Source organism: Streptomyces collinus Tu 365 (assembly GCF_000444875.1).
GTDB lineage: Bacteria > Actinomycetota > Actinomycetes > Streptomycetales > Streptomycetaceae > Streptomyces > Streptomyces collinus_A.
In genome coordinates, this window is record NC_021985.1 from 3601921 (window position 1) to 3659591 (window position 57671).

Genomic DNA, 57671 nt, shown 5'->3' on the forward strand with positions numbered 1-57671 from the left:
CCGCCGTGAGCGCCGCGTGGGCCGCGTACAGGTCCTCACGGATGGAGGCGCGGGCCATGGACTGCCAGCGGTCGGCGCGGGGCAGCTCGATGATGCGGTCCATGAGCTGGGTGATGCCGAGGCGGTCGGCGAGGTCGTAGTAGACCTCGGCGACGTCCAGCGGCTCCTTGCCCATGCGGTCGGCCACCGAGACGATGTCGACCGCCGGGAAGGCGGAGGAGAAGCCGGCCACGCGGGTGGCGAGCTCGTCCGGGACACCGGCGGCGGACAGCTCGTCGTACACGTGCTGGTACCACTCCAGGTCCGCGCCCTTGAGCAGCTTCGGCAGCTGCTGCCAGACCTGCTCGACCCGCTCGGAGAAGAACTCGATGGTCTCCGCGAGCTGCAGCGGCTGCGGCCGGTTGTTCAGCAGCCAGCGGGTGCCGCGCTCCACCAGGCGGCGCGAGTGCAGCCTGATCCGGGTCTGGACGTCCGCGTCGACCTTGTTGTCCAGCTCCTCGACCGCGTCCCACACCGGCGCCGAACGGAAGATCGTGCGGGCCACGGTCTGCGCCCGGACGATCTCCTCCAGGGAGGCGCCGGTCTCCTCGCGCAGCCGGTGCAGGTACGTCGTACCGCCCGTGTTGACCGTGTCGTTGACCAGCACGGTCGTGGTGATCTCACGGCGCAGCGGGTGGTTGTCGATGGCGTCGGCGAACCGCTCGCGCAGCGCCGACGGGAAGTAGGCGTGCAGCAGGGTGCGCAGGTACGGGTCGTCCGGCAGCGAGGTGTGCAGGAGCTCCTCGGCCACCGTGATCTTCGTGTACGCCAGCACGACGGCCGTCTCCGGGCCCGTCAGGCCCTGGCCGTGGCCGAGGCGCTCGCGGATCTGGCGGTCGGTGGGCAGGAACTCCAGCGCCCGGTCCAGGTGGCCCTCGCGCACCAGGTGGCGGATGAACCGCTGCTGGGCGTGGAGCATGTCCTTGGCCTGGAACAGGGCGTTGGCGAGGGCCACGTTCTGCGCGTAGTTGTTGCGCAGGACCAGCGCGCCGACCTCGTCGGTCATCTCGGCGAGCACCTTGTTGCGCTGCTTGACGGTCATGTCGCCGTCGGTGACGAGACCGTTCAGCAGGATCTTGATGTTCACCTCGTGGTCGGAGGTGTCCACACCGGCGCTGTTGTCGATCGCGTCGGTGTTGATCTTCCCGCCGTGCATTGCGAACTCGATGCGGCCGAGCTGGGTCAGGCCCAGGTTTCCGCCCTCGCCGACGACGCTGACCCGCAGGTCCTGGCCGTCGACGCGGATGGCGTCGTTGGCCTTGTCGCCGACGTCGGCGTTGGACTCCGCCGACGACTTCACGTAGGTGCCGATGCCGCCGTTCCACAGCAGGTCGACCGGTGCGTGCAGGATCGCCTTCATCAGGTCGGCCGGGGTCATCTTGGAGACCTTCTCCTCGATGCCCAGGGCGTCCCGGATGTGCGCGTTCAGCGGGATCGCCTTGGCGGTCCGGGGGAAGATCCCGCCGCCCGCCGACAGCAGCGAGGTGTCGTACTCCTCCCAGCTGGAGCGGGGCAGCTCGAACAGGCGGCGTCGCTCGGCGTAGGAGGTGGCGGCGTCCGGGGTCGGGTCGATGAAGATGTGCCGGTGGTCGAAGGCGGCGACCAGGCGGATGTGCTCGGAGAGCAGCATGCCGTTGCCGAACACGTCACCGGACATGTCGCCGATGCCGACGACCGTGAAGTCCTCGGTCTGCGTGTCCACGCCCAGCTCGCGGAAGTGCCGCTTCACGGACTCCCAGGCGCCGCGCGCGGTGATGCCCATGCCCTTGTGGTCGTAGCCGGCCGAGCCGCCGGAGGCGAAGGCGTCGCCGAGCCAGAAGTTGTACTTCTCGGCGACCCCGTTGGCGATGTCGGAGAACGTCGCGGTGCCCTTGTCGGCCGCGACCACCAGGTAGGTGTCCTCGCCGTCGTGGCGCACCACGTCCTGCGGCGGCACGACCTCGCCGGCCACCATGTTGTCGGTGATGTCGAGCAGCGCCGAGATGAACGTCTTGTAGCTGGCGATGCCCTCGGCCAGCCACGCGTCCCGGTCGACCGCCGGGTCCGGCAGCTGCTTGGCGACGAAGCCGCCCTTGGCGCCGACCGGCACGATGACGGTGTTCTTCACCATCTGTGCCTTGACCAGGCCGAGGATCTCCGTGCGGAAGTCCTCGCGCCGGTCGGACCAGCGCAGACCGCCTCGGGCGACCTTGCCGAAGCGCAGGTGGACGCCCTCGACCCGGGGCGAGTACACCCAGATCTCGTACGCCGGGCGCGGCGCGGGCAGGTCCGGGATGGCCTGCGGGTCGAACTTCATCGACACGTAGTCGTGCGGGGCGCCGCCGAGCGCCTCCTGGAAGAAGTTCGTGCGCAGGGTGGCCTTGATGACGGTCAGGAAGGAACGCAGGATGCGGTCCTCGTCCAGGCTCGCCACCTGGTCGAGAGCGGCGTCCAGCTCCTCCAGCAGGGCGTCGGTGATCTCCAGCCCGGCCTTCTGCCGCTCCGGCGACATCCGCGCCTCGAACAGCGAGACGAGCAGCCGGGTGGTGTGGACGTTGTTGCGGAGGGTGTCCTCCATGTAGTCCTGGCTGAAGGTGGAGCCGGCCTGCCGCAGGTACTTGGCGTACGCGCGCAGCACCATCGCCTGCCGCCAGTCCAGCCCGGCGCTCAGCACGAGGGAGTTGAAGCCGTCGTTCTCCGCCTTGCCGGTCCAGGTCGCGGCGAACGCCTCCTGGAACCGCTCACGCGCGTCGTCGCCCAGGTCCCCGCCGACGCCCGTCGTCTTCGGCATGCGCAGGCCGAAGTCGTAGATCCAGGCGGTCGTCCGGTCCGCGCAGCGCATCTCGTACGGCCGCTCGTCGGTGACCTCGACGCCCAGCCGGCTCAGCACCGGCAGCACGTGCGACAGGGAGACCGTGCCGCCCTTCTGGTAGATCTTGAAGCGGCGCTCCTCGGGCGCGGCGCCGACCGGCTCGTACAGGCTGAGCGAGAACGCCTTGTCCTCGCTGAGCTGCTCCAGGTGGACGAGGTCGGCGACGGCGGCACGCGGGGAGTGGTCGGCCTTGTAGCCCTCGGGGAAGGCGTTGTTGTAGCGGCGCAGCACCTCGGCGGCGCGCTCCTCGCCGATCTCGGCGGTCAGCGCCTCGGCGAACGCGTCCGCCCAGGAGCGGGCGGCCTCGACCAGGCGCGACTCGATGCGCTCCTTGTCGCTGTCGGACAGCTCGGGCAGCTCGGTGCCCGGCGGCACCCGGACGACGAAGTGCAGCCGGGACAGGATCGACTCGGTGTTCCAGGCGGTGAAGTCGACGCTGATGCCGCCGAGCTCCTCCTTCAGGATGTCGATGATCCTCAGCCGCACGCCGGTCGTGTAGCGGTCGCGGGGCAGGTAGACGAGGGCCGAGTAGTAGCGGCCGTACTCGTCCTGGCGCAGGTAGAGCCGCAGCCGGCGGCGCTCCTGCAGGTACAGGACGCTGGTCGCGATGGCCTGCAGCTCGGCCGGCGGGGTCTGGAACAGCTCGTCGCGCGGGTAGGTCTCCAGGATCTGGAGCAGGTCGCGGCCGTCGTGGCTGTTGGGCGAGAACCCGGCGAGGCTGAGGACCTCTTCGACCTTGCGGCGGATGACCGGGACGCGGCGCACGGACTCGGTGTAGGCGGCCGAGGAGAACAGGCCGAGGAAGCGGCGCTCACCGACGACGTTGCCGTCCGCGTCGAACTTCTTGACGCCGATGTAGTCCAGGTACGACGGCCGGTGCACGGTGGCCCGGCTGTTGGCCTTGGTCAGCACGAGCAGCTTGTGCTCGCGGGCCTTGGCGCGGGCGTCGGCGGGCAGCCGCTCGAAGGACGGGCTGACCGGGTGCTGGTCGTCCTCTGCGTGCTGCGGGTCCGAGCGCAGTATGCCCAGACCGGTGCCGGGGACGGCGGCGAGCGTGTCGTCGTCGCGCAGCTGGTACTCGCGGTAGCCGAGGAAGGTGAAGTGGTCGGTGGCCAGCCAGCGCAGCAGCTCGCGGGCCTCCTCGACCTCGGGGGCGGGCAGGTCGCCCGGCACCGGCTCGTCGCCGAGGCCGTCGGCGATCCGGGCCGCCGCGTCCCGCATCTTCTCCCAGTCCTCGACGGCCTCGCGGACGTCGGACAGGACGCGCAGCAGGTCGGCGGTGATCTGCTTCAGGTCGGCGCGGTCGGTCTCACGGTCGATCTCGACGTGGATCCAGGACTCGGTGTGCGCGTCGTGCGGCAGGTCGCCGGTGGGCGGGGTCGCCAGCACCTCGACGAGCTTGCCGGTGACGTCGCGCCGGACCACGAACTGGGGGTGGATCACGACGTGGATGCCGCGTCCCTGCCGGGTCAGCTCGTTGGTGACCGAGTCGACGAGGAAGGGCATGTCGTCGGTGACGACCTCCACCACGGTGTGGCTGCAGGTCCACCCGTTCTCTTCCACGCTCGGGGTGTGCACCCGCACGTTCGCGGTGCCCTGCGGTCGCATCTCGGCCAGCCGGTGGTGCGAGACCGCGGCGCTGAAGACGTCGACCGGGTCGCGGTCGGCCAGGTCCTCGGGTGCGGTGTGCAGGTAGTAGCGCTGGAGGAACGCGAGCACGGATTCGCTGTCGGGAGTGCCGGCCGTACCCTCGCCCGTCGTCCCGGTCGGTAGGTGCCCCCCGACCGGGCTGTTCTCAGCTACCCGGGCGGCCCGTTCGAGCAGCTCGGCCTTGGCTTCGTCCAGCTTGGTCTGCATTGTCCTCTGGCTCCTGTCGCGCGCCGTTGCGTGACGTAGAAGGAAAAACGGTCTCTTCCCCTCCGGCTCGACGCCACGGCCCGGGGTGTCCGGTCCGATCCGACGCTATGCCGCGAGGTGAGACGAGCGGGGTGTATTCGGCCATTCTCGGCCCGTCCGTCGGATGTGACGCTGCTCTCGGCACCGTCGTGTCCAGGGCCGGTATCGGCGTCCTGGGGGCTTCCGCGCCCCCGTCCCGCCCGCGAAGACCAGCGACCGCCGCCCGGTCACGGAGGTGTTCCGTGCAACCCGGGCGCGGGGCAGGGGCAGCATCGCCCCCGCGAGCTATCGCGCTGATCACGCCACAAGGCTATCGCTCCTCACCCCGGACCCGTCATGAGCCGTATGTGTACAAAAGAGGGGGCCGAAGTTTGACGTTCTGCACAGGGGCGGAGCGCGGACGGGTGACGTAACCGGTCGGACGCCCCGTGCCGGCCCGGTGCCGTGCGCCCGTGCCGTGCGCCCCTCCGGTGCCCGCATCCGGTCGCGCGGGGGCGCCCGGGGACGCACCCTGAAAGCGACGGGCCCTCTTGGCAAGCGCGCCCCGCCGAGGCACGTTGCCCTGAGAACAGTGCCCGTCCCCCGCGGAGGGGACAGTGCCGCCCCGGAGGAGCCGACATGCCCGCGAAGATCCTCATCGTCACCGGCGACGCAGCGGAGTCCCTGGAAGTCCTCTACCCCTACCAGCGGCTGCGCGAGGAAGGCTACGACGTCGACATCGCGGCCCCCACCCGCAAGACGCTCCGCTTCGTCGTCCACGACTTCGAGCCCGGCTACGACACCTACACCGAGAAGCCCGGCTACACCTGGCCCGCCGACCTCTCCTTCGCCGAGGTCGACCCCGGTCAGTACGCGGCCCTCGTCGTCCCCGGCGGACGGGCCCCCGAGTACCTGCGCAACGACGCCGAACTGCGCAAGATCACCAAGGCGTTCTTCGACGCGGACAAGCCGGTCGCCCAGATCTGCCACGGCCCGCTGCTCACCGCGGCGGTGGACAGCCTGCGCGGCCGCCGCGTCACCGCCTACCCGGCGCTGGAACTGGACATGCAGTCCGCCGGAGCGCACTTCGAGGACAGCGAGGCGGTGGTCGACGGCACCCTCGTCTCGGCCCGCGCCTGGCCGGACCACCCGGCCTGGATGCGCGAGTTCCTCACCGTGCTGCGGGCGAAGGCCCCGGCGACCTGAGCGGTACCGCTGCGCGGGCGGGTCCTGGACGGGCGGGCTCCTGATGAGCGGGCGGGCGGGCCGGGCCCGGGGCTACGCCGCCAGGCGGCGGGCCTCGGCCACCGCCTCCGCCAGCGTGTCCACCACCGGCACGCCGATCGACTCCAGGCTGGCCCGGCTGTGCGAACCGCCGGTGTAGAGCACGGCGCGCGCTCCCACGTGCCGGGCGGCGACCGCGTCGTCCGCCGCGTCCCCGATCACCACCGTGCGCGCGGGCTCCACGACTCCCGTGAGCGCCTCCAGGTGGCGCACCATGTGCTCGGCCTTGCTGCCCCCGGACGGGCCCGTACGCCCGTCGACGCGGATGAAGTGCGCCTCGATCCCGAAACCGCGCACCAGCGGCACCAGGTCCTCGTGCCCGTACATGCTCAGCAGCGACTGGCTGTGCCCCGCCGAGCGCCACCCGGCGAGCAGCTCGGCGGCCCCGTCGGTCAGCCCGCAGCGCACCCGGTGCTCCGTGTAGTACCGGTGGAAGACGCCGTCCATCAGCTCCCACTCGGTGTCCGTGGGGAGCCGGCCCAGCAGGCGCTCGTAGAACTTCGGCACCGGCACGCAGTACAGCGTCCGGTACTGCTCCAGCGTGATCGGCTCCAGGCCGAGTTCGGCGAAGGCCGCGTTCGTCGCCCCGATGATCGCGTCATTGTCGTGGAAAAGGGTGCCGTTCCAGTCCCAGACGATGTGCGCGCTTGCGTGCATCCCCATGCCGAAGACCGTACCCGCCCGCACTGACAGTCACCGCCGTGCGGGCCGGGGGCCCGGGCTGGGCTCGCTAGACGCCGTCCACCAGGTTGGGGATCTCCTGGGTGGCGAACCACAGCAGCTCGTGGTCGTCGGCCTCGTCGACGAGGAACTGCGCGTCGTCGTCACCGCCGTCGGCGGCCTCCAGGGCCCCCGCAGCGGCGGCCACGTCCCGCTCCGCGTCGTCGGCGTCGACGTGCACCGCCGCCGCCTTGGCCAGCCGCACCGCGCCGGTCACCGTCACCTCGCCGAGCGCGGACGGGTCCGCCCCGCGGTCCGGACCGGCCCCGGCGACACCGTCGGGCACGTCGACGGCGACCACGACCCGGCGCCGTACCGCGTCCGGGTCGGCCGCCAGCAGCCGCAGCGAGGCCAGCGCGGCCCGGCTGAGCGCCGCGTACTCCAGTTCCTCGAGGTCGTCGGAGAGGTACCACTCGCGCAGCGCGGGGGTGACGGCGTACGCCACGAGGGGCCCCGTCCCCAGCTCACCCGTCTTGTACGCCTCGGCGAGACCGGGGAGGGTCAGGGGGACGTAGACGCGCATGGCTGCCGCTCTTTCCTGGTCGCCGACGGGCCTTCAGGATACGTGCGGCCGTCCCCTTTCGGGTTCCCGCCCACCCCCTCCGCGGCGTCCACCCGCCGGCGCTCGCCTCACCCGGTCCCACCGCGCCCCCACGGGCTTTACGGGCACCACGATCACTCGGATAAGTGAACTCCTGCGGGCCCTCGCCACTCGCTCCGGCTTCCTTGCGGGGCCCGCACCGGCCCCCGTACAAGATCCCCACCAGCGCGTTACCGCCCGGTACGACCCGGGCCCGCCGAACGGGGACCCCCATGAACAAGGTCATGAGCCGCGCCGCGCAGTCCCGTCCGCGGCACCGGCCGCCGACCCGCCAGGACTCCCGCCGCCCGGGCGGCGCGCCGCCCCGCAACCCGGTCCGTGGCGGCGCCCGTACGGCGCCGGGGACGGTCCTGGCGCGGCCGCGCCCCACCGACCTCTTCGCCGACCGTCTGCTGGCCGTCCTCAGCGGTCAGCGCCCCGTCCACTGGATGCTCCGGCACACCGCCGGCCGCGCCTACGACGACCTCGCGCGGCTCGCCGAGCGCGGCCCCCTGCGTACCCGCGGCACCCGCCCGGTCGTCCACGACCTCGGCTGGTTCGTGCCCCGGGCCGGCGCCCTGGAGGTATTCGCCCGTATCGCCGCCGGCAGCCGGCTCCGCGCCATGGCCTTCCGGCTGGAGCAGGGCCCGGACCACCGCTGGCGCTGCACGGCGATCGAACTGGGCCCGAGGCCGCCCCACGCCCCCGAGGACTGACCCGCCTGCCCCGCACGGCCCTTCCGCCGCCCACGGAGCCGCCCCCCGGGCCCGCGCGGAAGCCGCGCGCAGGGCCAGGAGGCCCGCGGCCACGACGAGGGGGCCGCAGGCACGGCGAAGGACCCGCAGGCACGGCGCAGGAGCCGCAGCCAGGGCGGTGAGGCCACGGCCATGAGGAAGGAGCCGCAGGCACGGCGGAGAGGCCCGCAGGCACGGCCCAGGAGCCGCAGGCACGAGGAGATGCCCGCAGGCACGGGGAAGGGCCGCAGGCACCAGGAGAGGCCCGCGGGCACGGCGAAGGGCCGGGCCCCCGTGAAAGAGGGGCCCGGCCCTTCGGCTCCTGGCTCGGTGACCGCGGGTCAGTGGCCGCAGGTCACTTCTTGCGGCGCCGGCCGCCCTTGGCCTGCTTGCGACGCTCGGCCCGCGTCAGCCCGTCCGACTCGGAGCGCACCGGCTCGTCGTCCTCCAGGTCGCGCTCCACGATGCCGCCCTCGCCGTCGACGGTCGGCGCGGAGAAGTGCAGGTCCCGGCGCTGCGGAACGTCGAGGCCCTTGGCCCGGATCTCCGGACGCGCGCCCGCCTGGGCCGGCACGGTGTCCTGGACGCCCTCGGGGAGCGCGAGGTCCTCGACCGGGACCTCCTCGACCTGCTGCTCGACCTGGACCTCCAGGTTGAACAGGTAGCCGACGGACTCCTCCTTGATGCCCTCCATCATGGCGGTGAACATGTCGAAGCCCTCGCGCTGGTACTCGACCAGCGGGTCCTTCTGGGCCATCGCGCGCAGGCCGATGCCCTCCTGGAGGTAGTCCATCTCGTAGAGGTGCTCACGCCACTTGCGGTCGAGGACCGACAGCACGACCCGGCGCTCCAGCTCACGCATGATCTCGGAGCCGAGCTGGGCCTCGCGCGCCTGGTACTGCTCGCGGATGTCGTCCTTGATGGACTCGGAGATGAACTCGGCGGTCAGACCGGCCCGGTCACCGGCCGCCTCCTCCAGCTCCTCGATGGTGACCTTCACCGGGTAGAGCTGCCGGAAGGCACCCCACAGCCGGTCCAGGTCCCAGTCCTCGGGGAAGCCCTCGGCGGTCTCCGCGCCGACGTAGGCGTCGATGGTGTCGTCCGTGAAGTGCTGGATCTGCTCCTGCAGGTCCTCGCCCTCCAGGACGCGCCGGCGTTCGCCGTAGATGACCTCGCGCTGCCGGTTGAGCACCTCGTCGTACTTCAGGACGTTCTTGCGCGTCTCGAAGTTCTGCTGCTCGACCTGCGACTGCGCGGACGCGATCGCGCGCGTGACCATCTTGTTCTCGATCGGCACGTCGTCCGGCACGTTCGCCATCGACATCACGCGCTCGACCATCTGGGCCTTGAACAGGCGCATCAGGTCGTCACCGAGGGAGAGGTAGAAGCGGGACTCGCCCGGGTCGCCCTGACGGCCGGAACGACCGCGCAACTGGTTGTCGATACGGCGCGACTCGTGCCGCTCGGTGCCCAGCACGTACAGACCGCCGAGGCTCTCGACCTCCTCCTTCTCGGCCTTGACCGCCTGCTCGGCCTTGGCCAGGGCGGCGGGCAGGGCGTGCGCCCACTCCTCGATGTGCTCCTCGGGGTCGAGGCCGCGCTGGCGCAGCTCCGCCTCGGCGAGGTCCTCGGGGTTGCCGCCGAGCTTGATGTCGGTACCACGGCCGGCCATGTTGGTGGCCACCGTCACGGCGCCCTTGCGGCCGGCCTGGGCGACGATCGACGCCTCACGCTCGTGGTGCTTGGCGTTCAGCACCTCGTGCTGGATGCCGCGCTTGCTGAGCTGCTGCGAGAGGTACTCCGACTTCTCGACGGAGGTCGTGCCGACGAGGATCGGCTGGCCCTTCTCGTGCTTCTCGGCGATGTCGTCGACGACGGCCTCGAACTTGGCCACCTCGGTGCGGTAGATCAGGTCGGACTGGTCCATGCGGACCATCGGCTTGTTGGTCGGGATCGGGACCACGCCGAGCTTGTAGATCTGGTGGAACTCGGCGGCCTCGGTCATGGCCGTACCGGTCATGCCGGAGAGCTTCTTGTAGAGGCGGAAGAAGTTCTGCAGGGTGATCGTGGCGAGCGTCTGGTTCTCGTCCTTGATGTCCACCCCTTCCTTCGCCTCGATCGCCTGGTGCATGCCCTCGTTGTAGCGGCGGCCGGCGAGGATACGGCCGGTGTGCTCGTCGACGATCATGACTTCGCCGTCGATGACGACGTAGTCCTTGTCCTTCTTGAAGAGCTCCTTGGCCTTGATGGCGTTGTTCAGGTAGCCCACGAGCGGGGTGTTCACCGACTCGTAGAGGTTGTCGATGCCCAGCCAGTCCTCGACCTTGCTGACGCCGGACTCGTGGATGGCGACGGTGCGCTTCTTCTCGTCGACGTCGTAGTCGCCGGTCTCCTCCATGCCCTTGAGCGGGTTGCCGGCCTCGCCCCTCTTCAGGCGGATGACCAGCTTGGCGAAGTCGCCGTACCACTTGGTGGCCTGGTCGGCCGGGCCGGAGATGATCAGCGGCGTACGGGCCTCGTCGACGAGGATGGAGTCGACCTCGTCGACGATGGCGAAGTTGTGGCCGCGCTGCACCAACTCGTCCTGCGACCACGCCATGTTGTCGCGCAGGTAGTCGAAGCCGAACTCGTTGTTCGTGCCGTAGGTGATGTCGCACGCGTACTGCTCGCGGCGCTGGGCCGGCGTCATGTTGGCCAGGATGCAGCCGACCTCGAGGCCCAGGAACTTGTGGACGCGGCCCATCATCTCGGAGTCGCGCTCGGCCAGGTAGTCGTTGACCGTGATGAGGTGGACGCCGTCTCCGGAGAGGGCGTTCAGGTACGCCGGCAGCGTACCGACGAGGGTCTTGCCCTCACCGGTCTTCATCTCGGCCACGTAGCCGAGGTGGAGGGCGGCGCCACCCATGAGCTGCACGTCGTAGTGCCGCTGGCCGAGGACGCGCTTGGCGGCCTCGCGGACGGTGGCGAACGCCTCGGGGAGCAGATCGTCCAGGCTCTCACCGTCGGCGTAGCGCTGCTTGTACTCCTCGGTGAGGGCACGCAGCTCGGCGTCGGAGAGGTCGACGAAGTCCTCTTCGATGGAGTTGACCTGGTCCGCGATGCGGTGCAGCTTGCGCAGGATCTTGCCTTCGCCTGCACGCATGATCTTCGAGAGGACGGACACGGGGGCTGGTCTCCTTGCCGGTCGGGCCTGGGACGGTCGGTTTTCCTTGACGTACTGAGCAACGGCCATCGTATGCGAGGACCCGGCCGCGCCGGGAGGCCTGGCGGTCCGACGGCTGCTTCACACGTTCCAACGGCCGGGAGCGGCGGATAGTGCCGCCCCGTGCGAGGAAATGCGCGAATTGTGACCGCCCGCTCACACACCGCGAAAACACTGGCGTGGCGGGGGTCCCCCGAACAGAATCGGCCGATGGAACCCGTGACGCTGACCACCGACCGTCTCGTCCTGCGCACCGTCGGCCCGGACGACACCGCCGCAGTGTACGAGGCCGTCCAGGACCCGGACATCCAGCGCTGGACGACCATCCCCTCCCCCTATCTGCCCGAGCACGCCCGGGGCTTCACGGAGGAGATGGTCCCCGACGGCTGGTCCGACGGCTCCATGTTCACCTTCGGCGTGTTCACGGCGGACGGAACGCTGGCCGGGATGCTCGGCCTGACGATGCGCGCGCTCGGCGTGGCCGAGGTCGGCTTCTGGTCGGCCAAGGAGCACCGCGGCCGCGGCTACGTCACCGAGGCCGTGCTCGCCTCGTGCCGGTGGATCTTCACCGAGGTGGGCGTGGACCGCGTCGAATGGCGCGCCGAGGTCGGCAACCACGCCTCCCGCGCGGTGGCGGAGCGCGCCGGTTTCACCGTCGAGGGCACCCTGCGCTCGGCGGTCAACAACAAGGGCGTCCGCCGGGACTGCTGGGTGGGCTCCCTCCTGCCGTCGGACCTGGGCCTCGCGTCGACGGCACCGTACCTGCCCGCCCGGACCTGACCGCCCGGCCGCCGGGACGGAACCGCAGGCCGCTCGGGGTCTGTCAGTGGCACCCTCTATCGTCCGACGCATGACGACCCTTCCGCGTCCCACCACCACGCTCACCGCGGACGACGCCCGGCGTGTCGCCCTACGGGCCCAGGGCTTCCTCGGTGCGCCCGACCGGCGTGCCGGTGTCCGCGGCGTGCTCCGCCACCTCGGCGCGGTCCAGCTGGACACCATCTCGGTCCTGGCCCGCTCCCACGAGCTGGTCGCCTACGCCCGCCTCGGCGCGGTCGGCCGCAAGACGGTCGAGGCGGCGTACTGGGGTGCCGGTGCCGCCGGCGACGCCCCGGCGCGGCCCCACGCGTTCGAGTACTGGTCGCACGCGGCGTGCATCCTGCCGGTCGAGGAGTGGCCCCACTTCGCCTTCCGCCGCCGCGCCTACCGAGGCCGCCCGCACTGGAACCACCAGCTCCCCGACGGTGTGTACGACCAGGTCGTCAAGCAGCTGCGCGCCGAGGGCCCGCTGACGGCCACGGAGCTGGGCGGCGCGAAGAAGACCAGCGACTGGTGGGACTGGTCGGGCACCAAGGTCGCCGTGGAGCGCGCGCTGATGTACGGCGAGGTGGTGTGCGTGGAACGCCGCGGCTGGAAGCGGGTGTACGACCTCGCCGAGCGCGCCGTCCCGGACGCGCTGCTGCACGACGACCTGGACGACGCCGAGTGCGTGCGCCGTCTGGTCCGGCTGGCCGGTGAGGCCCTCGGCGTCGGCACGCGCGCGGACATCGCCGACTACCACCGGCTCAAGGCCGAGCAGGTCGACGCGGTGATCGCCGACTCGGGTCTGGTCCCGGTCGAGGTGGAGGGCTGGGGCAAGCCGGCCTGGGCGGACCCGGCGGCCCTCGCCGCGCCGCCGCGCGGCCGCCACCGCACGACCCTGCTGTCCCCGTTCGACTCGCTGATCTGGGAGCGGGCGCGCACGGAGCGCGTCTTCGGCTTCACCCACCGCCTGGAGGCGTACGTCCCCAAGCCCAAGCGGATCCACGGCTACTTCGCGATGCCGGTCCTGGCCGGCGGCCGGCTGGTCGGCCGGGTCGACCCGGCCCGCGAGGGCCGGACGCTGGTGGCGCGGCAGGTCGGCCTGGACGGCCCGACGGCGGTCCCGGCCGTGGCGCAGGCCCTGGCCGAGGCGGCGACCTGGGTGAACTGCGTGGACGTCCGCGTGGAGCGGGTGGACGCGCCCGAACTGCGCGAACCCCTCGTGCGGGAACTGGCCGCCCTCGTCGGTTAGCGGATCTCGAGGATCTTCTCCCGCATCGCGTAGACCACGGCTTCCATCCTGGAGTGCAGCTGGAGCTTCTCCAGGATGTTGCGGACGTGGTTCTTCACGGTGTTCTCGGAGATGAACAGCTCCTTGGCGATGTCCCGGTTGTTCATCCCGGTCGCGACGAGCTTGAGCACCTCCAGCTCGCGGTCGGTCAGCCGGGGCGCGGGCACCAGCCGGCGCTCGTCGGTGCGCTGGATCATCGACTTGAACTCGGTGAGGAGTTTCGACGCCATGGACGGACTGATCTGCGACTGCCCGTCGGCGACCGCGCGGATGGCGGTGGCCACCTCGTCGGTGGAGATCTCCTTGAGGAGGTATCCGGTCGCGCCCGCCTTGATCGCGTCGTAGAGGTCCGCCTCCTCGTCGCTGATCGTCAGCATGATGATCTTCGCGCTGGGGGCGACCTCCTTGATGGAGGTGCATGCCTCGATCCCGCCGCGCTTGGGCATCCGCACGTCCATCAGCACGATGTCGGGCAGCAGGTCCGCGGCCTTGTCCACCGCCTCGGCGCCGTCACCGGCCTCTCCGACGACCTGGATGTCCTCCTCGGCCGCGAGCACGATCTCCAGACCACGGCGGAAGAGGGCGTGGTCGTCCACGACCAGGACTCTGATCGGCTCCGCGCGCGAAGGACCCGTGTCCGGGTCCGCGCCGACGGCGGCGTGGCCGTCGCCGGCGTGCCGCATCGGTCCGAAGGTGTCCGCCATCGTTCCTCCCCCTGTGGCTTCGGCCCGTGACCGGTGCCGTCGCCAACCCAAGGCATCGGCCCACCGGTTGGGCCGGTGCGGCCATGATTCCATGCCCGGACGACACGGAGGTGACGTGTGGGGCGCGAAGTGGTCGCACGCCGGTGCCCCTGGGGGCGCACAGGCGCTTCCAGGGGCACCGGCTGAGCTCCGGCCGGGCGGTCAGCCGCCCAGCGTGCCCCCTGCCGCCGGGGGCTGCACCTCGGCGACCATCGGGTCGGTGCTGAGGTGGATGACGCCGTAGTCGTAAGCGTGTCGCCGGTAGACGACGCTCGGCTCCTTGGTCTCGGAGTCGACGAACAAGTAGAAGTCGTGGCCGACCAGTTCCATCTCGTAGAGGGCCTGGTCGAGGCTCATCGGGGAGGCGACGTGTGTCTTCTCGCGGACGATCAGCGGGCCTTCGCCCTTGACCTCGAGCGAGCCGATCCTCTTGGTGGGTACGCCGTCCGTCTCCTCGTCGTGGACGGGCTGGCCGTTGCCGTTGAGCGTCGCCGCGCCCGGGACGTGGTCGGGAACCTCGGCCGCCGAGATCCGCCGCGCGCCGCGTCGCGAGAAACGCTTGTCGTGCTGCTTGCGCAGCCGGGCGTCCAGCTTCTCCGCGGCCAGGTCGAGAGCCGCGTACGGGTCGCTGGCCGCCGCCTCCGCACGGATCACCGGACCACGGGAGCGGAGGGTGATCTCCACCCGGTCGCAGCGGTCTGCCTGTCGCGGGTTGGGCTCCTTGGACACCTCGACGTCGAGGCTGATCACCTTGGCATCGAGCCTCTGGATCTTCTCCAGCTTCAGCTTCTCGGCCACGTGCTTGCGGAACCGCTCGGGCACCTCGGTCTTGCGGCCTTTGACGACGATGTCCACGCAGAACTCCGTTCCCGGATCACTCCGCCGCACCGGCGGAGCATCTCCCTTTTGCACCAAGTCCCGGTGAGCCCGGGACCTCGGACTCGGTGACTTCCACCTCCTCCTCCCCCATGGGCAAGATCTCCACCCCGCCGGCTCGGGTGATAGAGGAAAACCCGCAGCACGGCATTCGGATAAGCGAGGTGTGGCCTGCGCCTTTCCTCACAACCGAACATATCTCGCCCGGACGGATGTCGTCACCCTCTACTGCCGCGTACCTCCGTTCAAGTGAATTGACCCTCTCACTACCTGCAACGATGCGAGTCAGCGCTCAGTTCCTGCTTATTACGAAGGAATCCCGGGGAGCGGCTACGACGGCCGCTAGGAGCGTGTCTCCTTTGCCGTTCGGTACCGCCTTTTCAGGTGCACCATGCACCCACTGTCCTCTCTCCTGCCGGGCCTCGATCCGTCGTTCTCCCCTACCTTCCCGAGTTGCGGCCTCGTACACAGGCGTTCTGTCATGAAGGCGGGATACCGTCGCCTCGCGCACGGCCCGCGCGGCCTCGGCGAGGCTCGCCCCGGTGGTGACCAGATCGTCGACGACCACGACGCGACCGCCCGCCAGCAGCCGCGCCCCGCCGGCCGTCACCTCCAGCGCGCCGGCGAGGTTGGCCAGGCGCTGCCGGGCGTCCAGCGCCGCCTGGTCCGCCACGGCCCGCCGCTGGCGCAGCACGGCCGCCACCCGGGCCGGCGTCCCCGAGCGCCGCAGCTCCGCGGCCGCCGCGAGGGCCATCCGCCGCACCGGATCGTGCCCACGCGCCCGCACCGCCCAGCGGGCGGACGGCACGGGCACGAGCAGCACCGTCCCCGGGGCCCGGCCGGCCGGGGGAGGACCGCCGCGCCCGTCGGGTACGAGACCCGCGCGCACGGCCCCCGCCAGGGCCGCGCCGAGCGTCGCCGCGAGCGCCAGCGCACCGCGCTCCTTGTGGGCCAGGAGGAGGGTCCGCACCTCTCCCCCGTAGGGAGCCGCCGCGTGCACCACCGGGAGCCCGGGCGGCTCGGGCTCCGGCCGCACCCGGCGTGGTGCGGTGCCGCACAGGGCGGTGCGGCACCGCGGGCACAGATCCGTGCGAGGTGCCCCGCAGCCCGCGCACTCGGCCGGCAGCACCAGGTCGGTGAGGTCCCGCCACCAGCCCCGCATGCGCTCCACTGTGCCAAGGGCCGGACCGGCCGGCCACCCCTGTGGAAAACGCCCTGTGGACGGGCCGGACGAGCCGGAGCGGCGCCCGGCACTCATCACTCGCACGAGTGAGGCCGTTGGGCCGACCGGCCCGACGGACCGTGGCTCGTCGGTTCACCCGGACCGTGGCTCCTCGGTCCGGGGAGAACCCTGGCTCCTCAGCCCGGATAGATCGGCGCGGTCCCGTCCTTGTCGACCTTCTGCCACTGCGCCCCGGACGGCAGCCGTACGATCCCGTCCTCCGAATAGGCGACCAGCGGCACCCGGTCGTCCTCGGACGCGGCGATCGCCCTCACGCCCGACAGGGCCGCGGGCGCCGGACCGTCCAGCGTGGAGCCGTCGACCTGCACGTACCGCATCTGGTGCACGCCGCCCTGCTCCAGGCCGACCACGACCAGCCGGCTGTCCCCGGCCCAGGACATGGCGGTGATCTGCTCCAGGTCCGGGGCGGCCGAGCGCAGCTCGACGACCTCGGGGCTGTCGCCCGACTTGTCTCCGGGCTCGATCCGCCCGACGAGCAGGGACTGCTTGCCGTCCTTCTCCACCACCAGCGCGACCCGCACCCCGTCGGCGGCCACCCGCACGTCCCGGATCTGCCCCGGCGGGTTGGGAACGCCGACCTGGACCGGCTTGCCGCCGCCCTGTTCCAGCATGTAGAGCTTCGTGTGGGCCGGGTCCTTGTCGGCCACCCACAGGTCGCCGTGCGCGTCCCAGCTCGGGGTGGTCAGCCGGTCGTCCTTGGTCGCCCCCTGGCTGGTGACGACCGCCTCGCCGAGGGAGGCGTCCGAGGACAGCGAGGTGACGTACAGCGACTTGCCGTCCGCGCCGATCCCGGCCACGTCGTGCTCGTCGCGCGAGACGGCCACCGACCGCAGCACCCTGCCGCCCGGTTCCCCCAACGGCCCGGGCACCGGGGTGGCGCCGGTTCCGGTGGCCTCGCTCGGCAGCCGCACCAGCCGGTGCTTGCCGTCGAGGAAGTACAGGTAGTCGGGGCGCTGGGCCGAGGCGTGCCAGGCGGCGGAGTCGGCGCGTTCACCGGGGAGGTCGCACAGCCGGTGCCCCCCGGGCCCCCGCAGTTCGACGGACTCCAGCGTCGGCGTCAGGTTCCGCAGCGTGAACAGCAGCTGGGTCGCCATCTCCATGCACTTGGTCTGCCCGACCCGGGCGGCCTTGTCGTTCAGCGGCACCGTCAGCCGGTTCTGGTCGTCCGGCGTCAGTCCCGACACGCCCTTGCGCAGGGCCGTACCGGTCGGGAAGCTCGAGCGGACCACGGGCCCGAGCCACCGGGTGGGCCCGCGCAGCAGCGACTGCACCACCTGGGTCATCGGGTCCACCTTGCCCCGCACGAACACCGGGTCGGCGACCGCCACCGGCTGCCCGGTGGCCGCGACCGTCGTACCGGAGGCGAAGTAGTACTTGTTGACGGCCGTGTAGTTGCGCTGGAAGTCGGTCTTGCCCATGACGACGCCCTGCGGCAGCGAGTCGATGCGCCACTGGCCGCTCTTGGCGTCCTTGGTGAGGTGCACCTTCCGGCGGTAGTCGCCGTCGTCCGGCTTGTACGCCTGCTGGTCGTCGACGGTGGCGACCTTGCTGCCCGTCAGGACGAAGGTGAGGCTGTCGCTCGCGCCGCGGCCGACCGGCTGGTTGTCGGTCGCGATGCTCGGCCCGTTGGCGAGCACGGTGGCCGACCGCTCCGGCCGCCAGGCACGCGCGGCGTCGGCGGTCAGGTACTTGCGTGCCGTGTCGTAATCCGGATCGTCGCTGGTCAGGGCCTCCAGGAAGCCCTGCATGATCTCCGACGCCTGGGCGTCCTCGGCAGGCGGCATAGCGAACACGCGCACCCCCGTGTCCTGCCTCGGCGTGGACTCGACGTCCCGCAGGTCGCCGCTGTCGGGCATCGAGGCGCACCCGGCCAGCAGAACGACCCCCAAGGCCGTGCAGGCCACCGCGCGTGCCGGCCGGTGCCGGACGCCCCCCTCGCGGTCAACGCCCACGAAATGCCTCCCCTGGCTCGGTCGAGTCCTCGGTTCCGGTCCCGGAACGGCCGGCGTGCGTGTCGGGCGCCGGAGCCGGTCCGTCGTCGGCGCGCCGCTGCGCGCCACTCGGCCGCGGCACCACACGCGCGCCGTTTCCGTTGCCGGGCAGCGCCGTCGGGTCGACGGCGGGGCTGACGGAGGCCAGACGCGGGGCGCGTGCGGGCAGCGGCGAGAGCTGGCCGCCGCCCGGCTGCACCGGGACGGTCGCCCGCTTCTCCTCGCTCCCGCGGGGCAGACCGGCGTCGTCGAGCCCGCGGTTGCGCCGCGAGTCCCTGGGTTCCAGCGGTATCGGCGAGCCGCGCAGCGGTTCGTCCGCCGTCCTCGGCAGCGTCAGCCGGAACTGCGAGCCGCCGCCCGGCTCCCCCCACGCCTGCAGCCAGCCGCCGTGCAGCCGGGCGTCCTCCAGGGCGATCGACAGGCCCAGGCCCGTGCCGCCGGTGGTACGCGCGCGTGCCGGGTCGGCCCGCCAGAAGCGGCTGAAGACACGGGTCGCCTCGCCGGGCTTCAGCCCGACGCCGTAGTCGCGCACCGCGACGGCGACCGCGCCGCCGGCGGCGGCGAGCTTGACGACGACATCCCTGCCCTCGCCGTGCTCGACGGCGTTGACGACGAGGTTGCGCAGGACGCGCTCCACGCGCCGGGCGTCGGCCTCGGCGACGACGGGCTGCTGGTCGCCGACGACCCGTATGTGGGTGCCCTTGCGCTCGGCGAGCGGCTCGGCCCCGCCGACCACCCGCCGCACGACCTCCCTGAGGTCTATCGGCTCGGCCTCCAGCGCCGCGGCGCCGGCGTCGAAGCGGCTGATCTCCAGCAGGTCGGCGAGCAGCGACTCGAACCGGTCGAGCTGGTCGGCGAGCAGCTCGGCCGACCGGGCGGTGACCGGGTCGAAGTCCTCGCGCGCCTCGTGGATGACGTCGGCCGCCATCCGCACGGTGGTCAGCGGGGTGCGCAGCTCGTGCGAGACGTCGGAGACGAACCGCCGCTGCATGCGGGACAGGTCCTCCAGCTGCTGAATCTTCAGCTGGAGGTTCTGCGCCATCTTGTTGAACGCCTCGCCCAGACGGGCGATGTCGTCCTCGCCGGTGACCTTCATCCGCTCCTGGAGGGTCCCCGCGGACAGCCGCTCCGCGATCCCGGCCGCCATCCGCACCGGGGTGACGACCTGCCGTACCACCAGCCAGGCGATGGCGCCCAGGAGGACGACGACGAAGAGACCGGCGGTCGCCAGCGTGCCCTTGACCAGGCTGAGGGACTTCTCCTCCTGGGTGAGCGGGAAGAGGTAGTACAGCTCGTAGGGGTGACCGTTGGGGTCGTTGACCTGCTTGCCGATGACCAGCGCCGGCTGGGAGTCGCCGGAGGGCGAGTAGACGATCCGCGTGTAGCTCTGGGCGGCCGTCGTGCTGCTGTTGATCCGGTCCCGCAGGTCGGCGGGCACACTGGCGGAGGGGTCGACGTTCCCCGAGCCGCGGGGGCTGCGCCCGCCGCCGCTGTCGTTGCCGACCGGCAGGGTCACGACGTCGAACGCGCCGGCACCGCCGCTGGAGAGCGAGTCGACGAGGTCGCTCATCCACGGGATGACGCTCTGCGAGGGCTGCCCGTCGGTGGAGGAGGTGCCGTCGCCGGCGCCGGACGCCGTGCCGGTCCCGGCGGCCGCCTCGTCCGCCTTCTGCTTGGCCACCGCGAATCCGCCGGTGGCCTGGCTCTGCGAGGCCCTGACCTTCGCGTCGAGCAGGCCGTTGCGCACCTGCCCGATGACGACGAAGCCGAGCAGCAGGACGACACCCAGCGACATCAGCAGGGTCGTAGCGACGACCCTGAGCTGGATGTTGCGGCGCCACAGCCGCATGACGGGCAGCAGCGGGCGGCGTACCCAACGGATGAACAGCCGGACCACCGGGCTGCCCTTGACCCCACCCTGCAGCAGGCCGCCCTCGAAGAGGCGGCCCCAACGCGAACCCACCGTCCCACGGCCGACAGGCCGCCCCGGACGGGCCCCGGACCGGCCGGGAGCCGAAGCGGCACTGTCCTCGGACATGTCAGCTCGGTCCCGCCTTGTACCCGACACCGCGGACGGTCACCACGATCTCCGGCCGCTCCGGGTCCTTCTCGACCTTGGAACGCAGCCGCTGGACGTGCACGTTGACCAGACGGGTGTCGGCGGCGTGCCGGTAGCCCCACACCTGCTCCAGGAGCACCTCGCGGGTGAACACCTGCCACGGCTTGCGGGCCAGCGCCACCAGCAGGTCGAACTCCAGCGGGGTGAGCGCGATCGACTGCCCGTCCCGCTTCACGGAGTGCCCGGCCACGTCGATCACCAGGTCACCGATGGTGAGCTGCTCCGGCGCCGGCTCCTCCGACCTCCTGAGCCGCGCCCGGATGCGGGCCACCAGCTCCTTCGGCTTGAACGGCTTCACGATGTAGTCGTCGGCCCCGGACTCCAGGCCCACGACGACGTCGACGGTGTCGCTCTTGGCCGTGAGCATCACGATCGGTACGCCGGACTCCGCCCTGATCAGGCGGCACACCTCGATGCCGTCCCGGCCGGGCAGCATCAGGTCGAGCAGCACCAGGTCGGGCTTGGCCTCACGGAAAGCGGCCAGCGCCTTGTCGCCGTCGGCCACGAAAGACGGCTCAAAACCTTCACCACGCAACACGATGCCGAGCATCTCGGCCAGTGCGGTGTCGTCGTCGACGACAAGGACTCGTCCCTTCATAAACGACATCATCCCATTCTCGTAACGACGACAGAGGCGCAGGTGAGACAGCTCACTGGCCTGTGACGATAGTCGTACGGAGCCATCACTGTCTGCCCCCGCAACGGGGACGGCACGGCCCCTCACCCTGCGCATCGCCGCGAGGATGAGGGGCCGCCACCGTAACCGGGTCACCTTGCCGGGCTCCGTTCAGCCGGTCGCCGTCCGGCGCAGCCCGTCGCACAGCTCGGCGAGCGCCTCGGCCGTCACCGGTGACACCGCGCCCCGCTCCGTGACGATCGCCGTCACCAGCTCCGGCGGCGTCACGTCGAACGCCGGGTTGTGCGCCTGCGTGCCCAGCGGCGCCACCGGGATCCCGGCCCCCGCGCCCGTGACCGGGACCTGCGGGGCCATCAGCTCCGTCACCTCGAAGCCGGGCCGCTGCTCGACCTCGATCGACGCCCCGTCCGGCGTCCCGGGGTCCACCGTGGTCAGCGGCGCCACCACGATGAACGGCACATGGTGGTAGCGGGCGAGCACCGCGAGCGGGTAGCTCCCCACCTTGTTCGCCACCGAGCCGTCGGCCGCGATCCGGTCCGCCCCGACCAGCACCGCGTCCACCTCGCCCGCCGCGAACAGCGAACCGGCCGCGTTGTCGGTGAGCAGGGTGTACGCCATCCCGTGGCGGGCCGCCTCGTACGCCGTCAGCCGGGAGCCCTGCAGCAGCGGGCGCGTCTCGTCGACCCACAGCCGCCGCAGCCGGCCCTCCCGGTGCGCGGCGAGGGCCACCGCGAACGCCGTCCCCTCCCCGCCCGACACCAGCGATCCGGTGTTGCAGTGGGTCAGGACGCGATGGCCGCCGCCCGGCAGCAGTTCGTCCAGCAGGGCGAGACCGTGCGCGGCCATCCGCGCGCTCGCCTCGGCGTCCTCCCGGTGCAGGGCGCGCGCCGCGGCCAGCGCCGCCGTCGCCGCCGCGGTCGGGTCACCGGTCTCGGCGAGCGCAGCCCGGTACGCGGACTCGGCCCTGCGCACGCCGACGGACAGGTTCACCGCGGTGGGCCGGGCGCCTTCGAGCGCCCGCGCCGCCTCCTCCACGTCGAAGCCCCGCGCGGCGGCGAGCGCGACACCGTACGCGCCCGCGATGCCGAGCACCGGCGCCCCGCGCACGGCCAGCGAACGGATCGCCTCCACCAGGGCCGACGCGTCCGTGCACACCAACTCGACCTCTTCGGATGGCAGTCTCGTCTGGTCGAGAAGGACCAGTACGGGGCCTTCGGGTGGTTCCTCCCAACGGAGCACAGGTATCTCGGTCGGCCGCTTGTCCTCGCCGGATTGCGCGTACTGATCAGCCATGCGGTCAGTCTGCCCCGGATCCGGCGGACAATTGAAGGAGTGCGGGCCCCGCCGGGGCCGGTCACGCCGCGAGCACCCCATGGCACGATGTCTGCCAACCTGCCACCGCGACCGCGGACGGGCATCCTGAAGGAGCTTCGATGACAGACTCTCCGGGCTGGGCCTCGCCCGGATCCGCCCCTTCGCCCGACGGGCGGGAACCCGGCGCGTCCGGCCCCGACGGGTCCACCGACCGCCCCGGCCCCGCCGAACCGGCCGCGCAGCCCGGCGCCCACCCCCAGGCTCCGGGCCCCAAGTGGTCCAGCGAGCAGCCGCCGGCCGGACAGTGGTCCGCTCCCACGGGTCCCCCGAGCCCCGGCCAGGCTCCCCCGCCACCACCGCCCGGCCCGGGCTGGGGCGGCGCGCAGCCCGGCGGTCCCGGGGGCTACGGCGGCGCCCACGGCGGTCCTCCCGGAGGCCACGGCGGCTACGGCGCCCCCGGCGGTCCCGGAGCCTGGGGCGGCTGGAACGGCGGCTGGGGCGGTCCCCCGCCCGCGGCCAAGCCCGGCGTCATCCCGCTGCGTCCGCTCGGCGTCGGCGAGATACTCGACGGCGCCGTCTCCACCATGCGCACCCACTGGCGCACGGTCCTCGGCATCTCCCTGACGGTCGCGGTCCTCACCCGGCTCGGCGTGCTCCTCCTGCAGGGCTTCGTCCTGAAGAACAGCGAGACCACCGCCACCCTCAACAACCCCGACGCCTCCACCGACGAGATACTGCGCGTCCTCGGCTCGCTCGCGGTCGGTTCCGGCGCTGTGCTGGTCATCTCCGTCGTCGCCAGCATCATCGCGACCGCCCTGCTCACGACGGTCACCAGCCGCGCCGTCCTCGGCAAGCCGGTCAGCGCGGGCGAGGCCTGGCGGGACGCCCGCCAGCAGGTGCCGAAGCTGTTCGGACTGCTCTTCCTGCTGGGGCTCATCTCCGTCGGCGTGATGCTCGCCGGCGCACTGCCGGGCATCGTCTCCGCGATCGCCGGCGGCGGCCGGGCAGCGACCATCGCGCTCTTCGTCCTCGGCCTGCTCGCCGCCGTCGTCGTCCTGGTGTGGCTGACGGTCCGCTTCTCCCTGTCCTCGCCCGCGCTGATGCTGGAACGACAGGGCATCGTGAAGTCGATCAGCCGCTCCGCCAAGCTGGTGCGCGGCTCCTGGTGGCGCGTCCTCGGCATCCAGCTGCTCGCCGCGATCATCGCCAACATCGTCGCGTCGCTCGTGGTGATCCCCTTCACCCTCATCGCGGGCGCGGTCGGCGGCGGGGGCATGGTGGGCCTCTTCTCCACCACCACCAGCCAGACGCCCTCCTGGACCTTCCTGATCCTCACCGCCATCGGCGCCGTGATCGGGTCCATGCTCACGCTCCCGATCAACGCGGGCGTCACCGTGCTCCTCTACATCGACCAGCGCATCCGCCGTGAGGCACTCGACCTCGAACTGGCCCGCGCCGCCGGTGTCCAGGGCCCCACGGCAAGCACCCCCGGCCCCGTACCGGGGAGCTGATGCGGTGAGTCCGACGGGGGGAGTTCTCGGGGCCGGTGCGGCCCTGCGCGGTCTGAGGGGCACGCTCCACACCGCCGCGCTCGCGTCCGGCGGTCCGGGCGGCGGGCCGCCGGTGACCACTCCGCGCGATCCGGCGCGGGAGGCGGCACGCCGCGAACTGGCCAAGCGGATGTACCACGAGAACGACCCCGGTCTGCTCCAGCGCGCCCTGAACGCCCTGTGGGACTGGATCGCCAAGCTGCTCGACCGGGCCGCCTCGGCGACCCCGGGCGGCACCCTCGGACTGCTCGTCGTGGTCCTGTTCGTCGTCGCCGTCCTGGCCGCCCTCTGGTGGCGCCTTGGCACCCCGCGCCGCGAACCGGTCTCATCGGCCACCCTGTTCGACGACCGCCCCCGCAGCGCCGCCGAACACCGCGCCGCCGCCGAGGCGCACGCCGCCCAGGGCCACTGGAACCAGGCCGTCCAGGAACGCATGCGCGCCATCGTCCGCTCCCTGGAGGAGCGGGCCCTGCTCGACGTACGGCCCGGCCGCACCGCCGACGAGGCGGCGGCCGAGGCCGGCCGCGCCCTTCCCGCGCACACGGACCGGCTGCGCGCCGCCGCTCAGGAGTTCGACGACGTCACATACGGCGGACGCCGGGCGGCCGCACCCTCGTACCAGCGCGTCACCGAACTCGACCGCGACCTGGAACGCACCCGGCCGGCCCTCGCCCACGGCGCCACCGGCACGCCCCCCACCGGCCAGGGGGCCGCCGAATGACCACAGAGGTCACGCCACCCGCCACCGCCACGACACCGGCCACCTCCACAGCGCCCGGCGCCCGCCTGGTGTGGACCCGCACCCGGGGCATCGTCCTCGCCGTGGTGCTGATCCTGGTCACGGCCGTCGCCATGGCCGCCGTCCGCTCCCAGGCCCGGCACGGCGCCCTCGACCCCCGCTCCGCCGACCCCTACGGCAGCCGCGCCGTCGCCGCCCTCCTCGCCGACCGGGAGGTCTCCACGCGCGTGGTCACCTCCCTCGGCGCGGCACGCGCCGCCGCCGGCCCCGACACCACGCTCCTCGTGGCCTCCCCCGACCTCCTCACCCACCGCCAGCAGACCGGACTGCACGCCGCGACGGCCCACTCCGGCGGCCGCACCGTCCTCGTCGCCGCCGGCAGCTCGTCCGTCGAACGGCTCGCCCCGGGGGTCAGCGCGGACCCCGCCACCAGCTCCGGCACGACACTCGAACCCGGCTGCGCCCTGCCCGAGGCCCGGCGCGCGGGCAGCGCGGACACCGGCGGCATCCGCTACACCACCACCCATGTCGACGCCGACTCCTGCTACCCCAGCCGGCGGCTCGCCACCCTGCTCCGCGTCCCCGCGACCTCCGGCGGCGACACCGTCGTGCTCGGCGCACCCGACATCCTCTACAACAAGCGTCTCGACCAGCAGGGCAACGCCTCGCTCGCCCTGCAGCTCCTCGGCTCCCGCCACCATCTGGTCTGGTACCTCCCCTCGCTCTCCGACACCCTCGCCACCGACGACGGCGAACGGAAGAACTTCCTCGACCTGCTGCCCTCCGGCTGGCTCCGGGCCACCCTGCAGCTGTTCGTCGCCGCGGCACTCGCGGCCTTCTGGCGGGCACGCCGGTTCGGCCCCCTGGTGCCCGAAAGACTCCCCGTCGCGATCCGCGCCTCCGAGACCGTCGAAGGCCGCGCCCGCCTCTACCGCAAGGCCGACGCCCGAGACCGCGCGGCCGCCGCTCTCCGCTCCACCACCCGCACGCGCCTCGCCCCCCTCGTCGGCGTCCCCGTCGCCCAGGCGCACGCGCCCGAAGCCCTGCTTCCCGCCCTGTCCGCCCACCTCCACGGCGACGGACAGGCCCTGCACTCCCTGCTCTTCGGACCGCCGCCCGGCGACGACGCGGCCCTCGTCGCGCTCACCGACCAACTCGACGCCCTCGAAAGAGAGGTACGCCGTCCATGATGGACCCGACCACTGACAACGCCGGGAACACCGGGGACGCGAGCCGCGCCCGAGCCTCCCTGGAGGCCCTGCGCGCCGAGATCGCCAAAGCCGTGGTCGGCCAGGACCCCGCCGTGACCGGTCTCGTCGTCGCCCTCCTGTGCCGCGGACACGTGCTCCTCGAAGGGGTCCCCGGCGTCGCCAAGACCCTGCTCGTCCGCTCGCTCGCCGCCGCCCTCGAACTCGACACCAAACGCGTCCAGTTCACCCCCGACCTGATGCCGAGCGACGTCACCGGCTCACTCGTCTACGACACCCGCAGCGCCGAGTTCTCCTTCCAGCCCGGCCCGGTCTTCACCAACCTGCTCCTGGCGGACGAGATCAACCGGACGCCGCCCAAGACCCAGTCCTCCCTCCTCGAGGCGATGGAGGAACGGCAGGTGACGGTCGACGGAAAGCCCCGCCCGCTGCCCGAGCCGTTCCTCGTCGCCGCGACCCAGAACCCGGTCGAGTACGAGGGCACCTACCCGCTGCCCGAAGCCCAACTGGACCGCTTCCTGCTGAAACTGACGATCCCTCTGCCGTCCCGCCAGGACGAGGTCGACGTCCTCACCCGCCACGCCTCCGGCTTCGACCCGCGCGACCTGCACGCCGCCGGCGTACGCCCCGTCGCGGGGCCCGCGGAACTGGAGGCGGCCCGCGTCGCGGTCGCCAAGACCCACGTCCACCCCGAGATCACCGCCTACGTCGTCGACATCTGCCGCGCCACCCGCGAGTCGCCCTCCCTCACCCTGGGCGTCTCCCCGCGCGGCGCCACGGCCCTCCTCGCGACCTCGCGCGCCTGGGCCTGGCTGACCGGGCGCGACTACGTCACCCCGGACGACGTGAAGGCACTCGCCCTGCCCACGCTCCGGCACCGCGTCCAGCTGCGCCCCGAGGCGGAGATGGAAGGCGTGACCGCCGACTCCGTCATCAACGCCATCCTGGCGCACGTCCCGGTCCCCCGCTGATGCCGCTCACCGGACGCGCCGCCCTGGTCGCGGCCATCGGCTCCCTGCCCGTCGGGATCCTGGATCCCGGCTGGGCGGGCATCCTCGCGGTCAACGGCCCGCTGGCCCTGGCCTGCGCCTGCGACTTCGCCCTCGCGGCACCCGTACGGCGCCTCGTCCTGTCCCGCTCCGGCGACACCTCCACACGCCTCGGCGAGACCGCCGACGTCACGCTGACCCTCACCAACCCCTCCAGGCGCCTGCTCCGGGCCCGGCTGCGCGACGCGTGGCCGCCGAGCAGCTGGCGGCCCGGCACGGAGACCGACGGCTCCCGGCACAGCGTCACCGTCCCGGCCGGCGAACGCCGACGCGTGACGACCCGGCTGCGCCCCACCCGCCGCGGTGACCGCCGGGCCGACCGCGTCACGATCCGCTCCTACGGCCCCCTCGGCCTCTTCTCCCGCCAGGGTGCCCACGAGGTGCCCTGGACGGTACGGGTGCTGCCCCCGTTCACCAGCCGCAAGCACCTGCCGTCCCGACTGGCCCGGCTGCGCGAACTGGACGGCCGCACGAGCGTCCTGACCCGCGGCGAGGGCACCGAGTTCGACAGTCTGCGCGAGTACGTCCCCGGCGACGACACCCGTTCCATCGACTGGCGTGCCACCGCCCGCCAGTCCACGGTGGCCGTCCGCACCTGGCGACCCGAACGCGACCGGCACATCCTGCTGGTCCTCGACACCGGCCGTACGTCGGCCGGCCGGGTGGGCGACGTCCCGCGCCTCGACGCCTCGCTGGACGCCGCACTGCTCCTCGCGGCGCTCGCCTCCCGTGCCGGCGACCGGGTGGACCTGCTGGCCTACGACCGCCGGGTCCGTGCTCTGGTGCAGGGCCGCTCCGCCGGCGACGTTCTGCCGTCCCTGGTGAACGCGATGGCGACGCTGGAGCCCGAGCTGGTCGAGACCGACGCCCATGGCCTCACCGCGACGGCCCTGCGCACCGCTCCGCGGAGCTCCCTGATCGTGCTGCTCACCACGCTGGACGCGGCGCCCGTGGAACAGGGCCTGCTGCCGGTGCTCCCCCAACTCACCAGGCGCCACACGGTAGTCGTCGCCTCCGTGGCCGACCCGAACGTCGCGCGGATGGCACGGGCACGGGGCAGTGTGGATGCCGTGTACGAGGCGGCCGCGGCGGCACAGGCGGGGAGTGAACGTCAGCGCACGGCGGAGCAGCTCCGTCGCCATGGGGTGACCGTGGTGGACGCGACGCCGGACGATCTAGCTCCCGCACTGGCGGACGCGTATCTCGCCCTGAAGGCAGCAGGTCGGCTGTGATCCTTCTTCGCCGTCCCCTTCGGGGGACGCCGGGAAAAGGACCCTGAACGCAGAAAACCCCCGCATCTTTCGATGGGGGGGTTTTCTCAAGAATTGTTCGGCGGTGTCCTACTCTCCCACAGGGTCCCCCCTGCAGTACCATCGGCGCTGTGAGGCTTAGCTTCCGGGTTCGGAATGTAACCGGGCGTTTCCCTCACGCTATGACCACCGAAACACTATGAAACTGACAACCGAAAAGGCTGTTCGTGGTTTCAGAACCAACACAGTGGACGCGAGCAACTGAGGACAAGCCCTCGGCCTATTAGTACCGGTCACCTCCACCCATTACTGGGCTTCCAGATCCGGCCTATCAACCCAGTCGTCTACTGGGAGCCTTACCCTCTCAAGGAGGTGGGAATACTCATCTCGAAGCAGGCTTCCCGCTTAGATGCTTTCAGCGGTTATCCCTCCCGAACGTAGCCAACCAGCCATGCCCTTGGCAGAACAACTGGCACACCAGAGGTTCGTCCGTCCCGGTCCTCTCGTACTAGGGACAGCCCTTCTCAATATTCCTACGCGCACAGCGGATAGGGACCGAACTGTCTCACGACGTTCTAAACCCAGCTCGCGTACCGCTTTAATGGGCGAACAGCCCAACCCTTGGGACCGACTCCAGCCCCAGGATGCGACGAGCCGACATCGAGGTGCCAAACCATCCCGTCGATATGGACTCTTGGGGAAGATCAGCCTGTTATCCCCGGGGTACCTTTTATCCGTTGAGCGACGGCGCTTCCACAAGCCACCGCCGGATCACTAGTCCCGACTTTCGTCCCTGCTCGACCCGTCGGTCTCACAGTCAAGCTCCCTTGTGCACTTACACTCAACACCTGATTGCCAACCAGGCTGAGGGAACCTTTGGGCGCCTCCGTTACTCTTTAGGAGGCAACCGCCCCAGTTAAACTACCCATCAGACACTGTCCCTGATCCGGATCACGGACCCAGGTTAGACATCCAGCACGACCAGACTGGTATTTCAACGACGACTCCACCCATACTGGCGTATGAGCTTCAAAGTCTCCCAGCTATCCTACACAAGCCGAACCGAACACCAATATCAAACTGTAGTAAAGGTCCCGGGGTCTTTCCGTCCTGCTGCGCGAAACGAGCATCTTTACTCGTAGTGCAATTTCACCGGGCCTATGGTTGAGACAGTCGAGAAGTCGTTACGCCATTCGTGCAGGTCGGAACTTACCCGACAAGGAATTTCGCTACCTTAGGATGGTTATAGTTACCACCGCCGTTTACTGGCGCTTAAGTTCTCAGCTTCGCCTGGACGAATCCAAGCTAACCGGTCCCCTTAACGTTCCAGCACCGGGCAGGCGTCAGTCCGTATACATCGCCTTACGGCTTCGCACGGACCTGTGTTTTTAGTAAACAGTCGCTTCTCGCTGGTCTCTGCGGCCACCCCCAGCTCACGGAGTAAATCCGATCACCGAGTGTGGCCCCCCTTCTCCCGAAGTTACGGGGGCATTTTGCCGAGTTCCTTAACCATAGTTCACCCGAACGCCTCGGTATTCTCTACCTGACCACCTGAGTCGGTTTAGGGTACGGGCCGCCATGAAACTCGCTAGAGGCTTTTCTCGACAGCATAGGATCATCCACTTCACCACAATCGGCTCGGCATCAGGTCTCAGACTATGTGCAAGGCGGATTTGCCTACCTCGCGTCCTACACCCTTACCCCGGGACAACCACCGCCCGGGATGGACTACCTTCCTGCGTCACCCCATCACTCACCTACTAACCGCTTGGTTCGGCGGCTCCACCACTCCCCTCAACTCCGAAGAGATCAGGGCGGCTTCACGGCCTTAGCATCACGATGCTCGATGTTTGACGCTTCACAGCGGGTACCGGAATATCAACCGGTTATCCATCGACTACGCCTGTCGGCCTCGCCTTAGGTCCCGACTTACCCTGGGCAGATCAGCTTGACCCAGGAACCCTTAGTCAATCGGCGCAAACGTTTCTCACGTTTGTATCGCTACTCATGCCTGCATTCTCACTCGTCAACCGTCCACAACTACCTTCCGGTGCTGCTTCACCCGGCAGACGACGCTCCCCTACCCATCCATACACCCGTTGGGGCTGTTGCATGAATGACACGACTTCGGCGGTACGCTTGAGCCCCGCTACATTGTCGGCGCGGAATCACTAGACCAGTGAGCTATTACGCACTCTTTCAAGGGTGGCTGCTTCTAAGCCAACCTCCTGGTTGTCTGTGCGACTCCACATCCTTTCCCACTTAGCGTACGCTTAGGGGCCTTAGTCGATGCTCTGGGCTGTTTCCCTCTCGACCATGGAGCTTATCCCCCACAGTCTCACTGCCGTGCTCTCACTTACCGGCATTCGGAGTTTGGCTAAGGTCAGTAACCCGGTAGGGCCCATCGCCTATCCAGTGCTCTACCTCCGGCAAGAAACACACGACGCTGCACCTAAATGCATTTCGGGGAGAACCAGCTATCACGGAGTTTGATTGGCCTTTCACCCCTAACCACAGGTCATCCCCCAGGTTTTCAACCCTGGTGGGTTCGGTCCTCCACGAAGTCTTACCTCCGCTTCAACCTGCCCATGGCTAGATCACTCCGCTTCGGGTCTTGAGCGTGCTACTGAAACGCCCTGTTCGGACTCGCTTTCGCTACGGCTTCCCCACACGGGTTAACCTCGCAACACACCGCAAACTCGCAGGCTCATTCTTCAAAAGGCACGCAGTCACGAGATACAGCAAGCTGTATCCGACGCTCCCACGGCTTGTAGGCACACGGTTTCAGGTACTATTTCACTCCGCTCCCGCGGTACTTTTCACCATTCCCTCACGGTACTATCCGCTATCGGTCACCAGGGAATATTTAGGCTTAGCGGGTGGTCCCGCCAGATTCACACGGGATTTCTCGGGCCCCGTGCTACTTGGGTGTCTCTCAAACGAGCCGCTGACGTTTCGACTACGGGGGTCTTACCCTCTACGCCGGACCTTTCGCATGTCCTTCGTCTACATCAACGGTTTCTGACTCGTCTCACAGCCGGCAGACTGTGAAAGAGAGATCCCACAACCCCGCATGCGCAACCCCTGCCGGGTCTCACACGCATACGGTTTGGCCTCATCCGGTTTCGCTCGCCACTACTCCCGGAATCACGGTTGTTTTCTCTTCCTGAGGGTACTGAGATGTTTCACTTCCCCTCGTTCCCTCCACACTGCCTATGTGTTCAGCAGCGGGTGACAGCCCATGACGACTGCCGGGTTTCCCCATTCGGAAACCCCCGGATCAAAGTCTGGTTGACGACTCCCCGGGGACTATCGTGGCCTCCCACGTCCTTCATCGGTTCCTGGTGCCAAGGCATCCACCGTGCGCCCTTAAAAACTTGGCCACAGATGCTCGCGTCCACTGTGCAGTTCTCAAACAACGACCAGCCACCCATCACCCCGAACCATTCGATCCGAGTGCACTGGGGCCGGCGACTGAGGAAGTTCATTCCCTCAGACACCCAACAGCGTGCCCGGCCGGATCCCGTCCGGAGATCATGCGTTCCACGCTCTTGCGAGCAGTACTAGCAGCCTCCGACCCGAGGTCCTGGCCGAATAATCAACGTTCCACCCATGAGCAACCAGCATCAGACGTTCGCTGATGTTCTGGCCTCTGAACCAGCCGAAGCCGGTTAAGAAGTGCTCCTTAGAAAGGAGGTGATCCAGCCGCACCTTCCGGTACGGCTACCTTGTTACGACTTCGTCCCAATCGCTAGTCCCACCTTCGACAGCTCCCTCCCACAAGGGGTTGGGCCACCGGCTTCGGGTGTTACCAACTTTCGTGACGTGACGGGCGGTGTGTACAAGGCCCGGGAACGTATTCACCGCAGCAATGCTGATCTGCGATTACTAGCGACTCCGACTTCATGGGGTCGAGTTGCAGACCCCAATCCGAACTGAGACCGGCTTTTTGAGATTCGCTCCACCTCACGGTATCGCAGCTCATTGTACCGGCCATTGTAGCACGTGTGCAGCCCAAGACATAAGGGGCATGATGACTTGACGTCGTCCCCACCTTCCTCCGAGTTGACCCCGGCGGTCTCCTGTGAGTCCCCATCACCCCGAAGGGCATGCTGGCAACACAGAACAAGGGTTGCGCTCGTTGCGGGACTTAACCCAACATCTCACGACACGAGCTGACGACAGCCATGCACCACCTGTACACCGACCACAAGGGGGCGCCTGTCTCCAGACGTTTCCGGTGTATGTCAAGCCTTGGTAAGGTTCTTCGCGTTGCGTCGAATTAAGCCACATGCTCCGCCGCTTGTGCGGGCCCCCGTCAATTCCTTTGAGTTTTAGCCTTGCGGCCGTACTCCCCAGGCGGGGAACTTAATGCGTTAGCTGCGGCACCGACGACGTGGAATGTCGCCAACACCTAGTTCCCACCGTTTACGGCGTGGACTACCAGGGTATCTAATCCTGTTCGCTCCCCACGCTTTCGCTCCTCAGCGTCAGTAATGGCCCAGAGATCCGCCTTCGCCACCGGTGTTCCTCCTGATATCTGCGCATTTCACCGCTACACCAGGAATTCCGATCTCCCCTACCACACTCTAGCTAGCCCGTATCGACTGCAGACCCGAGGTTAAGCCTCGGGCTTTCACAATCGACGTGACAAGCCGCCTACGAGCTCTTTACGCCCAATAATTCCGGACAACGCTTGCGCCCTACGTATTACCGCGGCTGCTGGCACGTAGTTAGCCGGCGCTTCTTCTGCAGGTACCGTCACTTTCGCTTCTTCCCTGCTGAAAGAGGTTTACAACCCGAAGGCCGTCATCCCTCACGCGGCGTCGCTGCATCAGGCTTTCGCCCATTGTGCAATATTCCCCACTGCTGCCTCCCGTAGGAGTCTGGGCCGTGTCTCAGTCCCAGTGTGGCCGGTCGCCCTCTCAGGCCGGCTACCCGTCGTCGCCTTGGTGAGCCATTACCTCACCAACAAGCTGATAGGCCGCGGGCTCATCCTTCACCGCCGGAGCTTTACAGCCTCCACCATGCGGTGGAAGCTCATATCCGGTATTAGACCCCGTTTCCAGGGCTTGTCCCAGAGTGAAGGGCAGATTGCCCACGTGTTACTCACCCGTTCGCCACTAATCCCCACCGAAGTGGTTCATCGTTCGACTTGCATGTGTTAAGCACGCCGCCAGCGTTCGTCCTGAGCCAGGATCAAACTCTCCGTGAATGTTTACCGGTAATCCGGTTGAACACCACGAGAGCGGTGCGAGAGGAGGAATAGTCCCCTCGCACACAGCGTCCTCGCTGTGTTTTTCAAAGGAACCTCGTCCCAGCCGTGATGGCCGGAGACGGGGTATCAACATATCTGGCGTTGATTTTTGGCACGCTGTTGAGTTCTCAAGGAACGGTCGCTTCCTTTGTACTCACCCTCTCGGGCTTTCCTCCGGGCGCTTCCCTTCGGTCTTGCGTTTCCGACTCTATCAGATCTTTTCTCGATCCGATTTCCTCGGTGCTTTCCAGGTCTTCGCTTTCGCGTTTCCCTTTCCGGCGGTTCCGACTTTATCAGAAGTTTTTGGCCGGTCTGACCGGCCGCTCATTTCTGAGTAGTTATCGGGGGTGCTCCACGGAAGCGCCTTCGCGACTTCTTTGGGAGCAGATAGATTCTAACAATCGGCCCTGAACTTGTCCAGTTCTAGGCAACTCAATGAATCTACCTCCCCACTCCGCCTGTGTCAACAGGTTTTGCGGGGCGAAGAGGAGACTAGCAGCTCACGAGGGCCGGACGCACATCAGGCGGCCATGGGCACGGCGGAGCTGCGTCCAGCCGCCTCCAGATCACCCGTCTGGCCGCTGCGCGCCGCCCTGCCCCCGAGGACGTAGACGTACGTCAGGAACGCCGCCTCAGCGACCACGCCGATGCCGATGCGGGCCCAGGTGGGCAGCCCGGAGGGGGTGACGAAGCCTTCGATGGCCCCGGATACGAACAGGACCAGGGCGAGGCCGATGGCCATGCCGACGGCGGCCCTGCCCTCCTCGGCGAGCGCGGCGCGCCGGGTGCGGGGACCGGGATCGACGAGGGTCCAGCCGAGACGGAGGCCGGTGCCGGCGGCGACGAAGACGGCCGTCAGTTCGAGCAGACCGTGCGGAAGGATCAGGCCCAGGAAGGTGTCGAGCCGGCCTGCGGAGGACATCAGGCCGATGCCGACACCCAGGTTGAGCATGTTCTCGAAGAGGATCCAGAGCACCGGAAGGCCCAGGAAGACGCCCAGGACCAGGCACATCGCCGCGGCCTGTGCGTTGTTCGTCCACACCTGTGCGGCGAACGACGCCGCCGGGTGGCTCGAGTAGTAGGTCTCGTACTCCCCGCCGGGACGGGTCAGCTCACGCAGCTGGCCGGGCGCCGCGATGGTCGACTGCACCTCCGGGTGCGTGCCTATCCACCAGCCGAGGAGGATCGCGACGACGGTGGAGACGAGCGCGGTGGGCACCCACCAGTACCGCGCGCGGTAGACGGCGGCGGGGAAGCCCTCCAGCAGGAAGCGGGTGGCGTCCCGCCACGACGCGCGTCGGGTGCCGGTGACGGCACCTCGCGCGCGTGCCACGAGCTGACTGAGCCGACCGGTGAGCTGCGGGTCGGGCGCACTGGACTGGAGGAGGGAGAGGTGGGTGGCCGTGCGCTGGTAGAGGGCGATCAGTTCGTCGGCCTCGGCGCCGTTGAGGCGGCGCTGGCGGCGGAGCAGGGCGTCGAGGCGGTCCCATTCGGCGCGGTGAGTGGCGACGAAGACGTCCAGGTCCATGGGGTCTGCCTGCTCCTCGGCTGGTCTCCACTGCCCGTCGTGGATGCTCGTGATGCTGTCAGCTTGTCCTACTGGGGCGCGATGCGCCCTCAGCTTGGCAGACTTGCGGTCCGAGGGGCAGATCAGGGGAAGGGCGGCGGACGTGAGTGAGCTGGTGACCGGTGAGGCGGTGGCGCTCGAACTGCGGCCCGCGAAGCTGCCGAGCAGGGCGCTCGCGGTGCTGCTCGACCTGGTCGTGGCCGTGGTCGGCTACATCGCGGTGACCGTGGTGCTGGTGGCGGCGACCGCTTCGCTGGACGAGGCGGCGCAGGTCGCGCTGTCGATCGCGACCTTCCTGCTGGTGCTGGTCGGCGCCCCGATCGCGGTGGAGACGCTCAGCCACGGGCGCTCGCTGGGCAAGCTCGCGTTCGGGCTGCGTGTGGTGCGGGACGACGGGGGGCCGATCCGGTTCCGGCACGCGCTGGTGCGCGGTGCCATCGGGGTCGTCGAGATCCTGATGACGTTCGGGGTCGTGGCCTGCATCGCCTCGCTGGTGTCGGCGCGGGGCAGGCGGCTCGGGGACGTGTTCGCGGGCACGCTGGTCGTGCGCGAGCGGATTCCCGTCGGGCCGGCCGGTGTCGTGCCTCCGCCGCCGCCGGAGCTGGCGGGGCGGTTCGGCGAGCTCGACCTGTCGGCCGTACCGGACGGCCTGTGGCTGGCCGTCCGGCAGTACCTGACGCGGATGCGGCAGCTCGATCCCCAGGTGTCCTGGGACATGGCGCAGCGGCTCGCGGCCGATCTCTCGGCTCGTACCGGTGCCCAGCCGCCGCAGGGTGTGCACCCCACCGCGTTCCTCGCGGCCGTGGTCCACGAGCGGCAGGCGCGTGAGGCGCGGCAGGCGTTCGCGGGCCGGCCAGCCGGCGCGGGTGCGTACCCGGTGGGTGCGTATCCGCCAGGTGGGTACGAGGCGGGGGGCGCTCAGCCGCAGGCGCCGGGGTGGCCGCAGGACCCCGCGCACCACGCCCAGCCGGCCCGGCCGAATCAGTTCGCTTCGCCCGCTCCGCCCTCCGTCCCCTTCGCCGAGCCCGCCGAACCGGCGCCGGCTCAGACCCAGGACGGGGCCTCGCGGTGGTCCCGGGCTGCCGGGGCGCGGCCGGTCTCGGGTCAGCGGGACGAGGTGTCGCCGGACCGGCCGGTGAACTCGGGTCCGGGCTCGGGTTCGGCTTCCGGTTCCACCGGCTTCGTGCCTCCGGCGTAGCCAGGCGGTCCGGCTGTCAGCCGAGGTCCGGCCGGTCGAAGGCGGACGGCGGTGACTGGAGGTCCTCCAGCTCGATCCCGGGCGCGGACAGGACCACGTCCCCGGCGAGGTGGACGGTGTGCCGTTCGCCCGTGTCCAGCGCTGTGACCTGGTATTCGTCCACGGTCAGGGGCCCGTTGTCAGTGGCGTGTGTTTCGCTGTCCACCAAGGCCCAGGACTGGTCCACGGTGAGCGGGGCGAGCACCGGATCGGTGAAGGCCACGAGGCGTACGCGGGTCGCGGCCGAGGAGGGGGTGAGGCGCAGGAGACGGGCGGTGGCGACGAGGAACGCGGGGGACGTACCGGTGAAGGCGTGGGCGCGCACATTGCCTTCGGTGGCATGGGTGCCGGTGGGGTCGGTGCGGACCCAGGTGACGCCGTCGAGGGCGGCGCCGCGCACCTGCCAGCCACCCGCGTGGAGTTCCAGGCGAATGGGGCGGCCGAGTTCGTCGAGGGCGAGGTCGACCGAGCCGCGGTGATCGCCCGCGGGAGTGGTCAGCTGTGAGACGTAGCGCCAGCCGGACGGGCCGGGGGCGCACTGGAAGTGCTCTTGTGCCAGGGGGGTGTGGTCGTGCGGATCGTGGAGCGAATAGCGGCCGCGGGGCATGGGGGTCCTGGGTCTTGACGGGCTGGTCCGGCCAGAGACCAAAGGGGCAGGCCCCCGGCACGGGGGTGCGGGGGCCTGCCTCGGCGGATCTGCCGACCTTCGGACTCAGTAGCGGTAGTGGTCCGACTTGTACGGGCCCTCGACCTCGACGCCGATGTACGCGGCCTGCTCGGGGCGCAGCGTGGTGAGCTTCACGCCGAGAGCGTCCAGGTGCAGTCGGGCGACCTTCTCGTCGAGGTGCTTGGGCAGCACGTAGACGTCGGTCGGGTAGGCGTCGGGCTTGGTGAACAGCTCGATCTGGGCCAGGGTCTGGTCCGCGAACGAGTTGGACATCACGAACGAGGGGTGGCCGGTGGCGTTGCCCAGGTTCAGCAGGCGGCCCTCGGACAGCACGATGATGACCTTGCCGTCGGGGAACTTCCAGGTGTGGACCTGCGGCTTGACCTCGTCCTTGACGATGCCGGGGATCTTGGCGAGGCCGGCCATGTCGATCTCGTTGTCGAAGTGGCCGATGTTGCCGACGATCGCCTGGTGCTTCATCTTGGCCATGTCCGTGGCCATGATGATGTCCTTGTTGCCCGTCGTGGTGACGAAGATGTCGGCCTTGTCGATGACCTCGTCGAGGGTCGTGACCTGGTAGCCGTCCATCGCCGCCTGCAGCGCGCAGATCGGGTCGATCTCGGTGATGATCACTCGGGCGCCCTGGCCGCGCAGGGACTCCGCGCAGCCCTTGCCGACGTCGCCGTAGCCGCAGACGACGGCGGTCTTGCCGCCGATCAGGGTGTCGGTGGCGCGGTTGATGCCGTCGATCAGGGAGTGGCGGCAGCCGTACTTGTTGTCGAACTTCGACTTGGTGACGGCGTCGTTCACGTTGATCGCCGGGAACAGCAGGGTGCCGTCGCGGTGCATCTCGTACAGGCGGTGGACGCCGGTGGTGGTCTCCTCGGTGACACCGCGGATCTCGGAGGCCAGCTGGGTCCACTTCTGCGAGCCGTCCGTGATGGTGCGGTGCAGCAGTTCCAGGATGACGCGGTGCTCGTCGGACTCGGCGGTGTCGACGGAGGGGACCTTGCCGTCCTTCTCGTACTCGACGCCCTTGTGGACGAGCAGGGTGGCGTCGCCACCGTCGTCGAGGATCATGTTCGGGCCGCCGGTGGGGCTGTCAGGCCAGGTCAGCGCCTGCTCGGTGCACCACCAGTACTCCTCCAGGGTCTCGCCCTTCCAGGCGAAGACCGGGACGCCCTGCGGGTTGTCGGGCGTGCCGTCCGGGCCGACGGCGATGGCGGCGGCCGCGTGGTCCTGGGTGGAGAAGATGTTGCAGGAGGCCCAGCGGACCTGGGCGCCGAGGGCGACCAGGGTCTCGATGAGGACGGCGGTCTGCACGGTCATGTGCAGGGAGCCGGTGACGCGGGCGCCGGCGAGGGGCTGGGCCTCGGCGTACTCCTTGCGGATCGCCATCAGGCCCGGCATCTCGTGCTCGGCGAGGGTGATCTCCTTGCGGCCGAAGTCGGCCAGGGAGAGGTCGGCGACCTTGAAGTCCTGTCGGTTGTCGACAGTCGTCATTGCGAGCTGCTCCTCGGGATTGGGTCGAGGGTGGGTACGGCTGGTCTGCGCGGCGGCGGACACAGGGGTGCCCGGGAAGAGGACACAGGCATGCCCACGTACGCGCAGCGCAGTCCGTCGGAGGCCCTCTCTCCCTCGGCCGGTCCGCACGCGGACCGCCCGACCGCCATCAGCAGCGACGTCTGGCTCCACCCCAAGCTACACCGGAGAACGGGGCGGCCCCCAGTCCGCCTCCGAACGGTTCGCGTCGTTCCGGGTGAACGGGGGGCGGGGCTCAGTGGCCGGCCGGGTGCGGGGTGGGACCGCCCGGGGTGGCCGCCGGGTCGGGTCCCTTGGCGGCCTCGGCCTCGCTGTAGATGTCCGGTTCCAGGTAGATGACGCGGGCGATGGGGACGGTGGCGCGGATGCGGGCCTCGGCCGCGTCGATGGCCTTCGCGACCTCGGCGGCGGTGTCGTCGTGCTGGACGGCGATCTTGGCGGCGATCAGCAGTTCCTCGGGGCCGAGGTGGAGGGTGCGCATGTGGATGACGCGGGTGACGGTGTCGCCGTCGACGATCGCGGCCTCGATCTTCTTGACGTCCTCGATGCCGGCTGCCTCGCCGAGCAGCAGTGACTTGGTCTCGGCGGCGAGCACGAGGGCGATCATGACCAGCAGGACACCGATGCAGACGGTGCCGATGCCGTCCCAGACGCCGTTGCCGGTGAGGACGGCGAGGCCGACGCCGACGAGGGCGAGGACCAGGCCGATGAGGGCGCCGAAGTCCTCCAGGAGGACGACGGGCAGCTCGGGGGCCTTGGCCCGGCGGATGAACTGCGACCAGGACAGCTTGCCGCGCAGTTCGTTGGACTCCTTGATGGCGGTGCGGAAGGAGAAGCCCTCGGCGATGACCGCGAAGAGGAGGACGCCCACCGGCCAGTACCAGCGCTCGATCTCGTGCGGGTGGCTGATCTTCTCGTAGCCCTCGTAGATGGCGAACATGCCGCCGACCGAGAAGAGGACGATGGAGACGAGGAAGGCGTAGATGTAGCGCTCGCGGCCGTAGCCGAAGGGGTGCTGCGGGGTCGCCTCGCGCTGGGCCTTCTTGCCGCCGATCAGCAGCAGGAACTGGTTGCCGGAGTCGGCGAGCGAGTGGACGCCCTCGGCGAGCATCGACGAGGAGCCGCTGAACGCGAACGCCACGAACTTCGATGCCGCGATCGCGAGGTTGGCGCCGAGTGCCGCCACGATCGCCCTGGTACCGCCTGACGCGCTCATGAGTCCGCGTTGTCCCTTCGCCCGTGTGTCTACGCCGTCCAGGCGTGTACCCGTCTTTGCCCGTGCTTTGCCGGTGGGTCATTGTTGCAGTCCGGCCGGGCGGCGGTGCCTCAGGTGTCCACAGCCGCGGTCATACGATCACGGTGGCGCGGAAGACCGTGCCCGCGCCGGACACCTCGGCCTTCTCGGCCGCCGGGACGAAGACCGACTGGCCGGGCGTGAGCCGGTGTTCGCCGGCCTGGACGGTGCCCGCGGTGCAGAGCAGGATCTGCGGGGTCTCCAGGGTGAGGTCGTGGGGCTCGCCGCCCTCGGACAGGGCGTACCGGGAGAGCCGGAACTCGTCGATCGGCGTCTCGTAGACCTCCTCGCCGTCCGGGGACGCCTCGGGGCGCAGCACGCCGGCGTCGCGGGCCTCGAAGCGGACCACGCGCAGCAGTTCGGGCACGTCGACGTGTTTGGGGGTCAGGCCGCAGCGCAGCACGTTGTCGGAGTTGGCCATGATCTCGACGCCGAGGCCGTTGAGGTAGGCGTGCGGGATGCCGGCACCGAGGAACAGGGCCTCGCCGGGCTGCAGTCGGACGTGGTTGAGGAGCATGGCGGCGATCACGCCGGGGTCGCCGGGGTAGTGGTGGGCGAGGCCGGCGTAGGGGGCGTAGTCGCCGCCGAGCCGGGTGCAGGCGGCGGTGGCCTCGGCGACCGTGTGGGCCATCTCGGCGGGGTCCGCGCTGAGGACGGCGGTGAGGACCTCGCTCAGGGCGGCGTCCTCGGGGTGGGCGCGCAGCAGGTCGACGTACGGCTTCAGGGAGTCGACGCCGAGCCCGTCGAGCAGGCGGGCGGTCTCGGCCGGGTCGCGGAAGCCGCACAGTCCGTCGAACTCGGTGAGCGCGCAGATCAGTTCGGGCTTGTGGTTGGCGTCCTTGTAGTTGCGGTGGGACGCGTCGAGGGGGACGCCGCGCCGTTCCTCGTCGGCGTACCCCTCCTGGGCCTGCTTGAGGTCGGGGTGGACCTGGAGGGAGAGCGGCGCGCCGGCGGCGAGGATCTTGAGCAGGAAGGGCAGCCGCGGGCCGAACTTCGCGACCGCGGGGGTGCCCAGTTCGCGCTCCGGGCCGGCGTCGATGACGTCGACGAGTGTGCCGCGCGCGGTGCGCGAGGGAGCGCCCGGGTGGGCTCCCATCCACATCTCCGCCTGCGGTTCGCCGGTCGGCTCGACGCCCAGGAGGTGCGGGATGGCGGTGGGCGAACCCCAGGCGTAGGGGCGGATGGTGTTGTCGAGGCGGTCCATGTGGTTTCTCTGTCTCCGTACGTACGCTGCTGGGCCGGCGCCGTCGCCGGTTCGTGGTCCGGTGGTGGGCGCGGGCCGGACGTCCCGGGCGGGCCCGGGCCGGCCGGCCTGGAGCAAGATCAGGCCCCGGAAGCGAGCGCCAGGTAAACAGCGGCGAAATCCGTGACGGCGATCAGTTCAGCGAGGGTCTCCAGGTCGCCGCCCTCCTCCGGTTCGAGTTCGCTGATCGGGGTGTCGTGGCTGAGGGCCAGGTCGCGGGCGCCGGGGGCGGCGGTGAGGCCGCCGATGGGGCGGTCGCGGAGCAGCACCACGCGCGCGTGCAGCGCCGGCGGCTCCTCCACCCGGTCGCGGAAGAAGTCGTCGGGGTCGGCGCTGGCGGCGAGGGGGCCGGCCAGCAGGGCGCTGTGCGCGGCGAGCGCCTCGGGGAGTTCGGCGACGACGGCGGGGCGGCCGGCCAGTTCGGCGAGGGCGGCGGCGAAGCGGCGGCCCGCGGGCCCGGCGGAGGTGCCCTCGGTCCAGACGACGGGCAGGGAGTCGGCGAGTTCGGCGGCGAGGGTCTTGGCCGGGTTGCTGTAGGTCGCGATGGCGGGGCCGCAGCGTTCGGCGATGTGGTCCAGGCGGTCGGCGACCTTCTCCAGGTCGTCGGGCGCCGCGGTGAGCAGGCCGATGCGGTCGAGGAGCGCGAGCAGCGGGGTGAGCAGGGCCCAGAAGACGCCCGAGGAGGACGCGGCGAGCGGTTCCTCCTGGTCGTACGGTGCCGTCGCCATCGGGACGAGCAGGCCGTGGGCGCCGGAGACGGCCTCGGCGAGCGGGGTGCCGGCCGGGGCCACGGCGACGACGGAGCAGCCGCGGCGGTAGGCCTGCTCGGCGAGCAGGGACAGGCTGGGTTCGGTGCCGTCCGGGGTGGCGAGCAGCAGCAGGTCGACGGAGCCGGCCCAGCCCGGGAGTTCCCAGCGCAGGGCGCCCGCGGCAGGGGCGACGCCGGTGGGCGCCAGCCGGATGACGGGGCTGCCGGGTCCGGCGAGGGAGCCGAGCAGGTCGGCGGTGTGGGTGGCGGCCGCGCCGGGTCCGGCGATCAGGACGGCGCGGGGGCGGCCGTCGGGCTTGAGCTCCCTGACGCCGGCCTCGGCGGCGTGCCGGGCCGCGGTGCGCACGCGGGCGCCGGCCTCGGCCGCGCCGCGCAGGAGGCCCCGGCGGTCGGCCTCGCCGAGGCCCTCCGGGCTGTCGAGCAGCGATTCGTCGAGCATGGGCGGCAGCCTCCGGTTCGCCGGGGTCCTGTTCGGGGGGTGTCTGGCGCGGGGGCGCGGGCGGGCGCCCCGTCGTCACGCCGGTGGCGGCCCCGAGGCCGCCACACGGGCCCCGGGGGCACCGCATAAGGCCCCAGGGGCACCACGCAGGCCCTAGGCCGGGCGGCGGGCCTCGTCGACGAGCAGGACCGGGATGCCGTCGCGGACGGGGTAGGCCAGACCGCAGTCCTGGCCGGTGCAGATCAGCTCGGCGTCCTGCTCCTTGAGGGGGGCGTGGCAGGCCGGGCAGGCGAGGATCTCCAGGAGGCCGGCTTCGAGCGGCATGGGGTGTCCCTTCGGGGGGCGGGTACGGCTTTGCTGATGTGCTGGTCAGGTTACCGCCGGCGCGGCCGGCCGACGGGGTCGGCCGGAGCCGTTCCGGGGATCGGCGTCAGGCGCGGATGATCGCCAGCGCCTCGTCACGGATCTTGGTCATCGTCGCCTCGTCCTTGGCCTCCGCGTTCAGGCGCAGCAGCGGCTCGGTGTTGGACGGGCGGACGTTGAACCACCAGTCGGCGGCGGAGACGGTGAGGCCGTCGAGGTCGTCGAGGGTGATGCCGGGGCGGCCCGCGTAGGCGGCGCGGATCGCGGCGAGGCGGCCGGCCTGGTCGGCGACGGTGGAGTTGATCTCGCCGGAGCCCGCGTAGCGGTCGTACTGGGCGACGAGGGCGGACAGCGGGCCGTCCTGGCCGCCGAGGGCCGCGAGGACGTGCAGAGCGGCCAGCATGCCGGTGTCGGCGTTCCAGAAGTCCTTGAAGTAGTAGTGGGCGGAGTGCTCGCCGCCGAAGATCGCGCCTGCGCGGGCCATCTCGGCCTTGATGAAGGAGTGGCCGACGCGGGTGCGGGCCGGGGTGCCGCCGTTCTCCTTCACGACCTCCGGGACCGTGCGGGAGGTGATCAGGTTGTGGATGACGGTGCCCGTGCCGCCGTTGCGGGCCAGTTCGCGCGCGGCGACCAGCGCGGTGATCGCGGACGGGGAGACCGGGTCGCCGTTCTCGTCGACGACGAAGCAGCGGTCGGCGTCGCCGTCGAAGGCGATGCCGAGGTCGGCGCCCTCCGCGGGGACCCGCTTCTGCAGGTCCACGATGTTGGCCGGGTCGAGCGGGTTGGCCTCGTGGTTGGGGAAGGTGCCGTCCAGTTCGAAGTACATCGGGACGAGGGTGAGGGGCAGTCCGGCGAAGACGGTGGGAACGGTGTGGCCGCCCATGCCGTTGCCTGCGTCGACGACGACCTTCAGGGGGCGGACCGAGGTCAGGTCGACGAGGGAGCGCAGGTGCGCCGCGTAGTCGTCCAGCGTCTCGCGGGTGGTGAGGGTTCCCGGCGCGGCGGCCGGTTCCGGGGCGCCCGACTCCAGCCACCGCTCGGCGAGTTCGCGGATCTCGGCGAGGCCGGTGTCCTGGCCGACGGGGGCGGCGCCGGCCCGGCACATCTTGATGCCGTTGTACTGCGCCGGGTTGTGGGAGGCCGTGAACATCGCGCCCGGCAGGTCCAGCGCGCCCGAGGCGTAGTAGAGCTGGTCCGTCGAGCACAGGCCGATCTCGGTGACGTCCACGCCGCGCGCCGCGGCGCCGAGCGCGAACGCGCGGGACAGGCCGGGGGACGAGGGGCGCATGTCGTGGCCGACGACGATCGCCGCCGCGCCCGTCACCTCGGCGAAGGCGGCGCCGAAGAGGCCGGCCAGCGACTCGTCCCACTGGTCCGGGACCACTCCGCGTACGTCGTACGCCTTCACGATCTGCGACAGATCAGCAGCCACGGCCAACCCTCCTGAAAGTCCTATGGGTGCCCACAAACTACCCGTCATGGGTAAGGCTCGGGTGTGCGGACACCAACTGGACTCCCGGACGCGTGCCGGGCTTGACATCGGACGGGCCGGCGGGGGGTGCCGGGCGGGGCTGAACGCCTCTGCGCGGGGGCTCAGTTGTCCGGGGAGCGCAGGACGCGCAGGTGGCCGCGGCGGGCGACCTCCATGGGGTCCACGGTGCGTGCGCCGCCGGCCTCGGCCGCCCGTTGCTGGGGGCGGGCCGCCTCGCGCACGGCGTTGGCGAGCGCTTCCAGGTCGTCCCCGCTGGGCCGCGCGGGCGCCGATCCGTCGAGCAGACGGACGACCTCCCACCCGCGGGGGGCGGTGAGGCGCTCGGAGTGCTCGGCGCACAGGTCGTAGCAGTGGGGTTCGGCGTAGGTGGCGAGCGGGCCGAGGACCGCGGTCGAGTCGGCGTAGACGTACGTCAGCGTCGCGACGGCGGGTCGGCCGCAGGCGGTGCGCGAACAGCGACGTACAGGGCTCACGATGTTGGACGGTACCGCACTCTTGAGCGGGCCGCGACGACTCTGCCCCAGGTCACTCCACCGTGTCGTGCTGTGAAACAGCCCACACCCCCTTCTGGGTAAGGGCTGTTGACCTGCGCGGACGGCTCGGCGGGCGATCTTCGGCGGCCCTTCCTCCGGTCATGACTCGGTACAAACACCGTCAATTGCCTTGAGTTCGACGGTCTCGGGGGGTTACGGAATCGAGCCAGAGCTTGGCCTGAATGGTCATCCCGTGACAGGAGCGGTCAGGGGGCCGGTCGCCGCGTGGGGCCGGGCGGCCGGGGCGTGCGGGGACTACGCTTCACCGGTGATGGACAACCGTGTACCGCCCCGTGCCGCCGGCCCCGGGCCCCGCCGCCGTGATCGTCACGGGCGGGGCATGCGGGGGCCGATCGCGCCGCCGCAGGTGCCGCTGGCGGCCAGCCGCGCCGAGGTGTTCGCGGACCTGGTGCAGGACTCCGTGGAGCGCCTGGAACGGCGGTGGCCGCAGCTCGCCGACGTCGACTTCGTGGTGCTCGAGGTGCCCCGCCTCGACGGGCGCGGCACGGAGGCGTGGAGCGACGAGGCCGTGCCACTGGGCGGGATCGTGCCCGCGCGCGAGGGGCGGCGGGGCCGGGTCGTGGTGTACCGGCGGCCGGTGGAGATCCGGACCAAGGGGCGGGACGAGCGGGCCGCGCTGGTGCACGAGGTGGTCGTGGAGCAGGTGGCGGAGCTGCTGGGGCTGACCCCGGAGACCGTGGACCCCCGCTACGGCGAGGACTAGGGCCTGTTGCCCTGGGCGCCGGGGACGTGACGTGCCCCCGGCGCCTGCGGGCCGCCTACTTCTGCAGGACCGCCAGGTCCTCGTCCGCCTCCGGCACGGCCACCAGGCCCCGGTCGCTCGGGAGCGTCTGGATGGTGAAGCCGGGGACGCCGGCCTCGGTGGCCGCGAGGGTCCGGGCGGCGTACACCGGGCCGCCGGAGACGGTCTCCACCGTGAGCGCGTAGGTGCCCTTCCCTGAGGACGGGGCCGGTGCCGCGATGTCCTGGGTGGTGCCCGCCTTGATCGTGTAGGTCTTCGTCGCCGGTGCGCCGCCCTCGCTGCCCGCCGACGCGGTGACCTTGACCGTCGCCGTGGTGGTGGGCGCGGTCACGGAGAGCGTCGTGCTCTTGCCGCTGTTGTCGGCCGCGGTCGCGCGCGTGCCGACGGGCGCCGTGGCCGGGATGAACGCGGTCTCCTGCTTGGCGCCCTTGCCGCGGACCACCCGCAGCGCCGCCACGACCGGCACGGACCGGTCGGTGGGGGTGAGGACCAGGGAGCCGGCCTCGCCGCGGGTGACGGCGCCGAGGTCGGCGGCGGTCGTCATGCCGGACTTGACGTGCAGGGTCTCGTTGCCCGCCGGGGTGATCAGGCCGCCGGGCGAGGCCAGCCGGACCTTCAGGTCGGCGTCGGCGTCGCCGGGCGTGAAGGCGATCAGGCGGACGTCGGTGGCGTCCTTCGGGATGCCGGGCAGGACCAGGCTGCCGGCCGGGTCGTCGGCGGCGGCCAGCCAGTCGCCGCCCACCTTGTCGTCCAGGGCCTGCACGGCCGCGCCGACCCGTCCGCTGCGGACGCTGACGTGCACGGTCAGGTCGGTCTGCCGCTCGTCGGTGAGCGTCGAGAGCAGGACCGGCTTGCTGGCGTGCGGCGGGATGGTGAAGCCGTCGCCCACCGCGGACTTGATGGCGCCGTTCTTGCCGTAGAGCTCGATGTCGACGACGGCGGCGGAGTCGTCCGGGTTGGTGAGGTGCACGTAGTCGGTGCGGTCGGCGGAGGTGGCGGCGCCCGGGAACCAGAACTCGGTGTCCGGGGCGGTGCAGGCGACACCCAGGAGGCCGCGGCCGGTGCCCGCGGCGACCGCGGTGGTCTCCTGGACGGTCCAGCCGGGGGCGAACTTCCCGTCGGCGGTGCCGACCAGCGCGGGCGCGTCGGCGCCGGAGGTGTCGCCGGTGGCGGGCGTGCCGGGCGCCTTCGGCGCGAGGACGGGCGCGTCGGCCTTCTTCTTGCCCTTGCCCGTCTTGCCCTTGCCGGCCGTGCCGTCACCCGTGCCGTCCGCCGACTGCTCGGCCGCGGACCGGAGTTCGGCCTTGCCGGCGCCCGTCGTGCCCTGGGTGACCGGGGTGAACGACGTGTACGACGTGTCGGCGATGTCGGAGACGCTCGGCGCGGGGCACAGCAGGCTCGTGCGCTCCACGGGCAGTTCGGCGGCCGCCTTGGCGGTGCCCGCCCCCGCGCTCGACGCGGCCGGCGCGTCCAGCGCGGCGAAGGCGGTGACGGCGGCCAGCGCGGCCGTGCCGGCGATCAGGGACAGGGTGGTGCGCTTCACTGCTGGCTCCCGTCGGGGCGCTCACTGCCGGTGCCGTAGGGGTGCTGGGCCGGGTCGTAGCCCTGCGGGTACGCCGTCGGGTCGTACGGCGCCTGCTCGCCCGCGCCGGTGCCGTAGGCGTAGGGGTCGTACTGCTGCTGCCCGCCGGACTGGTACGGGTCGGACCGGTACGCCTGCTGGTCGTAGCCGGCGTTCTGGTAGTGCCCGGCGTCCTGGTACTGGCCGTCGGCGTAGCCGCCGTACTCGGTGCCCGCGTACTCCCAGTCGGCGTAGGACTGCTGCTGCGGGACGACGGCCGGTGTCTCCGGCTGCTGCCCGAGGTCGTGCTCGTGCTCGTACTCGGGAGCGGGCGCCGCGCCGGGGTCCTGCTGGTCCCCCGGGACGCCCTCCTCGGCCTGGGCGCGCAGCCGGCGGGCGCGGCGGCCCTCTCCGGCGGCGGCCTGGACGGGCAGCGGCTGCTCCTCGGGGAGGTCGTCGTCGACGTCGCGGCGGCGGCCGGGCAGGGCGAGCACCACGAGGACGACGGCGAGCGCGCCCTGGGCCCACAGCCAGGCGGTGTGGGTGACCGGGTCCTCGTGGACGACGTCCAGCGTGCCGCCGTCGGCGGGGAGCCGGAAGCCCTGGGCCCAGCCGTCGACGGTGGTGCGGGTGAGCGGTCTGCCGTCCAGGGTCGCCGTCCAGCCGTCGGAGGCGGCGTCGGCCAGGCGCAGGACGCGGCCGCCCGGGCCGGACGGCACGGTGGTGTGGATCTCCACCGGACCGGCGGCCACGGACAGGGCGGCGCCCGATCCGCCGGCGGGCACGATGGTGGCCCGCGAGACCTGCCGGTCGACGCGCCACAGGGCGCTGCCGTCCTGCTGGCTGAGCCGGCTCAGTCCGGGCGTGGCGTCCAGGACGCGGGTGACCTCGCGGGGCGCGCCCTTGTGGACGAGGACGTAGCGGACGGCGAAGCCGCCGAGCTGCCCCGACTGGTCGGCGCCGGAGCCGGCGACGAGGTTGGCGACGACCTTGTCCAGGCGCGCGTTCTCCCCGTCGGCCGCGGCCAGTTCGGCGTCTCCCATGCGGCCGCCGGAGCCGCGGACCAGGGTGTAGCGCACGTGGGCGGTGGAGTCGCTGTCCAGGACCAGCGTGCGGGCCTGGTCGCGGGTGGCGGCGTCCTCGGCGACGAACGCGGGCACCTGCACGGGGTCGCGGCGCTCCAGCGGGCCGTCGGCGCCGCCGAGCATCCAGCCGGCGGCGACCAGCAGCGGTCCTGCGGCGGAGGCGAAGGCGATGAGGGCGGCTACCGGCTGGCGCCAGCCGAAGTTCTGCTCGGCCACGCGCGAGCGTGCCCCGTCGGCGCCGAGCGCGGCGGCGGCCAGCAGGGCGATGCCGTAGACGAGGGTGGCCGGTCCGGCCCAGGTGGAGCGGTTGGACAGGACGGCGAAGACGAGGCCCACCAGGGCGACCGCCCAGGCGGTCAGGATGCCCAGGCGGCGCTCGGAGCGCAGCAGTGCGGCCAGGGCGGCCAGGACGATGCCGACGAGCATCAGGCCGTTCACGGTCCCGGGTCCGCCGGGGCTGGCGCCGAGCAGGTCGAGCGCGGAGGCGGACGAGGCGCCGTAGGGCAGGCCCGCCTCCGTGAAGAAGCCGGTGGGCAGCAGGGTGAGCGACCACGGGGCGAGGACGAGCAGCGGGGTGCCGAGCTGGGCGAGGAAGCGCAGGCCGTGGGCGACGAGGTCGCCGCGGCGCAGGACCAGCACCCCGAGGCCGAGGATCAGGGCGACGGGCCAGACGATCGGCGTGAACGCGGTGGTGACGGTCAGCAGCAGCGCGTACGCCCAGGTCGCGCGCCAGCTGCCGCGGGCGCCGGAGGCGTGGGTGAGGCCGCTCGCCGCGACGCCCGCGCGCGCGATGAGCGGCAGCAGCACGGCGAGGACGGCGGTGCCGATGCGGCCGCCGGCCAGGGCGCCGGTGGCCGCGGGCAGGAAGGCGTAGGCGATGGCCGCCCAGGCGCGCAGCAGCCGTGAGGTGACCAGGGGGCGGGAGGCGAAGTAGGCGGTGAGCCCGGCCAGCGGCACGGAGCCGATCAGCAGGGCGGTGATCGCGATCCCGGTGGAGCCGAACAGCAGGGAGGCGAGGCTCGCGACGACGGCGAGGTAGGGGGGTGCGGCGGGGGTGCCGCCGGCGCCCACCGGGTGCCAGGCGTCCAGGTAGCGGGACCAGAGGTCGCCGGCGCCGGCCGGGGCGGGCAGCAGGGCGCCGCCCGAGAGCGCGCCGCCGCCGAGCAGGGCGCGGCAGGCGACGAGCGAGACGAGCAGCAGGACCAGGAAGAGCACCGGGCCGGGCTTGCGGGCGATCCGCTTGAGCCGGGCGAACTGCTCGATCTCCAGGAAGTCGGCGTCGTCGCCGCCGGGGCCGGACTCGACGGCGCCGCCGTGCCGGCCGGCCGAGGAGGTGTCGGTGTCGGAGCTGTTGGAGAAGTTGCCCGCGAACTGTTCGACGGTGGCGCGGACGGTCGCGCCGGGCGGCGGGAAGAGCCCGCGCAGTTCGCCCTTGTCGATCTGCGCGGGTCCGCGGCGGCGCCGTCCGGCGAGGATCCGCTCGGGCCGCAGCAGGGTGCCCAGCAGGCCGCGGATCTCGTCGACGGCCTGTCCGGGCACCTTGCCGACGAGGTAGGCGAGGGTGCGGACGAAGGTGCCGAGGACGAGCCGGAAGAGGACCCAGGGCAGGGCTGCGGCGCGGGTGTTGACGAGGAGGCTGTAGACGGCGCCGGCCTTGTCGACCTTGTGCGGGGAGGCGGCGGTGCGGCCCACGCAGTCGACGGTACGGCGCTCGCGGGAGGCCGCCTCGGCATGCCGGACGACCGCGTCGGGGGCGACCAGGACGCGGTGGCCGGCGGCGGTCGCGCGCCAGCACAGGTCGAGGTCGTCCCGCATCAGGGGCAGCCTGCGGTCGAAGCCGCCGAGCCGCTCGAAGACGTCGCGGCGCACGAGCATGCCGGCGGTGGATACGGACAGCACGGTGCGGACGTGGTCGTGCTGGCCCTGGTCCTGTTCGCGCCGGTCGAGGCCGGTCCAGCGGCGGCCGGAGTTGGCGACCGAGACGCCGACCTCCAGCAGCTGCCTGCGGTCGTACCAGCCGCGCAGCTTGGGGCCGACGACCGCCACGTCGTCGCGGCCCAGTTCCAGTTCGTTGTCGACGACCCGGAGCAGCTGGGCGAGGGCGTCGGGCTCGGGTGCGCAGTCGTCGTGCAGCAGCCACAGCCACTGCACGGGTTCTCCGTGCGGCAGTTCGGGCAGGTCGTAGGCGTCGTCGCGCCAGCTGCGCGTGACGGGGTCCCAGCCGCTGGGGCGCTTGAGGTAGGGCAGCTCGTCCGGGCCGAGGGCGGGCGCGATGCGGCTCGCCTCCTCGACGGCCTGGCCGAAGCCCGTGCGCCGGGCGAGGTGCAGCACCCGGTCGTCGCCGAGGGCCTCGGTGACCAGCCGGGCGGAGTCGTCCGCGCTGCCGGTGTCGGCCGCCACCGCGTTCTGGACGGGGCGCTCCTGGCCGAGCAGCCCGGCGAGCGCGTGGGGCAGCCAGCGGGCACCGTCGTGGGAGACGAGGACCGCCGTCACCACATGACGCGGGAACTCAGGGGTGGCAGCGCCGTCTTGGGCTGCCGCATGGCTGTGGCTGTGCACGGACATCGAGGTACGGGCCCCGGTTCGATGGACTGCGGTGGACGCCCGTGTCCCGAGGGGACAGCGGGGCGTCTCGGACGAGCGCCCACACTATCGGCTGACCATGTCGACGGCCCGCCGCCTGTGGATAACCCACCGGCGACGGGCCGTTCGCGAGGTTTGTCGGTTTCCGCCGTCCGCGGGCGGTCTCCACGCGGTCAGACAGCGGCCTTCTTCAGCCGGCGACGCTCACGCTCGGACAGCCCGCCCCAGATGCCGAAGCGCTCGTCGTTGGCGAGGGCGTACTCGAGGCACTCGGAGCGCACCTCGCAGGCGAGGCAGACCTTTTTGGCCTCTCTGGTGGAGCCGCCCTTCTCGGGGAAGAAGGACTCGGGGTCGGTCTGGGCGCACAGCGCGCGCTCCTGCCAGCCGAGTTCCTCGTCCGCGTCGTCGACCAGCAGTTGCTGCACCAGCTCGGTCATGTGCGCCCCTCGTCTGTCTTTCACGTCCCCGTGCGTAGCCGTTACCGATGTCGGCTGAACGACACGAGTGAAATTACAAGTGTGCTGCTCCGGGCGAGTCAAGCCGAGATCTGCTATTGAGCCCGTTATTCACTCTGCGGAACCAAGGCCATGCGGAAAGTGTTCAAATCGGCATAAACCTCGACACACCCACGAGGCCCGAGAGGGTGACCGACCCCGTACAAACCTCTGTACGAAGAAGGACGCCTCTGCGTTCGATCGCGTTCCGCGAGTGCTTGCGCGCTCGGATGTGCGCCATGTGTCCCGGCTGCCGGGTGAACAAACCTTTCACCTGACAGATGAACCGGATGAGGTGAAACATGTCCCACATTCCGGGCGGCGAGTTGACAGTGCTGGTGTGAACCGCTGTCCTAGTGGGCATGCTCGCGAACTTGGCATCCACCTCGACCCGCACCGCCGGGTCCCACGGTGCTGTCCTCGTCCGCCGTAGCTGTTGTCGCTGTCGCGGCTGTTGAGCCACCGCTCCTTTCGAGCCACCGCTCCGGCCGTGTCGAGCCCCCGGCTCGACCGCTTCCTCCTTCGCAGAGCCCCGCCCGGGCACCCCACTCCTTGCCGAGGAACCACCTCCATGAACAGCGACAGCGACCTCCAGATCGCCGGCGACATCCTCGAGGTCCCGCACCTCCTCCAGCCCCCGCGCGAGCACCCGGCCACCGTCGCCGAGTTCGCGGGCCTGGCCCGCGACATCGCCGCCGACCGCTCCCAGTGGGCGCACCTCGTCCGCTACGACGCCACCACCCGCTGGTACCACCGGCTGCGCACCGGCCCCGGCTACGAGGTGTGGCTGCTGTCCTGGGTGCCCGGACAGGGCAGCGGGCGGCACGACCACGGGCGCTCCTCCGGGGTGCTGGCCGTCCTGGAGGGCACCCTCACCGAGCACACCCCGCGGGGTACGCACGCGCTCGCGCCCGGCGCGCAGCGGGTCTTCGCGCCGGGATACGTGCACGAGGTGGTCAACGACACGCTGGAGCCGGCGGTCAGCCTGCACCTCTACCACCCGGGACTGACCGAGATGCCGATGCACGCGGCCACCGCGCCGCACTGCGAGGCGCGACCGGTGACTGCCTGACACTTTGCCGTAGCCGCCTGCGAGACTTGGCGCATGCGCATTGTGGTTCTGGCAGGCGGCATCGGTGGTGCACGGTTCCTGCGCGGTCTGAAGCGGGCCGTGCCGGACGCGGACGTCACGGTGATCGGCAACACCGGCGACGACATCCACCTCTTCGGGCTGAAGGTCTGCCCGGATCTCGACACGGTGATGTACACGCTGGGCGGCGGCATCAACGAGGAGCAGGGCTGGGGGCGGACTGACGAGACCTTCCACCTCAAGGAGGAACTGGCGGCCTACGGCGTCGGACCCGAGTGGTTCGGGCTCGGCGACCGGGACTTCGCCACGCACATCGTGCGGACGCAGATGCTCGGCGCCGGTTATCCGCTGAGCGCCGTCACCGAGGCGCTGTGCGAGCGCTGGAAGCCCGGCGTGCGGCTGATCCCGATGACCGACGACCGCGTGGAGACCCATGTGGCCGTCGATCTGGACGGCGAGCGCAGGGCGGTCCATTTCCAGGAGTACTGGGTGCGGCTGCGCGCCTCGGTCCCGGCCGAGGCGGTCGTGCCGGTGGGCGCCGAGCAGTCGAAGCCCGCGCCGGGGGTCCTGGAGGCCATCGCCGGGGCGGACGTCATCCTCTTCCCGCCGTCCAACCCGGTCGTGTCCATCGGCACGATCCTCGCCGTGCCCGGCATCCGGGAGGCGATCGCGGAGGCGGGCGTGCCGGTGGTGGGCCTCTCCCCCATCGTCGGTGACGCGCCGGTGCGCGGGATGGCCGACAAGGTGCTCGCCGCGGTCGGCGTGGAGTCCACGGCCGCGGCGGTGGCCGAGCACTACGGCTCCGGGCTGCTGGACGGCTGGCTGGTCGACACCGTCGACGCGGGCGTGGTCGAGCGGGTCGAGGCGGACGGGATCCGCTGCCGGGCCGTACCCCTGATGATGACCGACCTGGACGCGGCCGCGCAGATGGCCCGGGAGGCCCTGGCGCTGGCCGAGGAGGTGCGCGGGGCATGAGCGCGGAGGGCATGAGCGACGAGCGCCCGCAGTACACGGTCCGTGCCCTGTCCGGGATCCCCGAGGTGCAGCCGGGCGACGACCTGGCCAAGCTGATCGCCGCGGCCGGGCCCGGGCTGGCCGACGGGGACGTGCTGCTCGTCACCTCCAAGATCGTCTCCAAGGCGGAGGGCCGGATCGTCCGGGCCGACGACCGGGAGGCCGCCATCGACGCCGAGACGGTGCGGGTGGTGGCCCGCCGCGGCACCCTGCGCATCGTCGAGAACCGGCAGGGCCTGGTCATGGCCGCCGCCGGGGTCGACGCCTCCAACACCCCCGCCGGCACCGTGCTCCTGCTGCCCGAGGACCCGGACGCCTCCGCGCGCGCGATCCGCGAGGGACTGCGCGACGCGCTCGGCGTCGATGTCGGGGTCGTCGTCACGGACACCTTCGGGCGCCCCTGGCGCGCGGGACTCACCGATGTGGCGATCGGCGCCGCCGGTGTACGGGTGCTGGACGACCTGCGCGGCGGCACGGACGCGTACGGCAATCCGCTCGCCGCCACCGTCGTCGCCACCGCCGACGAGCTGGCCGCCGCCGGTGACCTGGTCAAGGGCAAGGCGGCGGGGCGGCCGGTCGCCGTCGTGCGCGGGCTCGCCCGCGCCGTGACCGCCGAGCACGGCGAAGGGGCGCGGGCGCTGGTGCGGACCGCCCGGGACGACATGTTCCGGCTCGGCACGTCCGAGGCGGTGCGCGAGGCCGTCACCCAGCGCCGTACCGTGCGGGCCTTCACCGACGAACCCGTGGACCCCGGCGCCGTCCGGCGCGCGGTGGCCGCCGCCGTGACCGCGCCCGCCCCGCACCACACCACGCCCTGGCGGTTCGTGCTGCTGGAGTCGGCGGAGTCCCGGGTCCGGCTGCTCGACGCGATGCGCGACGCCTGGATCGCGGACCTGCGCCGCGACGGCAGGAGCGAGGAGTCCGTCGCCAGGCGGATCCGGCGCGGGGACGTGCTGCGCAACGCGCCGTACCTCGTCGTGCCGTGCCTCGTCATGGACGGCTCGCACACCTACGGCGACGCGCGGCGCGACGGCGCCGAGCGGGAGATGTTCGTGGTCGCGGCCGGCGCCGGGGTGCAGAACCTGCTGGTCGCGCTGGCCGGGGAGCGGCTGGGGTCGGCCTGGGTGTCCTCGACGATGTTCTGCCGGGACGTGGTGCGCGAGGTGCTGGACCTCCCGGCCGGCTGGGACCCGATGGGCGCGGTGGCGGTCGGCCACCCGGACGAGGAGCCGGGGCCGCGGCCGGAACGGGACGCGGAGGCGTTCATCGAGGTGCGGTGAGTGTCCCGTGGGACCGCCCGGTCTCCCCTAGTCTCATAGGGCGGTCCCCGCAGCACCGGGCACACCGCTCGTACCGACACCGCAGCACCGGCACCCGCAGCACCGACACCCCAGGACCTCATCCGTGGCAGGACGCTTCGCCCCGCGGCCCACGCGCACGACCGTGCGCGGCGGGGAGGTCGCCGTGCCCGCCGAGGTGCCGAGACAGGTCACGGCACCGGCGCGGGTCCGGCGGTGGGTGCCCGAGGGGCCGCTCGACCTCGGCCTGGTGCTCGGTCCGCTGCGGCGCGGCCCCGGCGACCCCACGTTCCGGGCGGCCCGGGACGGGTCCGTGTGGCGGGCCACGCGTACGCCCGCGGGCCCCGGGACGCTGCGCGTGCACGCCTCGGGCGGCGAGGTGCGGGGCGAGGCGTGGGGACCGGGCGCCGAGTGGCTGCTGGACGGGCTGCCCGACCTGCTCGGTGCCGCCGACGAGCCGGACGCGTTCGTGCCCCGGCACCGGGTGGTGGCGCTGGCCCGACACCACCGGCCGGGACTGCGGCTGACCCGGACCGGGCTGGTGCTGGAGTCGCTGATCCCGTCGGTGCTGGAGCAGAAGGTCACCACCTACGAGGCCTACCGGGCGTGGCGGCGGCTGGTGCGCGGGTTCGGGGAGCCGGCGCCGGGTCCCGCGGGGACCGGCGAGCAGCCGATGTGGGTGATGCCCGCGCCCCGGACCTGGGCGCTGATCCCCTCCTGGGAGTGGCACCGGGCCGGCGTGGACGACAAGCGGGCGTCCACCGTCCTGCGGGCCGTGCGGGTCGCCGCGCGGCTGGAGCAGGCGGTGGGGATGCCGCCGGCCGAGGCACGGGCGCGGCTGCAGGTCGTCCCGGGGATCGGTCCCTGGACGTCGGCGGAGGTCGTGCAGCGCAGTCATGGCGCGGCGGACGAGGTGACGACCGGCGACCTGCACCTGCCGGGGATCGTCGGCTGGGCGCTGGCGGGCGACCGGCACGCCGACGACGCCGAGATGCTGCGCCTGCTGGAGCCCTACGCCGGGCAGCGGCACCGCGCGGCCCGGCTGATCCTGCTCAGCGGCAACACGCCGGCGCGCAGGGCTCCGAAGATGCCCAAGGTGGACATCGGCCTGCTGTGAGGCGGCCGGGACCCGCGCCGCGCACGGCTCGGCGCCGGCCGCCGGGAGCGCGGCCCCGCGGCCACACCCCCGGCCCGTCCGTGCGGCTACTGGTCGGAGGAGAAGCGGACCGCTCCCGCCGGGATGCGGGCGTCGCACCAGACCCGTACGCCCTCGCGCAGTTCGTTGTCGGGGCCGACCACCGCTCCGTCGCCGACGACCGTGCCGGTGAGCACGGAGCGCTCGCCGACCCGGGCCCGGCTGCCGATGAGGGAGTCGGTGACGACGGCGCCGGACTCGATGACGGCGCCGGGCAGGATGGTCGAGCCGAAGACCCGCGCGCCCTCGGCGACGGACGCGCCCTCGCCGACCACCGTGCCGCCCGTCAGCTTCGCCTGTGGGGCGACCGTCGCGGTGGGCAGCACCAGGAAGTCGCCGCAGCGGCCGGGGACCGCGGGGGACGGCGCGCGGCCCAGGACCAGGTCCGCCGAGCCGCGGACGAAGGCCGCGGGGGTGCCCAGGTCCAGCCAGTAGGTGGAGTCGACCATGCCCTGGAGGTGGGCCCCGGCCGACAGCAGCCCGGGGAACGTCTCGCGCTCCACGGACACCGGGCGGCCCGCCGGGATGCTGTCGATGACCGAGCGGCGGAAGACGTACGCCCCCGCGTTGATTTGGTCGGTGACGATCTCCTCGGGCGTCTGCGGCTTCTCCAGGAAGGCGAGCACGCGGCCCGACCCGTCGGTGGGGACGAGGCCGTACGCGCGCGGGTCGGTCACCCTGGTCAGGTGCAGGGAGACGTCCGCGCCGGTCGACTCGTGCGTGTCCACCAGGGCCCGGATGTCCAGGCCGGTCAGGATGTCGCCGTTGAAGATCAGCACCGGGTCGTCGGGGCCCGAGTGCAGCCGCGAGGCCACGTTGCGCAGGGCACCGCCCGTGCCGAGCGGCTCCTCCTCGGTGACGTACTCGATGTGCAGACCGAGGGAGGCGCCGTCGCCGAAGTAGGGCTCGAAGACCTCGGCGAGGTAACTCGTCGCGAGGACGATGTGCTCCACGCCCGCCGCTCTGGCCCTCGCCAGCTGGTGCGTGAGGAACGGCACCCCGGCCGCCGGCACCATCGGCTTGGGCGTGTGCACCGTGAGCGGGCGCAGCCGGGTGCCTTTGCCGCCGACCAGGAGGATCGCTTCTGTCACCTGTCGTCTCTGCTTCCTGCCGGGACCGGCCCAACTACTCGTTTCGGCCGGTCAGTGTATGCAGACCGTGCGACGGTGCCTTCGATGGCCGCGCGGTGTCCCGCGAGATCGGCGTCCGGATTCCCCCGTCCGACCCCCCGTAGGCCCCCCGGGCCTCCCCCACCCGCCCCCCGACGGCGGCGAACGCGCCGGCGTGGAGCCGCTCGCCCGGACACTCGGTGACCTGTCGGTCCCGGTGGCCGGAGATCACGTTCAGTCGTACGTTCTTCCCCTTTGGGCACAGATTGCCACCGCCCGGCGCCGGGCGGGTCCTGCCTCGGGCACGGGCGCCGGAACGTCGGGGCCTCCGCGGCGAGCGGGACGACGGCCGTGCCGGGGGCACCGGACGGCCTGGCCGAGGCGTATGCGCCGATCACCGCGATGCCCGTGCCGCCGGAGCCGGGCCGGGGGTGCGGGCGCCGGGCACCGCCTTCGCCGCGACCCCGGGCCGGCCCTCGTAGAGCGTTCCGCACAGGTCGACGAGGAAGGCGTGGCCGGTGTCCCGCCGCCCCGTGCTCCCGACGCGGTAGCGGTGGCTACTGCGGATGACCGAGGAGGCCCGAAGCCGGGGGACGGCCACGACGGGCCGCCACGCCGGGGCGGTGGCACCGTCCCCCGGTGCGGCCGTCCGCCCCGGCGTAACCTTGCGCGCGTGAACGCCACCGATCGCACCCCCGCCGACCTGCTGCGTTCCGCGCTCGCCGCGGACCCCGGCCGCCCTCTGGTGACCTTCTACGACGACGCCACGGGCGAACGCGTGGAACTGTCCGTCGCCACCTTCGCCAACTGGGTGGCCAAGACCGCGAACCTGCTCCAGGGCGACCTGTCCGCCGGTCCCGGCGACCGGGTCGCGCTGCTGCTGCCCGCGCACTGGCAGACGGCCGTGTGGCTGCTCGCCTGTGCGTCGGTGGGGGCGGTGGCGGACGTGGCCGGTGACCCGGCCGCAGCCGACGTCGTCG

The 57671-nt window shown here is 71.4% G+C and carries 40 protein-coding genes and 3 rRNA genes (2 of these 43 only partly in view); 16 read left to right on the forward strand and 27 right to left on the reverse strand.

The features are described 5' to 3' along the window. Positions 1-4747, reverse strand: partial view of an NAD-glutamate dehydrogenase gene (locus B446_RS15565; protein ID WP_020940405.1) — the 5' portion only. 191 nt of this gene lie to the left of the window's left edge; 4747 of the gene's 4938 nt are visible here — the first part of the coding sequence; the start codon lies at positions 4745-4747; the stop codon falls past the left edge of the window. Between the two features lie 657 nt (positions 4748-5404). On the opposite strand from B446_RS15565, the gene B446_RS15570 reads away from it, so the two are divergent. Further along, positions 5405-5971 carry a DJ-1/PfpI family protein gene (locus B446_RS15570; protein ID WP_020940406.1) on the forward strand — a complete coding sequence of 189 codons (567 nt, stop codon included), beginning with the start codon at positions 5405-5407 and terminating at the stop codon, positions 5969-5971. A gap of 72 nt (positions 5972-6043) precedes the next feature. Here the strand turns inward: B446_RS15570 and B446_RS15575 are convergent, their stop codons facing one another. After that, complete coding sequence (locus B446_RS15575; protein ID WP_020940407.1) at positions 6044-6712, reverse strand: HAD family hydrolase; 669 nt, start codon at positions 6710-6712, stop codon at positions 6044-6046. Positions 6713-6779: 67 nt separating this feature from the next. Continuing rightward, positions 6780-7292, reverse strand: coding sequence for a DUF6912 family protein (locus B446_RS15580; RefSeq protein WP_020940408.1), 513 nt, complete (start codon positions 7290-7292; stop codon positions 6780-6782). A gap of 290 nt (positions 7293-7582) precedes the next feature. Between B446_RS15580 and B446_RS15585 the strand changes: the two genes are divergently transcribed. Continuing rightward, entirely contained in the window at positions 7583-8065 is a 483-nt protein-coding gene (locus B446_RS15585; RefSeq protein WP_020940409.1) for an Rv3235 family protein, read from the forward strand. 373 nt (positions 8066-8438) lie between these two features. On the opposite strand, the gene secA is transcribed toward B446_RS15585, so the two are convergent. After that, entirely contained in the window at positions 8439-11246 is a 2808-nt protein-coding gene (secA, locus tag B446_RS15590) for a preprotein translocase subunit SecA (protein ID WP_020940410.1), read from the reverse strand. Between the two features lie 249 nt (positions 11247-11495). On the opposite strand from secA, the gene B446_RS15595 reads away from it, so the two are divergent. After that, a complete protein-coding gene (locus B446_RS15595; RefSeq protein ID WP_020940411.1) occupies positions 11496-12065 on the forward strand; it encodes a GNAT family N-acetyltransferase in 570 nt (189 codons plus the stop codon). Between the two features lie 70 nt (positions 12066-12135). Beyond that, a complete protein-coding gene (locus B446_RS15600; RefSeq protein ID WP_020940412.1) occupies positions 12136-13338 on the forward strand; it encodes a winged helix-turn-helix domain-containing protein in 1203 nt (400 codons plus the stop codon). Here the strand turns inward: B446_RS15600 and B446_RS15605 are convergent. From B446_RS15605 to mtnA, 7 genes are all read right to left on the reverse strand, one after another. Further along, complete coding sequence (locus B446_RS15605) at positions 13335-14081, reverse strand: response regulator (protein ID WP_020940413.1); 747 nt, start codon at positions 14079-14081, stop codon at positions 13335-13337. The genes B446_RS15600 and B446_RS15605 overlap by 4 nt on opposite strands. A gap of 201 nt (positions 14082-14282) precedes the next feature. Further along, the gene (gene hpf, locus B446_RS15610) at positions 14283-14975 is read right to left on the reverse strand and encodes a ribosome hibernation-promoting factor, HPF/YfiA family (RefSeq protein ID WP_020940414.1); all 693 of its coding nucleotides are present in this window, start codon (positions 14973-14975) and stop codon (positions 14283-14285) included. Positions 14976-15288: 313 nt separating this feature from the next. Further along, entirely contained in the window at positions 15289-16158 is an 870-nt protein-coding gene (locus B446_RS15615; RefSeq protein ID WP_020940415.1) for a ComF family protein, read from the reverse strand. A gap of 197 nt (positions 16159-16355) precedes the next feature. Beyond that, entirely contained in the window at positions 16356-18191 is a 1836-nt protein-coding gene (locus B446_RS15620) for an LpqB family beta-propeller domain-containing protein (protein WP_020940416.1), read from the reverse strand. Beyond that, positions 18181-20268, reverse strand: coding sequence for an MtrAB system histidine kinase MtrB (gene mtrB, locus B446_RS15625; RefSeq protein WP_078614714.1), 2088 nt, complete (start codon positions 20266-20268; stop codon positions 18181-18183). Before mtrB ends, B446_RS15620 begins: the two co-directional genes overlap by 11 nt. A gap of 1 nt (position 20269) precedes the next feature. Further along, positions 20270-20959, reverse strand: a complete 690-nt coding sequence (mtrA, locus tag B446_RS15630; RefSeq protein ID WP_005316841.1) for a two-component system response regulator MtrA — start codon at positions 20957-20959, stop codon at positions 20270-20272. Between the two features lie 177 nt (positions 20960-21136). Further along, positions 21137-22279, reverse strand: a complete 1143-nt coding sequence (mtnA, locus tag B446_RS15635; RefSeq protein WP_043475670.1) for an S-methyl-5-thioribose-1-phosphate isomerase — start codon at positions 22277-22279, stop codon at positions 21137-21139. A gap of 140 nt (positions 22280-22419) precedes the next feature. Between mtnA and B446_RS15640 the strand changes: the two genes are divergently transcribed. Genes B446_RS15640 through B446_RS15660 form a run of 5 tightly spaced genes read left to right on the forward strand, consistent with a single transcriptional unit; the run spans position 22420 to position 28078 of the window. Beyond that, positions 22420-23811 (forward strand): DUF7544 domain-containing protein, encoded by a 1392-nt coding sequence (locus B446_RS15640; RefSeq protein WP_020940419.1) that lies wholly within the window; start codon positions 22420-22422, stop codon positions 23809-23811. A 4-nt stretch (positions 23812-23815) separates the two neighbouring features. Further along, positions 23816-24571, forward strand: coding sequence for a DUF4129 domain-containing protein (locus B446_RS15645; protein ID WP_020940420.1), 756 nt, complete (start codon positions 23816-23818; stop codon positions 24569-24571). Beyond that, positions 24568-25779, forward strand: a complete 1212-nt coding sequence (locus B446_RS15650; RefSeq protein ID WP_020940421.1) for a DUF4350 domain-containing protein — start codon at positions 24568-24570, stop codon at positions 25777-25779. The genes B446_RS15645 and B446_RS15650 overlap by 4 nt, the downstream gene beginning before the upstream one ends. Further along, positions 25779-26768 (forward strand): AAA family ATPase, encoded by a 990-nt coding sequence (locus B446_RS15655; protein ID WP_020940422.1) that lies wholly within the window; start codon positions 25779-25781, stop codon positions 26766-26768. Before B446_RS15650 ends, B446_RS15655 begins: the two co-directional genes overlap by 1 nt. Continuing rightward, a complete protein-coding gene (locus B446_RS15660) occupies positions 26768-28078 on the forward strand; it encodes a DUF58 domain-containing protein (RefSeq protein WP_020940423.1) in 1311 nt (436 codons plus the stop codon). Before B446_RS15655 ends, B446_RS15660 begins: the two co-directional genes overlap by 1 nt. A gap of 95 nt (positions 28079-28173) precedes the next feature. Here the strand turns inward: B446_RS15660 and rrf are convergent. The 4 genes from rrf to B446_RS15680 all read right to left on the reverse strand — a co-directional run bounded on the left by rrf (position 28174) and on the right by B446_RS15680 (position 34881). Further along, positions 28174-28290, reverse strand: a 5S ribosomal RNA gene (rrf, locus tag B446_RS15665). Between the two features lie 69 nt (positions 28291-28359). Further along, a 23S ribosomal RNA gene (locus B446_RS15670) occupies positions 28360-31479 on the reverse strand. A 306-nt stretch (positions 31480-31785) separates the two neighbouring features. Next, positions 31786-33311, reverse strand: a 16S ribosomal RNA gene (locus B446_RS15675). Together the 16S, 23S and 5S rRNA genes form the textbook arrangement of a ribosomal RNA operon. Before the next feature lie 562 nt (positions 33312-33873). Next, positions 33874-34881, reverse strand: a complete 1008-nt coding sequence (locus B446_RS15680; protein WP_020940424.1) for a stage II sporulation protein M — start codon at positions 34879-34881, stop codon at positions 33874-33876. A gap of 142 nt (positions 34882-35023) precedes the next feature. Between B446_RS15680 and B446_RS15685 the strand changes: the two genes are divergently transcribed. After that, positions 35024-36118, forward strand: a complete 1095-nt coding sequence (locus tag B446_RS15685; protein ID WP_020940425.1) for an RDD family protein — start codon at positions 35024-35026, stop codon at positions 36116-36118. Positions 36119-36134: 16 nt separating this feature from the next. Here B446_RS15685 and B446_RS15690 read toward each other — a convergent pair whose 3' ends face one another. The 8 genes from B446_RS15690 to B446_RS15720 all read right to left on the reverse strand — a co-directional run bounded on the left by B446_RS15690 (position 36135) and on the right by B446_RS15720 (position 44439). Next, positions 36135-36764, reverse strand: a complete 630-nt coding sequence (locus B446_RS15690) for a hypothetical protein (RefSeq protein WP_020940426.1) — start codon at positions 36762-36764, stop codon at positions 36135-36137. Between the two features lie 105 nt (positions 36765-36869). Further along, complete coding sequence (gene ahcY, locus B446_RS15695) at positions 36870-38327, reverse strand: adenosylhomocysteinase (protein ID WP_020940427.1); 1458 nt, start codon at positions 38325-38327, stop codon at positions 36870-36872. Positions 38328-38601: 274 nt separating this feature from the next. Next, complete coding sequence (locus B446_RS15700; RefSeq protein ID WP_043475674.1) at positions 38602-39582, reverse strand: cation diffusion facilitator family transporter; 981 nt, start codon at positions 39580-39582, stop codon at positions 38602-38604. 130 nt (positions 39583-39712) lie between these two features. Next, positions 39713-40864 carry a mannose-6-phosphate isomerase, class I gene (gene manA / locus B446_RS15705; RefSeq protein WP_020940429.1) on the reverse strand — a complete coding sequence of 384 codons (1152 nt, stop codon included), beginning with the start codon at positions 40862-40864 and terminating at the stop codon, positions 39713-39715. A 119-nt stretch (positions 40865-40983) separates the two neighbouring features. Next, positions 40984-42111, reverse strand: coding sequence for an SIS domain-containing protein (locus B446_RS15710; protein WP_020940430.1), 1128 nt, complete (start codon positions 42109-42111; stop codon positions 40984-40986). A gap of 153 nt (positions 42112-42264) precedes the next feature. Continuing rightward, positions 42265-42435, reverse strand: a complete 171-nt coding sequence (locus B446_RS37060) for a Trm112 family protein (protein ID WP_020940431.1) — start codon at positions 42433-42435, stop codon at positions 42265-42267. A gap of 106 nt (positions 42436-42541) precedes the next feature. After that, on the reverse strand, positions 42542-43906 hold the full coding sequence (locus tag B446_RS15715; protein WP_020940432.1) for a phosphomannomutase/phosphoglucomutase: 1365 nt from the start codon (positions 43904-43906) through the stop codon (positions 42542-42544). Between the two features lie 161 nt (positions 43907-44067). Further along, the gene (locus tag B446_RS15720; RefSeq protein ID WP_020940433.1) at positions 44068-44439 is read right to left on the reverse strand and encodes a DUF3499 domain-containing protein; all 372 of its coding nucleotides are present in this window, start codon (positions 44437-44439) and stop codon (positions 44068-44070) included. A 400-nt stretch (positions 44440-44839) separates the two neighbouring features. Between B446_RS15720 and B446_RS15725 the strand changes: the two genes are divergently transcribed. Beyond that, positions 44840-45223 (forward strand): metallopeptidase family protein, encoded by a 384-nt coding sequence (locus tag B446_RS15725; RefSeq protein ID WP_020940434.1) that lies wholly within the window; start codon positions 44840-44842, stop codon positions 45221-45223. Between the two features lie 55 nt (positions 45224-45278). Here the strand turns inward: B446_RS15725 and B446_RS15730 are convergent, their stop codons facing one another. The 3 genes from B446_RS15730 to B446_RS15740 all read right to left on the reverse strand — a co-directional run bounded on the left by B446_RS15730 (position 45279) and on the right by B446_RS15740 (position 50928). Further along, the gene (locus tag B446_RS15730; protein ID WP_020940435.1) at positions 45279-46805 is read right to left on the reverse strand and encodes a DUF5719 family protein; all 1527 of its coding nucleotides are present in this window, start codon (positions 46803-46805) and stop codon (positions 45279-45281) included. Continuing rightward, complete coding sequence (locus tag B446_RS15735) at positions 46802-50473, reverse strand: glycosyltransferase family 2 protein (protein WP_106960578.1); 3672 nt, start codon at positions 50471-50473, stop codon at positions 46802-46804. The genes B446_RS15730 and B446_RS15735 overlap by 4 nt, the downstream gene beginning before the upstream one ends. Before the next feature lie 191 nt (positions 50474-50664). Next, the gene (locus B446_RS15740) at positions 50665-50928 is read right to left on the reverse strand and encodes a WhiB family transcriptional regulator (RefSeq protein WP_003975777.1); all 264 of its coding nucleotides are present in this window, start codon (positions 50926-50928) and stop codon (positions 50665-50667) included. Positions 50929-51556: 628 nt separating this feature from the next. On the opposite strand from B446_RS15740, the gene B446_RS15750 reads away from it, so the two are divergent. The 4 genes from B446_RS15750 to B446_RS15765 all read left to right on the forward strand — a co-directional run bounded on the left by B446_RS15750 (position 51557) and on the right by B446_RS15765 (position 55504). Beyond that, positions 51557-52057 (forward strand): cysteine dioxygenase, encoded by a 501-nt coding sequence (locus B446_RS15750; protein ID WP_020940438.1) that lies wholly within the window; start codon positions 51557-51559, stop codon positions 52055-52057. A 33-nt stretch (positions 52058-52090) separates the two neighbouring features. Next, positions 52091-53050: a 2-phospho-L-lactate transferase gene (cofD, locus tag B446_RS15755; RefSeq protein WP_020940439.1), complete on the forward strand. Its 960-nt coding sequence runs from the start codon at positions 52091-52093 to the stop codon at positions 53048-53050. Then, on the forward strand, positions 53047-54369 hold the full coding sequence (locus B446_RS15760) for a coenzyme F420-0:L-glutamate ligase (RefSeq protein WP_020940440.1): 1323 nt from the start codon (positions 53047-53049) through the stop codon (positions 54367-54369). The genes cofD and B446_RS15760 overlap by 4 nt, the downstream gene beginning before the upstream one ends. A 124-nt stretch (positions 54370-54493) precedes the next feature. Continuing rightward, entirely contained in the window at positions 54494-55504 is a 1011-nt protein-coding gene (locus B446_RS15765; RefSeq protein ID WP_020940441.1) for a DNA-3-methyladenine glycosylase family protein, read from the forward strand. An 86-nt stretch (positions 55505-55590) separates the two neighbouring features. On the opposite strand, the gene B446_RS15770 is transcribed toward B446_RS15765, so the two are convergent. Further along, positions 55591-56673, reverse strand: coding sequence for a sugar phosphate nucleotidyltransferase (locus B446_RS15770; protein WP_020940442.1), 1083 nt, complete (start codon positions 56671-56673; stop codon positions 55591-55593). Between the two features lie 691 nt (positions 56674-57364). Between B446_RS15770 and B446_RS15780 the strand changes: the two genes are divergently transcribed. Beyond that, positions 57365-57671: the 5' portion of a TIGR03089 family protein gene (locus B446_RS15780; RefSeq protein ID WP_020940445.1), read on the forward strand. The gene runs 449 nt beyond the window's last position; 307 of the gene's 756 nt are visible here — the first part of the coding sequence; the start codon lies at positions 57365-57367; its stop codon lies off the right edge, out of view.

Coding starts and splice junctions, on each gene's coding strand:
- ahcY (WP_020940427.1), bottom strand. CDS start 38,327: ATGACGACTGTCGACAACCGACAGGACTTCAAGGTCGCCGACCTCTCC.
- B446_RS15760 (WP_020940440.1), top strand. CDS start 53,047: ATGAGCGCGGAGGGCATGAGCGACGAGCGCCCGCAGTACACGGTCCGT.
- B446_RS15650 (WP_020940421.1), top strand. CDS start 24,568: ATGACCACAGAGGTCACGCCACCCGCCACCGCCACGACACCGGCCACC.
- manA (WP_020940429.1), bottom strand. CDS start 40,864: ATGGACCGCCTCGACAACACCATCCGCCCCTACGCCTGGGGTTCGCCC.
- B446_RS15605 (WP_020940413.1), bottom strand. CDS start 14,081: ATGGCGGACACCTTCGGACCGATGCGGCACGCCGGCGACGGCCACGCC.
- B446_RS15740 (WP_003975777.1), bottom strand. CDS start 50,928: ATGACCGAGCTGGTGCAGCAACTGCTGGTCGACGACGCGGACGAGGAA.
- B446_RS15640 (WP_020940419.1), top strand. CDS start 22,420: ATGACAGACTCTCCGGGCTGGGCCTCGCCCGGATCCGCCCCTTCGCCC.
- B446_RS15710 (WP_020940430.1), bottom strand. CDS start 42,111: ATGCTCGACGAATCGCTGCTCGACAGCCCGGAGGGCCTCGGCGAGGCC.
- cofD (WP_020940439.1), top strand. CDS start 52,091: ATGCGCATTGTGGTTCTGGCAGGCGGCATCGGTGGTGCACGGTTCCTG.
- B446_RS15655 (WP_020940422.1), top strand. CDS start 25,779: ATGGACCCGACCACTGACAACGCCGGGAACACCGGGGACGCGAGCCGC.
- B446_RS15680 (WP_020940424.1), bottom strand. CDS start 34,881: ATGGACCTGGACGTCTTCGTCGCCACTCACCGCGCCGAATGGGACCGC.
- B446_RS15660 (WP_020940423.1), top strand. CDS start 26,768: ATGCCGCTCACCGGACGCGCCGCCCTGGTCGCGGCCATCGGCTCCCTG.
- B446_RS15725 (WP_020940434.1), top strand. CDS start 44,840: ATGCGGGGGCCGATCGCGCCGCCGCAGGTGCCGCTGGCGGCCAGCCGC.
- mtrA (WP_005316841.1), bottom strand. CDS start 20,959: ATGATGTCGTTTATGAAGGGACGAGTCCTTGTCGTCGACGACGACACC.
- B446_RS15595 (WP_020940411.1), top strand. CDS start 11,496: ATGGAACCCGTGACGCTGACCACCGACCGTCTCGTCCTGCGCACCGTC.
- B446_RS15615 (WP_020940415.1), bottom strand. CDS start 16,158: ATGCGGGGCTGGTGGCGGGACCTCACCGACCTGGTGCTGCCGGCCGAG.
- B446_RS15750 (WP_020940438.1), top strand. CDS start 51,557: ATGAACAGCGACAGCGACCTCCAGATCGCCGGCGACATCCTCGAGGTC.
- B446_RS37060 (WP_020940431.1), bottom strand. CDS start 42,435: ATGCCGCTCGAAGCCGGCCTCCTGGAGATCCTCGCCTGCCCGGCCTGC.
- B446_RS15575 (WP_020940407.1), bottom strand. CDS start 6,712: ATGGGGATGCACGCAAGCGCGCACATCGTCTGGGACTGGAACGGCACC.
- B446_RS15570 (WP_020940406.1), top strand. CDS start 5,405: ATGCCCGCGAAGATCCTCATCGTCACCGGCGACGCAGCGGAGTCCCTG.
- B446_RS15580 (WP_020940408.1), bottom strand. CDS start 7,292: ATGCGCGTCTACGTCCCCCTGACCCTCCCCGGTCTCGCCGAGGCGTAC.
- mtnA (WP_043475670.1), bottom strand. CDS start 22,279: ATGGCTGATCAGTACGCGCAATCCGGCGAGGACAAGCGGCCGACCGAG.
- B446_RS15735 (WP_106960578.1), bottom strand. CDS start 50,473: ATGTCCGTGCACAGCCACAGCCATGCGGCAGCCCAAGACGGCGCTGCC.
- mtrB (WP_078614714.1), bottom strand. CDS start 20,268: ATGTCCGAGGACAGTGCCGCTTCGGCTCCCGGCCGGTCCGGGGCCCGT.
- B446_RS15700 (WP_043475674.1), bottom strand. CDS start 39,582: ATGAGCGCGTCAGGCGGTACCAGGGCGATCGTGGCGGCACTCGGCGCC.
- B446_RS15690 (WP_020940426.1), bottom strand. CDS start 36,764: ATGCCCCGCGGCCGCTATTCGCTCCACGATCCGCACGACCACACCCCC.
- B446_RS15600 (WP_020940412.1), top strand. CDS start 12,136: ATGACGACCCTTCCGCGTCCCACCACCACGCTCACCGCGGACGACGCC.
- B446_RS15585 (WP_020940409.1), top strand. CDS start 7,583: ATGAACAAGGTCATGAGCCGCGCCGCGCAGTCCCGTCCGCGGCACCGG.